At 44.7% G+C, this 57,671-nt stretch carries 50 protein-coding genes and 1 pseudogene (1 of these 51 cut by a window edge); 21 read left to right on the top strand and 30 right to left on the bottom strand.

The features are described from left to right. A protein-coding gene (ydiJ, locus tag L1N97_RS09725; RefSeq protein ID WP_236129651.1) for a D-2-hydroxyglutarate dehydrogenase YdiJ crosses the window boundary here: on the top strand, positions 1-135 show its 3' portion. Its footprint begins 2,904 nt before the window's first position; 135 of the gene's 3,039 nt are visible here — the last part of the coding sequence; its start codon lies off the left edge, out of view; its stop codon occupies positions 133-135. A gap of 69 nt (positions 136-204) precedes the next feature. On the opposite strand, the gene L1N97_RS09720 is transcribed toward ydiJ, so the two are convergent. After that, entirely contained in the window at positions 205-2,772 is a 2,568-nt protein-coding gene (locus L1N97_RS09720; RefSeq protein ID WP_236129650.1) for a TonB-dependent receptor plug domain-containing protein, read from the bottom strand. A gap of 166 nt (positions 2,773-2,938) precedes the next feature. Here L1N97_RS09720 and L1N97_RS09715 point away from each other — a divergent pair, with 166 nt between their 5' ends. From L1N97_RS09715 to L1N97_RS09695, 5 genes are all read left to right on the top strand, one after another. After that, on the top strand, positions 2,939-3,532 hold the full coding sequence (locus L1N97_RS09715) for a GNAT family N-acetyltransferase (protein ID WP_236129649.1): 594 nt from the start codon (positions 2,939-2,941) through the stop codon (positions 3,530-3,532). A gap of 128 nt (positions 3,533-3,660) precedes the next feature. Then, on the top strand, positions 3,661-4,299 hold the full coding sequence (locus tag L1N97_RS09710; RefSeq protein ID WP_236129648.1) for a LysE family translocator: 639 nt from the start codon (positions 3,661-3,663) through the stop codon (positions 4,297-4,299). A gap of 92 nt (positions 4,300-4,391) precedes the next feature. Then, entirely contained in the window at positions 4,392-5,306 is a 915-nt protein-coding gene (gene trhO, locus L1N97_RS09705; protein WP_229585633.1) for an oxygen-dependent tRNA uridine(34) hydroxylase TrhO, read from the top strand. 166 nt (positions 5,307-5,472) lie between these two features. After that, on the top strand, positions 5,473-6,021 hold the full coding sequence (locus L1N97_RS09700; protein WP_236129647.1) for a cytochrome b: 549 nt from the start codon (positions 5,473-5,475) through the stop codon (positions 6,019-6,021). Positions 6,022-6,032: 11 nt separating this feature from the next. Next, a complete protein-coding gene (locus L1N97_RS09695) occupies positions 6,033-6,605 on the top strand; it encodes a YceI family protein (protein ID WP_236129646.1) in 573 nt (190 codons plus the stop codon). A gap of 73 nt (positions 6,606-6,678) precedes the next feature. Here L1N97_RS09695 and L1N97_RS09690 read toward each other — a convergent pair whose 3' ends face one another. The 5 genes from L1N97_RS09690 to ubiG all read right to left on the bottom strand — a co-directional run bounded on the left by L1N97_RS09690 (position 6,679) and on the right by ubiG (position 12,554). Then, positions 6,679-7,641 (bottom strand): tetratricopeptide repeat protein, encoded by a 963-nt coding sequence (locus tag L1N97_RS09690; RefSeq protein WP_236129645.1) that lies wholly within the window; start codon positions 7,639-7,641, stop codon positions 6,679-6,681. Between the two features lie 66 nt (positions 7,642-7,707). Then, the gene (yfaE, locus tag L1N97_RS09685; protein WP_236129644.1) at positions 7,708-7,965 is read right to left on the bottom strand and encodes a class I ribonucleotide reductase maintenance protein YfaE; all 258 of its coding nucleotides are present in this window, start codon (positions 7,963-7,965) and stop codon (positions 7,708-7,710) included. Positions 7,966-7,970: 5 nt separating this feature from the next. Continuing rightward, a complete protein-coding gene (gene nrdB / locus L1N97_RS09680; protein WP_236129643.1) occupies positions 7,971-9,101 on the bottom strand; it encodes a class Ia ribonucleoside-diphosphate reductase subunit beta in 1,131 nt (376 codons plus the stop codon). A 106-nt stretch (positions 9,102-9,207) separates the two neighbouring features. After that, positions 9,208-11,499 (bottom strand): class 1a ribonucleoside-diphosphate reductase subunit alpha, encoded by a 2,292-nt coding sequence (nrdA, locus tag L1N97_RS09675; protein ID WP_226751600.1) that lies wholly within the window; start codon positions 11,497-11,499, stop codon positions 9,208-9,210. A gap of 344 nt (positions 11,500-11,843) precedes the next feature. After that, complete coding sequence (gene ubiG, locus L1N97_RS09670; RefSeq protein WP_236129642.1) at positions 11,844-12,554, bottom strand: bifunctional 2-polyprenyl-6-hydroxyphenol methylase/3-demethylubiquinol 3-O-methyltransferase UbiG; 711 nt, start codon at positions 12,552-12,554, stop codon at positions 11,844-11,846. Between the two features lie 188 nt (positions 12,555-12,742). On the opposite strand from ubiG, the gene gyrA reads away from it, so the two are divergent. From gyrA to L1N97_RS09625, 9 genes and pseudogenes are all read left to right on the top strand, one after another. Next, positions 12,743-15,370, top strand: a complete 2,628-nt coding sequence (gene gyrA / locus L1N97_RS09665; RefSeq protein ID WP_236129641.1) for a DNA gyrase subunit A — start codon at positions 12,743-12,745, stop codon at positions 15,368-15,370. A 97-nt stretch (positions 15,371-15,467) separates the two neighbouring features. Beyond that, positions 15,468-16,550, top strand: a complete 1,083-nt coding sequence (gene serC / locus L1N97_RS09660; RefSeq protein WP_236129717.1) for a 3-phosphoserine/phosphohydroxythreonine transaminase — start codon at positions 15,468-15,470, stop codon at positions 16,548-16,550. Then, positions 16,547-17,827, top strand: a complete 1,281-nt coding sequence (gene aroA, locus L1N97_RS09655) for a 3-phosphoshikimate 1-carboxyvinyltransferase (RefSeq protein WP_236129640.1) — start codon at positions 16,547-16,549, stop codon at positions 17,825-17,827. Before serC ends, aroA begins: the two co-directional genes overlap by 4 nt. Positions 17,828-17,974: 147 nt before the next feature. Continuing rightward, entirely contained in the window at positions 17,975-18,667 is a 693-nt protein-coding gene (gene cmk, locus L1N97_RS09650; RefSeq protein WP_236129639.1) for a (d)CMP kinase, read from the top strand. 109 nt (positions 18,668-18,776) lie between these two features. Further along, the gene (rpsA, locus tag L1N97_RS09645; protein ID WP_226751685.1) at positions 18,777-20,459 is read left to right on the top strand and encodes a 30S ribosomal protein S1; all 1,683 of its coding nucleotides are present in this window, start codon (positions 18,777-18,779) and stop codon (positions 20,457-20,459) included. A gap of 55 nt (positions 20,460-20,514) precedes the next feature. Then, positions 20,515-20,808 (top strand): annotated as a pseudogene (ihfB, locus tag L1N97_RS09640) (integration host factor subunit beta); the annotation flags it as partial. 333 nt (positions 20,809-21,141) lie between these two features. After that, positions 21,142-22,221 carry an N-acetylglucosaminyl transferase gene (locus L1N97_RS09635; protein ID WP_226751594.1) on the top strand — a complete coding sequence of 360 codons (1,080 nt, stop codon included), beginning with the start codon at positions 21,142-21,144 and terminating at the stop codon, positions 22,219-22,221. A gap of 19 nt (positions 22,222-22,240) precedes the next feature. Further along, positions 22,241-22,939, top strand: a complete 699-nt coding sequence (gene pyrF, locus L1N97_RS09630) for an orotidine-5'-phosphate decarboxylase (protein WP_236129638.1) — start codon at positions 22,241-22,243, stop codon at positions 22,937-22,939. 190 nt (positions 22,940-23,129) lie between these two features. Next, on the top strand, positions 23,130-23,408 hold the full coding sequence (locus L1N97_RS09625) for an HNH endonuclease (protein ID WP_236129637.1): 279 nt from the start codon (positions 23,130-23,132) through the stop codon (positions 23,406-23,408). Positions 23,409-23,483: 75 nt separating this feature from the next. Here the strand turns inward: L1N97_RS09625 and L1N97_RS09620 are convergent, their stop codons facing one another. The 5 genes from L1N97_RS09620 to L1N97_RS09600 form a co-directional block, all read right to left on the bottom strand. After that, positions 23,484-23,990 (bottom strand): CIA30 family protein, encoded by a 507-nt coding sequence (locus L1N97_RS09620; RefSeq protein WP_236129636.1) that lies wholly within the window; start codon positions 23,988-23,990, stop codon positions 23,484-23,486. Between the two features lie 283 nt (positions 23,991-24,273). Continuing rightward, positions 24,274-24,570, bottom strand: a complete 297-nt coding sequence (locus tag L1N97_RS09615; protein WP_236129635.1) for a hypothetical protein — start codon at positions 24,568-24,570, stop codon at positions 24,274-24,276. 78 nt (positions 24,571-24,648) lie between these two features. Beyond that, positions 24,649-25,017 (bottom strand): hypothetical protein, encoded by a 369-nt coding sequence (locus tag L1N97_RS09610; RefSeq protein ID WP_236129634.1) that lies wholly within the window; start codon positions 25,015-25,017, stop codon positions 24,649-24,651. 165 nt (positions 25,018-25,182) lie between these two features. Then, positions 25,183-25,629 (bottom strand): hypothetical protein, encoded by a 447-nt coding sequence (locus tag L1N97_RS09605; protein ID WP_236129633.1) that lies wholly within the window; start codon positions 25,627-25,629, stop codon positions 25,183-25,185. A 515-nt stretch (positions 25,630-26,144) separates the two neighbouring features. Continuing rightward, positions 26,145-26,573 carry a hypothetical protein gene (locus L1N97_RS09600; protein ID WP_229585649.1) on the bottom strand — a complete coding sequence of 143 codons (429 nt, stop codon included), beginning with the start codon at positions 26,571-26,573 and terminating at the stop codon, positions 26,145-26,147. Between the two features lie 322 nt (positions 26,574-26,895). Between L1N97_RS09600 and L1N97_RS09595 the strand changes: the two genes are divergently transcribed. Continuing rightward, a complete protein-coding gene (locus tag L1N97_RS09595; RefSeq protein WP_236129632.1) occupies positions 26,896-27,513 on the top strand; it encodes a DUF938 domain-containing protein in 618 nt (205 codons plus the stop codon). Here the strand turns inward: L1N97_RS09595 and kynU are convergent. From kynU to L1N97_RS09565, 6 genes are all read right to left on the bottom strand, one after another. Beyond that, complete coding sequence (gene kynU / locus L1N97_RS09590) at positions 27,506-28,741, bottom strand: kynureninase (protein ID WP_236129631.1); 1,236 nt, start codon at positions 28,739-28,741, stop codon at positions 27,506-27,508. The two genes, L1N97_RS09595 and kynU, sit on opposite strands and share 8 nt — an antisense overlap. Then, positions 28,738-29,634 (bottom strand): alpha/beta hydrolase family protein, encoded by an 897-nt coding sequence (locus L1N97_RS09585; protein WP_236129630.1) that lies wholly within the window; start codon positions 29,632-29,634, stop codon positions 28,738-28,740. Before L1N97_RS09585 ends, kynU begins: the two co-directional genes overlap by 4 nt. 121 nt (positions 29,635-29,755) lie before the next feature. After that, on the bottom strand, positions 29,756-30,841 hold the full coding sequence (locus tag L1N97_RS09580; RefSeq protein WP_236129629.1) for an AI-2E family transporter: 1,086 nt from the start codon (positions 30,839-30,841) through the stop codon (positions 29,756-29,758). A gap of 64 nt (positions 30,842-30,905) precedes the next feature. After that, on the bottom strand, positions 30,906-32,636 hold the full coding sequence (locus L1N97_RS09575) for a potassium/proton antiporter (protein WP_226752224.1): 1,731 nt from the start codon (positions 32,634-32,636) through the stop codon (positions 30,906-30,908). A 6-nt stretch (positions 32,637-32,642) separates the two neighbouring features. Next, positions 32,643-33,815 carry a GNAT family N-acetyltransferase gene (locus L1N97_RS09570; protein WP_236129628.1) on the bottom strand — a complete coding sequence of 391 codons (1,173 nt, stop codon included), beginning with the start codon at positions 33,813-33,815 and terminating at the stop codon, positions 32,643-32,645. 17 nt (positions 33,816-33,832) lie between these two features. Next, positions 33,833-34,882 carry a phospholipase A gene (locus L1N97_RS09565; protein ID WP_236129627.1) on the bottom strand — a complete coding sequence of 350 codons (1,050 nt, stop codon included), beginning with the start codon at positions 34,880-34,882 and terminating at the stop codon, positions 33,833-33,835. A 400-nt stretch (positions 34,883-35,282) separates the two neighbouring features. Between L1N97_RS09565 and yghU the strand changes: the two genes are divergently transcribed. Beyond that, positions 35,283-36,131, top strand: a complete 849-nt coding sequence (yghU, locus tag L1N97_RS09560; RefSeq protein WP_236129626.1) for a glutathione-dependent disulfide-bond oxidoreductase — start codon at positions 35,283-35,285, stop codon at positions 36,129-36,131. Positions 36,132-36,204: 73 nt separating this feature from the next. On the opposite strand, the gene L1N97_RS09555 is transcribed toward yghU, so the two are convergent. Both L1N97_RS09555 and L1N97_RS09550 read right to left on the bottom strand, forming a co-directional pair. Continuing rightward, positions 36,205-36,885 (bottom strand): tellurite resistance TerB family protein, encoded by a 681-nt coding sequence (locus L1N97_RS09555; protein ID WP_229585657.1) that lies wholly within the window; start codon positions 36,883-36,885, stop codon positions 36,205-36,207. 62 nt (positions 36,886-36,947) lie between these two features. Beyond that, positions 36,948-37,916 (bottom strand): endonuclease, encoded by a 969-nt coding sequence (locus L1N97_RS09550; RefSeq protein WP_236129625.1) that lies wholly within the window; start codon positions 37,914-37,916, stop codon positions 36,948-36,950. Between the two features lie 386 nt (positions 37,917-38,302). Here L1N97_RS09550 and L1N97_RS09545 point away from each other — a divergent pair, with 386 nt between their 5' ends. After that, the gene (locus L1N97_RS09545) at positions 38,303-41,287 is read left to right on the top strand and encodes a ligand-binding sensor domain-containing diguanylate cyclase (protein WP_236129624.1); all 2,985 of its coding nucleotides are present in this window, start codon (positions 38,303-38,305) and stop codon (positions 41,285-41,287) included. Between the two features lie 149 nt (positions 41,288-41,436). Here L1N97_RS09545 and L1N97_RS09540 read toward each other — a convergent pair whose 3' ends face one another. The 3 genes from L1N97_RS09540 to nhaD all read right to left on the bottom strand — a co-directional run bounded on the left by L1N97_RS09540 (position 41,437) and on the right by nhaD (position 45,666). Next, positions 41,437-43,134 carry an NAD-dependent malic enzyme gene (locus L1N97_RS09540; protein ID WP_236129623.1) on the bottom strand — a complete coding sequence of 566 codons (1,698 nt, stop codon included), beginning with the start codon at positions 43,132-43,134 and terminating at the stop codon, positions 41,437-41,439. A 50-nt stretch (positions 43,135-43,184) separates the two neighbouring features. Further along, positions 43,185-44,030, bottom strand: coding sequence for an HDOD domain-containing protein (locus tag L1N97_RS09535; protein ID WP_229585661.1), 846 nt, complete (start codon positions 44,028-44,030; stop codon positions 43,185-43,187). Between the two features lie 190 nt (positions 44,031-44,220). Further along, the gene (gene nhaD / locus L1N97_RS09530; RefSeq protein WP_236129622.1) at positions 44,221-45,666 is read right to left on the bottom strand and encodes a sodium:proton antiporter NhaD; all 1,446 of its coding nucleotides are present in this window, start codon (positions 45,664-45,666) and stop codon (positions 44,221-44,223) included. Between nhaD and L1N97_RS09525 the strand changes: the two genes are divergently transcribed. Further along, entirely contained in the window at positions 45,665-45,802 is a 138-nt protein-coding gene (locus L1N97_RS09525) for a hypothetical protein (RefSeq protein ID WP_236129621.1), read from the top strand. The two genes, nhaD and L1N97_RS09525, sit on opposite strands and share 2 nt — an antisense overlap. A gap of 71 nt (positions 45,803-45,873) precedes the next feature. Here the strand turns inward: L1N97_RS09525 and L1N97_RS09520 are convergent, their stop codons facing one another. The 7 genes from L1N97_RS09520 to zwf form a co-directional block, all read right to left on the bottom strand. Further along, positions 45,874-46,341 carry a Dps family protein gene (locus L1N97_RS09520; protein ID WP_226752215.1) on the bottom strand — a complete coding sequence of 156 codons (468 nt, stop codon included), beginning with the start codon at positions 46,339-46,341 and terminating at the stop codon, positions 45,874-45,876. 124 nt (positions 46,342-46,465) lie between these two features. Then, positions 46,466-48,061: an ABC-F family ATPase gene (locus L1N97_RS09515; protein WP_236129620.1), complete on the bottom strand. Its 1,596-nt coding sequence runs from the start codon at positions 48,059-48,061 to the stop codon at positions 46,466-46,468. A gap of 137 nt (positions 48,062-48,198) precedes the next feature. Continuing rightward, positions 48,199-48,843 (bottom strand): bifunctional 4-hydroxy-2-oxoglutarate aldolase/2-dehydro-3-deoxy-phosphogluconate aldolase, encoded by a 645-nt coding sequence (locus tag L1N97_RS09510; RefSeq protein ID WP_236129619.1) that lies wholly within the window; start codon positions 48,841-48,843, stop codon positions 48,199-48,201. 3 nt (positions 48,844-48,846) lie between these two features. Further along, a complete protein-coding gene (locus L1N97_RS09505) occupies positions 48,847-49,818 on the bottom strand; it encodes a glucokinase (RefSeq protein WP_236129618.1) in 972 nt (323 codons plus the stop codon). Continuing rightward, on the bottom strand, positions 49,811-51,643 hold the full coding sequence (gene edd, locus L1N97_RS09500; RefSeq protein WP_236129617.1) for a phosphogluconate dehydratase: 1,833 nt from the start codon (positions 51,641-51,643) through the stop codon (positions 49,811-49,813). Before edd ends, L1N97_RS09505 begins: the two co-directional genes overlap by 8 nt. 11 nt (positions 51,644-51,654) lie before the next feature. Then, on the bottom strand, positions 51,655-52,344 hold the full coding sequence (gene pgl / locus L1N97_RS09495; RefSeq protein ID WP_236129616.1) for a 6-phosphogluconolactonase: 690 nt from the start codon (positions 52,342-52,344) through the stop codon (positions 51,655-51,657). 2 nt (positions 52,345-52,346) lie between these two features. Continuing rightward, on the bottom strand, positions 52,347-53,819 hold the full coding sequence (gene zwf / locus L1N97_RS09490; protein WP_236129615.1) for a glucose-6-phosphate dehydrogenase: 1,473 nt from the start codon (positions 53,817-53,819) through the stop codon (positions 52,347-52,349). Positions 53,820-54,098: 279 nt separating this feature from the next. Between zwf and L1N97_RS09485 the strand changes: the two genes are divergently transcribed. Together L1N97_RS09485 and pyk are read left to right on the top strand one after the other, a co-directional pair. Next, positions 54,099-54,956 (top strand): MurR/RpiR family transcriptional regulator, encoded by an 858-nt coding sequence (locus L1N97_RS09485; protein WP_226752208.1) that lies wholly within the window; start codon positions 54,099-54,101, stop codon positions 54,954-54,956. A gap of 115 nt (positions 54,957-55,071) precedes the next feature. Continuing rightward, positions 55,072-56,508, top strand: coding sequence for a pyruvate kinase (pyk, locus tag L1N97_RS09480; protein ID WP_229585668.1), 1,437 nt, complete (start codon positions 55,072-55,074; stop codon positions 56,506-56,508). An 81-nt stretch (positions 56,509-56,589) separates the two neighbouring features. Here the strand turns inward: pyk and L1N97_RS09475 are convergent, their stop codons facing one another. Continuing rightward, positions 56,590-57,561, bottom strand: a complete 972-nt coding sequence (locus tag L1N97_RS09475; RefSeq protein WP_236129614.1) for a DMT family transporter — start codon at positions 57,559-57,561, stop codon at positions 56,590-56,592. Positions 57,562-57,671: the final 110 nt, after the last annotated feature.

The raw sequence follows: 57,671 nt of genomic DNA, 5'->3' as shown, positions 1-57,671 counted from the left end.
AGCTGGCGTGAGCCAGTCGCGCGCATAGGCCCAGAGCAGTTATTGGTAACAGGGTTTTCTTGTCGCAGCCAGGTAAAACGGTTAGTGGGAGATAAACCGCGCCATCCGTTGCAGGTTTTATTACAACACTTATAAAAAAACACCCGGCTTTAGCCGGGTGTTTTTAGGTTAAGCCGCGTTCTTTACAGAACGCGGGGCTTATCGTTAAAAACGATAGATGCCTTTTAGGTAGTAATAACCACCATTGATACCCATCGGTGAGGTCTCATAAAATTGAGCACCGAGGATTTCGCTAAAGTCGCTGGGTAAGCGTTCAGCATCGGTATCGAACACGTTTTGTGCACCTACGGCGACAGAAAACTTGTCGTTAAGGTGGTAAGCCACTTCAACATCGAAGGTCATCTTTTCAGAGCCTTGACCGACTAAACCTGGATCATCAGCATGAACGCCTTGGAAGCTACCGTAGTAGTTACCACGAACGAACATGTCAATATCTTGCCATTGTTGGTTCCAGGTTAAGGTTGCACGATGATTCGGTAAATCATTTTCTAAGCGTGATACTTTGAAGGCACCGGTAACGGCAGTAAAGCGTTTTACTTCGGTGTCTGTCCAGTTATATGCCAAACTGAACGTAGAACGACCGTCAAGTAAACTGGTGCTGTAATTGGCAACCAGATCTAAGCCAGTAGTAACCGTATCAAAGTCGTTGGTCAAGAAAGTGATTTGCGACAGCGATTCAACACCACGTACACCTGCCGCTTGCAAGGCAATACGGTCAGCTGCGGTAACATCAAACTCAGCCGATTGGCCAATACGGTCGTCTACTTCAATGCGGAATAAATCAGCAGTGAAAAAGAAACTTGCGCCACTATAGACTAAACCCACAGCAAAGCTTTTTGATTCTTCTGGCGTTAACTCTTTACCACCTTTTAACAACGATACTGGGCTGGTAGGGGGTAATAAAGCGATATCGACTAACTCGCCACCAATTAACGCAGTACGCACGTTACGCACGTTAGATTGTCCGACCGTTGGCGCACGGAAACCGGTGCTGTGTGAACCACGAACAGCCAAGTCATCCGTTAAACGATATTGACCGGTAATTTTATAGTTAGTGGTGTTGCCAAAGCTATCGTAATCTTCAAAACGTAATGCGGTTGCCATTAACAGCTTTTCAGTAATTTCAGCTTCAACATCAATATAAGCGGCATAGTTGCGACGATCATTTAATCCCGCATCATCAGGCTGGAAACCCGGGAAGCCGTTTGAACCATTGGTTAATTGGCTAACATAAGGGCCAATTTCCCAAGAGGCCACTTCACCGGCGACGATTTCAAAGCTTTCTTCTGTCCATTGTAAGCCGCTGGCAACCACCACATCGTTATAAAAACCGGCTTCAACATATTTTACAAAGTCAGCTGAAAAGTTTTTTTCCAGTTGGATATATTTACCCGCATCAAAACTGGTTGGCGTATCTGGGCCAAGCGAAGCGTTAACGGTGTTGATGATTTTAAAGTTAGATTCACTGCGACCAACAGAGGCAGAGAAATCGTAAAATACATTGGCTAATACGCCTTCTTTAAATTCACCCTTGGTACCTGCGGTTAATGAGGTATCGGTGATATTACCACCGAAATTCGGGGTAAAGCCGCCAGGGAACATCGAGAAGAAGGTGAAACAGTTGCTCGGTAAAGCCGCAACTCTGGCCGTGATTTGATCGTGGTTGAGTTTGTTGCTACCGTCAAATAAAGACACATTGCTACAGTTACCCTGGCCAGTGGTATCAACCACTTCCAGCGTTTCACCGCCGTCATTAGAGAATACACCACCGCGAGTGTGTGGGTTACGATAGTAAAAACCACCGGTAACATCACGTTCTGAGTAGTTACCAAAAATGTAGGCTTCACGATCATTGCCTAAATCTAAACCGGCATTACCAAAGAATGTGAAATCATCTTTCAGCTCTGGTGAACCCCAAACTTGGGCAATCGGTGCGACAAAAGGGTTACCGGCATCGATTATACCTTGCGCATCAGCGCGCTGTACACTGCGACTCGTGGCATCAACGTTTTTGTATTGCACGCTTAGATTAACAAAACCTGCATCGGTTAACGGCATACCAACGTTGGCAGCAATTTCCGTTGAATTACCATCACCTTCATAGTATTCACCTTGTTTTACTTCAATGCTGCCGCCTTGATCGGCATCTTTTAGGACAAAGTTAATCACACCCGCGATAGCGTCAGAGCCGTATTGCGCAGCAGCACCATCACGTAGCACTTCAACTTGCTTTAAAGCGATACCTGGGATAACAGAGATATCTGGGCCTTGAGCACCATCATTTAAGCCACCGCCTAAAAAGGTAATAACAGAGGCACGATGACGGCGCTTACCATTTAACAGGATTAATGTACTGTCAGAAGATAAACCCCGCAGGTTAACTGGGCGGATCAGCGTTGCTGCATCACTAATGGGGGTTGTTTGCACATTTAATGACGGCACGGTGGAAGTCAGCATATTAAGCATATCGCTGCTACCGCTCTTCATTAATTCATCACCACCGATAATATCCACAGGTACTGGAGAATCAGCAATCGAGCGTGGGGCAGACCGTGAACCGACGACCGCAATTTTTTCCACTTTGGTTTCTGCTTCGGCAGCAGCAGTGTCTTGTGCTAAGGTGTTGGTTGAATAAACGCTCAAAGCTAAACCTGAGGCTAGCGCGTATTTTACTGCCCGGCTCACCGGGTGATAGTAATTACTTTTTTTCATGATAAATTTCCTGGATAGTAATAATTGTGTCTGCTAACGCTGCATTTTGTTTTTTGCGTCTTCTTAACCATATTGAATATTGTTGCTGTTGTCTATCTTATTTATTGTGGCATTTATCGCAACTGATGCTTTTTTAAACATGTTATTGACTCAAAAGGGGCTTAATTTGTCCAAATTATCGTCTGCTAACTTTTCTGCAACCGCGGTTGACATTCTGCCCTTAACGATTAAACACTTTGATCAAGTGACCCAACTGGCGAACGAGGTGCATGGTGCCGGTTATATGGATAACGAAAAACTCGCTGTTATGCAGCAGCAAGGGATTTACCAAGGCCTCAATGCCAGCTTTGTCGCGCTGGCCGCACAGCAGGTGCTCGGTTACCGACTCAGCTTTGCTGCCGGACAATGGCAGCCTGACGAATGGTGTAGCTGCGAACGTTGGCCGGTTGCCGTTTCGACGATGGCTTACTTTAAATCGGTAGCGGTCAGTCCAAAGCTACAAGGTCAAGGTATAGGCCAACGCTTACTGCAGCAATCAAGCTTAGTGTTAAAACAACAAGGAGCGCGTGCTGGCTTGGCCCATTTATGGCGAGAATCACCCCATAACAGTGCGGTACGTTACTTTAGTAAAGCGGGTGGTGAACTGCTTAAAATCCATGCAAACCGTTGGCAAGCGCTATCCTATCAGGGGTATGCCTGTCCTGTTTGTGAAGGGATCTGTTGCTGTAGTGCGGCTGAAATGGTCATTGTGTTTAAGTAGCGCCTTCGTTTGAGTTATGCATTTAGGCTTTTAACTGCATTGGTTTTCATAAGCTTAGACAAATGGTGAGTAGCCTTTGGCGCTGACAATCTTTACAATTACCGAAAATTAAATACAGAGTGAACTTCATGAGTTTTTGGCCTGAATTTTTAGTGATTGCCGCTGCCCATTTGCTGGCGGTTGCCAGTCCCGGCCCTGATTTTGCGATTGTGCTGCGTTATGCCGTGCGTTATGGCCGTAAAACCGCTGTTTATGCCAGTTTAGGCATCGGGGCCGCCATTTTATTGCACGTTTCTTATTCTCTAATTGGTATTGGGGTATTAATCAAAACCACCCCCTGGTTATTTCAATTATTGTCGGTCGCCGCCGCGTTGTATCTGATTTATTTAGGGCAGGGCGCTATTCGCGCGCAAGCTCCTAAATTAGGCGCCACTGCGGATGTTACTGCGGGTAATGAACAGCTGCCCAGCGCTAAAAAAGCCTTTAGCACCGGTTTTATTACCAATGGCCTCAACCCTAAAGCCACGTTATTTTTTTTATCGTTATTTGCCGTGGTGATTTCTGCACAAACGCCGCTGTTATTTAAAGCAATTTATGGCCTTTACATGGCCGCGATGACCGCGGTGTGGTTTTGCATGCTGTCTTATTTACTGACCCAGCAGCGTATTCGGCATTTTTTACTGTCTAAAGGATTTTGGTTTGACCGACTGATGGGCGTGTTATTGTTGTTATTAGCAGGTCATTTGTTAATTAGCAGTTTTAGCTAAGGCCTGCTTGGTGAGTGCGCGTATTGTCGCTATAATGCGCGCTGTTTTTAATTGCACTGGATTTACGATCCAGCCGAGCAAGAGGATAGATAATGTTTGTTGTTGCTGCTTTATATAAGTTTGTTGATTTACCTGATTTCGAAGAGCTGCGTGAACCTTTATATAATCAAATGGTTATGCATAAAGTCAAAGGCACCTTATTGCTGGCGGCTGAAGGCATTAATGGCACGATTTCTGGCCCGCGGCAGGGGATTGATGCGGTTAAAGCTTGGTTAGAAAGTGACGAGCGCTTTGTTGGCATGAGTTACAAAGAATCATTGGCGCAAGAACAAGCGTTTTACCGTACCAAGGTAAAATTAAAGAATGAAATCGTCACCATGGGTGTGCCTGGTATTGATCCTAAGCATATTGTGGGTACCTATGTAAAAGGCGAAGAATGGAACCAATTAATCAGCGATCCTGAGACTATCGTTATTGATACGCGCAATGATTATGAAGTAGCCATTGGTACCTTTGAAAATGCCATTAACCCCAACACGACTAATTTTCGTGAGTTCCCACAATGGGCTGCCGAGAACTTGGATAAAACTAAACACAAAAAAGTGGCTATGTTTTGTACTGGTGGCATTCGCTGCGAAAAATCCACGGCGTTTTTAAAAGAGCAGGGCTTTGCTGAGGTCTATCATCTGGATGGCGGTATTTTAAAGTATCTGGAAGAAATGCCCGAGCAACAAAGCAAATGGCAAGGCGAATGTTTTGTTTTCGATCAGCGTGTCGCCGTAAAACACGGCCTCGCTCAAGGCAGTTATGATCAATGTTATGCTTGTCGGATGCCTTTATCGGCCGTTGAAATGGCTTCAGAGCATTATGCAAAAGGCCTTAGCTGCCCGCATTGTTATCAAAAGACCACTGACGAGCAAAAAGCCGCTTTTGCCGAGCGGCAACGCCAAGTTGAGTTAGCTAAGTTACGCGGCGAAAAACACATCCGCGATGGTAAATTTGAATAAACGGTCATAGCCTCATTTTACTAACAAACAAGCCAGCGCCTAGCTGGCTTGTTTGTTTTAGCTGTTCTGCTGCCAATCCCGCCTATTAAATCGAATGAATGCTACGGATTAATGCAATTTAACTTTAATTAAATTGATATATGATGGCATTGCACAGGAGATGATCATGCTTAAAAACAGTCAACACCATTATGGATTAATCAGTGTTTTGCTGCATTGGCTGATGGCCTTTATGGTTATTGGTTTATTTAATCTGGGTGTCTGGATGGTCGATTTAACGTACTACAGTAAATGGTACCGTATCGCTCCTGATTGGCATAAAAGTGTTGGGATGTTATTGGCGGTGTTGTGGTGTATTCGTTTGTTATGGCGCCTGTTCAGCCAACAACCCAAAAGCATCGCTAGCCACCGAGCTTGGCAGAGATTGCTCTCTGGCATAGTACAAGCTTATTTGTATTTGGCGATGGCATTGATGGTGTTGAGCGGTTATCTGATCTCTACTGAAGATGGCCGTGCTATCTCCGTATTTGGTTGGTTTGACGTGCCGTCACTTGGGGCATTGTTTAACCATCAAGCCGATATTGCGGGTTTAGTTCATGAATATGTCGCCTACAGCCTAATTGCCTTTGCTTCAATTCATGGCTTAGCGGCTTTAAAACATCACGTTATTGATAAAGATCAGACGTTGAGTCGCATGCTTGGCCGAAAACCTTAATCTTGGAGAATATGATGAAGAAATTATTATTGGCTGCAACGCTGGCTACACTGTCGGCTTTACCGGTTCATGCCGCGGATTATGTTATTGATACGCAAGGTGCCCATGCCTTTGTGCAGTTTAAGATAAGTCATCTTGGCTACAGTTGGCTGTACGGGCGCTTTAATACTTTTGCCGGTGACTTTAGTTACGATGCTGCGGATCTCACCGCCTCCAAGATCCAGTTATCTATCGATACTAACAGCATTGACTCTAACCATGCAGAGCGCGACAAGCATTTGCGTGGCAGTGATTTTTTAAATGTCGCTAAACACCCCAAGGCGACATTTGTGAGTACTAAGGTTGTTGCCAAAGCTGGCGATAACTTTGATTTACACGGTAAACTCACTTTAAATGGTGTGACAAAAGAGGTGGTCATTGCGGCTGAGAAAATCGGTGAAGGCCAGGATCCGTGGGGCGGTTATCGCGCAGGTTTCGCGGGCACGACTTCTTTTGCTTTAAAAGACTTTGGGATTAATTACGATTTAGGCCCTGCATCTAGCACTGTCTTTATGGAATTGAGCATTGAAGGCATAAAGCAGTAAGGTACTGATAAAAAAGGCGACGCTGCTAGATGCCAGGTCGCCTTTATTTTTTAGTCGCTACTGACGCAATAGCTTATTGCTGTAATAAGCTTCCTAATTTAGAACGTGCATCTAAAAAGTCTTGCTCTTCAGTTAACACTTCTGCGATTTGCAGATACAAGCTACGTGCTTTGTCTTTGTTACCTTGTTGCAAATACAACTGTGCTAAGCGCAGTTTTGCACGGCTGATACGGCTTTGTTGGCTGCCTTGGTAATAAGCGAGATAGCTTTCAAGTGCCTCAATACCTTGTTGCTGATACTGATTGGTAAATACCGCCAGTCGGCCAATTTGAAAGCGACTGCTATATTGTTGTATCGGATCAGTTAAAAAGGGTAAGGCTTTTAAATAGGCTTCTTGCGCCGCTAAATAGGCATTTTGCTGGGCTAGTAAGGTTGCTTTGCGTAGTAACAAATCGGGTTGATTAATACTGAGCTGCAGTTGCTGTTCCAGCATAGCTAAGGCTTCATTTAAACGTGACTCATTAACCGCAATCATCACCTTGGCCAACACCCCTTGTACCGCATTTAATTGCTGTAAACGGTTCGCTTGCTCAGCTGCTAATGATTTACTGCCGCCGACATTTGCTGGTGCGGTTTGGTAAAAAGTAATTAACGCTTGTTGTGCCGGGTAGTAATGCGCATCGAGTTCAACCGCTTGTTGAAATAAAGTCAGGGCGTCAGTTGCGCGTTTTCTGGCTTGAAATAATGAACCGGCATTGGCTAAGGCCACTTTGTTTAGCGCCGCTTGGGTCAAAATGGCCACATCATTTGGGTATGCAATAACTAATTGATTAAGCAGGGTGTTGGCTTCTTCACGTTGCAGCTGCTGGATCAGCGCTTTTGCTTTTAACAACTGTAAGGCGGCATTAGGTTCAACTTGCTGCAGTTGTTGCAATAATTGCGGATAGCGTGCTTGCTCAAACAGTTGTTGTAACTCAGTGGGTACAGTGCTGGTGGTAGGCAAACTTAACAGCAGGGAGAGCAAAACAGATTTCATGAATTAGCGGATCACCTAGAGAAACTAATGGGCTAATTTTGCGCGAAATTACAAAAAATAGCTATCCTATTTCGGAATTTCTATTTCAATGTTACTGGCAGGAACGCTACAACAAGGCAGGAATTCGCCACGACGGACATAGGCTAAAGGTTCTTGTAAATAACGAACTTGGCCACTTATCAGCGTACAACGACAGGCACCGCAAAATCCTTCACGGCACTGAAAATTAAGGGAGTGTTGCTGTTTTTCTAGAAAATCGAGCAAATTGCGCTGGCCGCTATCGTACTGTAGCGGCGCTTGCGCATTAACGATCACTTCAGCCATTATGCTTAGAGATCAAAGTCGCCAAATGAGCCACTATCAACTTCATTATCAATTTGGCCAACCAAATAAGAGCTGATTTCTGACTCTTGTGGTGCAACTTGTACGTTATCAGACACTAACCAAGTATTGATCCACGGGATCGGATTTTGCGTGGTGCTAAAGCGCGCTTTTAAGCCAACAGCTTGCATCCGGCTGTTGGTAATAAACTCCACATACTGACATAAGATATCTTTGTTTAAGCCGATCATCGAGCCATCTTTAAACAGGTAGGCTGCCCAATCTTTTTCTTGCTCGGCAGCGCGCATAAAAATAGCGTAAGCTTCTTCTTCGCACTCTTTGGCGATCTCTGCCATTTCGGGGTCATCGTCGCCGCTGGCCATAATATTCAGCATATGCTGTGTTCCGGTTAAATGCAGTGCTTCATCACGAGCAATTAAGCGGATAATTTTGGCGTTGCCTTCCATCAGCTCGCGTTCTGCAAAAGCAAAACTACATGCAAAGCTAACGTAAAAACGAATGGCTTCTAGTACGTTAACCGACATTAAACACAGATACAGCCGTTTTTTCAGTTCACGCAGGGTGATACTGACCGTTTCACCATTGAGCACATGGGTACCAGCGCCATGGCGTTGATACAGGTTAATACCATCAATCAATTCATCGTAGTAACGTGAGACATCTTCAGCACGCTCTAAGATTTTCTGGTTCAACATAATATCGTCGAACACTTTGTGCGGCTCAGACGAGATATTCCGCACGATATGCGTATAGCTGCGACTGTGGATGGTTTCACTAAATGCCCAGGTTTCAATCCAGGTTTCAAGCTCTGGGATCGACACTATCGGTAATAGCGCAATATTGGGTGAGCGACCTTGTACCGAATCGAGTAGCGTTTGGTACTTTAAGTTGCTTAAAAAGATATGTTTTTCATGTTCAGGTAACTGCTGAAAATCGATACGATCCTTGCTGACATCGATTTCTTCAGGACGCCAGAAGAAGCTCAGTTGTTTTTCAATCAGCTTTTCAAAAATGGGATACTTTTGCTGGTCATACCGTGAAACATTGACAGAATTACCAAAGAACATCGGTTCTTTCATTTGGTCGTTCATGTTGCGGTTAAAAGTCGTATACGCCATGTTAGTTACTAATCCTGAGAAACAAAGTGATAAACATCATTGGGTTAAACAGCACCCTAAACGATTGTATTTATGGTGCTAGCCCAGCAGGCTAGCACCACACTGACTAAATTTTACAAGCACCGCCGGCACAACCATCATCTTCTTCTGCTGCGGCCGCTTTAATATCATCTTGCAAGTCTGCTGCACCATCACGAGTATTGTGGTAGTACATGGTTTTAACCCCAAGTTTGTAGGCGTTAAGCAGATCTTTCAGTAAGACTTTCATCGGTACTTTACCGCCAACAAACTTAGCGGGATCATAGTTGGTGTTCGCCGAAATGGTTTGGTCGATAAACTTCTGCATGATCGCGACTAAGGCTAAGTAACCATCGTTAGTCGGAATATCCCAAAGCAATTCGTACTGATCTTTTAAGCGTTCATATTCTGGAACAACTTGTTTTAAAATACCGTCTTTGCTGGCTTTCACACTGATATGGCCACGTGGCGGCTCGATACCATTGGTGGCGTTAGAGATCTGCGAAGAGGTCTCTGACGGCATTAAGGCCGATAAAGTAGAGTTACGTAAACCATATTGTTGAATATCTTTACGCAGCGTTTCCCAATCTAGATGTAAGGGTTCTTGGCAAACTTTATCTAAATCTTTTTTATAGGTATCAATTGGTAAAATACCTTGCGCATAAGTGGTCTCGTTAAACTTCGGACAAGGACCACGCTCTTGCGCTAGTTTCATTGACGCTTTTAATAAGTAAAATTGAATCGCTTCAAAGGTGCGGTGCGTTAAACCGTTAGCGGAACCGTCAGAGTATTTCACGCCATTTTTTGCCAGATAATAGGCATAGTTGATCACACCTACACCCAGAGTACGACGGGCAATCGATGCCGAGTAAGCCGCTGGGATAGGGTAGTCTTGATAATCTAACAAACTATCTAATGAACGTACGGCTAAGTCAGCCAACTCTTCTAGTTCAGATAAATCAGTAATGGCCCCTAGGTTAAACGCAGATAAGGTGCACAGGGCAATTTCACCATTAGGATCGTTCACATGCTCAAGTGGCTTAGTAGGTAAGGCAATTTCTAAACAGAGATTACTTTGACGCACAGGCGCAAGCTTAGGATTAAACGGGCTATGAGTATTACAGTGATCGACGTTCTGTAAGTAGATACGCCCGGTACTGGCACGCTCTTGCATGAACAAGGTAAACAGTTCAATGGCTTTAATCCGTTTTTTGCGAATTTTGCTGTCGGCTTCGTATTTCACATATAAAGCATCAAACTGCTCTTGATCTTCAAAGAAAGCGTCATACAAGCCTGGCACATCCGATGGGCTAAACAGGGTGATGTAGTCGTCTTTGATTAAACGGGTATACATTAAGCGGTTGAACTGCACACCGTAATCTAAATGACGCACGCGGTTTTCTTCAACACCACGGTTGTTTTTCAGAACAAGCAATGATTCTACTTCTAAATGCCAAAGCGGGTAGAATAAGGTTGCCGCGCCACCACGCACTCCCCCTTGTGAACAGCTTTTAACCGCGGTTTGAAAATGCTTATAAAACGGGATACAGCCAGTATGAAAGGCTTCACCATTACGAATAGCACTGCCTAAGGCGCGAATACGTCCGGCGTTGATACCGATACCCGCGCGCTGACTCACGTATTTGACGATAGCGCTTGAAGTCGCATTAATCGAGTCTAAGCTATCGCCACATTCAATTAACACGCATGAGCTAAATTGACGGGTTGGGGTACGCACACCAGACATAATGGGGGTGGGCAAGGAAATTTTAAATAACGAAGTGGCGTCATAGAAACGGCGAATAAAATCCAAGCGTTGACTCTTCGGATAATTCGCAAACAAGCAGGCCGCGACTAAAATATATAAAAACTGCGCGCTTTCATAAATTTCACCGGTAACCCGGTTTTGCACCAGATATTTACCTTCTAATTGCTTCACCGCAGCATAACTGAAGTTCAAATCACGACCGTGATCAATAAAGCTATTCAGTTGATCTAATTCTGCTTCGCTGTAATCGGCCAGGATATGCGCATCATAACGTTTAGCTTCCACCATCTTAACCACATGCTTATAAAGATGAGGTGGCTCAAATTGACCGTAAGCTTTTTTACGCAGATGAAACACGGCTAAACGCGCCGCCATATATTGATAATCAGGGGTGTCTTTCGAAATTAAGTCAGCCGCTGCTTTAATAATGGTTTCATGAATGTCTGAAGATTTAATGCCATCATAAAACTGGATATGCGATTTCAATTCTACCTGTGATACCGACACGTTAGCTAAACCTTCGGCTGCCCAAGTGATCACTCGGTGGATTTTATCTAAATCGAGGGGTTCACGGCGGCCATCGCGCTTGGTCACAAAAAGAGTTTGAGTCATTGCTGAAGTATTCCGTTTCTTTTTAATCATAAAGGGATGCGTGTGCAAAACACGGCGATAAAATAAACCCGTGTTGCTGCTGTATTACACAACATATGGGTGTATTTCTAAATTCGATCACAAGATAGAGTGGATTAATGATTTTTGCAAGAGAGGAAATGCGGCAAAATTTCGGAATATTTAATCTAGTAAGTAGCTGCTAACCTGACAGTCAGTGTGCCGGGTATCACGCATTTTAGGCAAGTGTTTTATGCTAAAAATGCGTAAAAAAATCATTTGTTCTAATAAGCAGCGTTTTAAGTTTATCTGGTTATTAAGCCGCCTGGTTTAGGCGGCTAGCTGTCTTATGCGGGTTTGCGTGCTACCACAAAATAATTAACGTCTAACCCTGGGCCAATTTTAAAGCTGTTATAAACCGGATTAAAGTGTAAACCGGTCGCATCCACGACCTCTAAGCCGGCCGCTTCGATAAAGCGCATTAGTGTAGAGGGGCGAATAAATTTATCAAACTGGTGCGTCCCTTTAGGCACGATCCGTAATAAATGCTCTGCACCTAAAATAGCCATTAAATAGGCTTTTGGCGTTTTATTAATCGTCGAAAAAATTAAAGTGGCGCCAGGCGCAGCTAAATCGGCACAGGCTTTAACCACTGAAGCGGGCTCAGGCACATGCTCTAACATTTCCATGCAAGTGACTAAAGCAAACTTAGCGGGGTGCATTGCGGCAAACGCTTCGGCCGTGCTTTGTTGATAATCAATCGTCAGAGCGCTGTCTAAAGCATGCAAACGCGCCACATTTAAACTTTCGCTGGCCATATCAATTGCGGTGACGTTAGCACCGGCCCGTGCCATGCTTTCCGCTAAAATACCGCCGCCACAGCCCACATCAAGTGTTGTCGTTTCAAAAATGCCACCGACTTGATCGCAAATAAAGCCTAAACGCGTCGGGTTTAACAGATGTAAAGGCTTAAATTCACCTTCTGGATCCCACCAGCGGGCAGCGATATCATTGAATTTCGCGATCTCTGCGGGATCGACATTAGTATGCGTTGTCATAATGCTAACCTTGTTGTTTTTTGTCATTATAAGGCCTTGATCTGTTATGGCAAAGACAGCAATCTTTACACAAGGCATAAACAGGCATGGCAAGGCGCTGATTCTGTGGTAGAATCCCGCGTTGTCTCGCGCTGTAGAAGATCAAAAAAAGCGAGTTATCTATTTGATTTAAGGGAAAATAACGTTTTATGACAGATCTGGCCAAAGAAATAGTCCCGATTAATATCGAAGAAGAATTAAAAAATTCTTACCTCGATTACGCGATGAGCGTCATTGTAGGCCGCGCCTTACCCGATGTGCGGGACGGTTTGAAGCCAGTACACCGTCGTGTGTTATTCGCAATGAAGGAGTTGGGCAACGATTGGAACAAAGCCTACAAGAAATCGGCGCGTGTTGTCGGCGATGTTATCGGTAAATATCACCCACACGGTGATAGTGCGGTATACGACACGATCGTCCGGATGGCTCAGCCATTCTCGTTACGTTATATGTTAGTAGATGGTCAGGGTAACTTTGGTTCCATCGACGGCGATTCTGCAGCGGCGATGCGTTACACCGAAGTTCGCATGGCGCGCATTGCGCACGAATTGCTGGCTGACCTTGATAAAGAAACCGTAGACTTCGTGCCAAACTATGACGGCACCGAAATGATCCCTGCGGTTATGCCAACCAAAGTGCCTAATCTATTGATTAACGGCTCTTCGGGTATTGCTGTGGGTATGGCAACCAATATCCCGCCACACAACTTAACCGAAGTGATCGATGGCTGTTTAGCGTTAATTGCTAACCCAGATATCGAATTGCATGAATTAATGCAATATATCCCCGGTCCCGATTTCCCAACCTCTGCGATCATCAATGGCCGTAAGGGTATTGAAGAAGCTTACCGTACGGGTCGTGGTAAGGTGTATATCCGCGCGAAAACCTTTATCGAAACCGATGAAAAAACCGGTCGTGAAGCGATTATCGTGCACGAAATTCCTTACCAAGTGAACAAAGCCCGCTTAATTGAAAAAATTGCGGAATTAGTTAAAGAAAAACGTATTGAAGGCATATCGGCTTTACGTGACGAATCAGACAAAGACGGTATGCGTATCGTTATTGAATTGAAACGTGGCGAATCAAGCGACGTCATGTTAAACCAGCTGTATACCAACACCCAAATGCAAACCGTGTTTGGTATTAATATGGTGGCCTTGGCCAACAATCAGCCGAAGTTACTGGGGCTGATCCCGATGCTGGAATACTTTATTCTGCATCGCCGCGAAGTGGTTACCCGTCGTACTGTTTATGACTTACGTAAAGCGCGTGATCGTGCCCATATCTTAGAAGGTTTAGCCATTGCGCTGGCCAACATCGATGAAATTATTGAACTGATTAAAACCTCTACCAGCCCAGCCGAAGCGAAAGCCGGTTTAGTTGAGCTCGGTTGGAAACTCGGTGGCGTAACGGCGATGTTAGAGCGCGCCGGTGAAGATGCCGCACGCCCAGAGTGGTTAGAAGCACATTTTGGTATTCGTGATGGTTTTTACTTCTTAACTGAACAGCAAGCTCAAGCCATTCTTGATTTACGCTTACAAAAGCTGACCGGCCTGGAACATGAAAAGATCTTAGCTGAATATAAAGATCTGTTAGAACTGATTGCCGAGTTATTACATATTTTGGCCAGCCCTGAACGTTTAATGGAAGTGATTTGCGAAGAATTAGAAGCCATTAAAGCGCAGTATGGCGATGCTCGACGCACTGAGATCCAGGATAATATGCTGGATATCAATATCGAAGATTTGATCACCGAAGAAGATGTTGTGGTGACCTTATCGCACCTTGGCTATGCCAAGTACCAACCGTTAAGCGATTATGAAGCGCAGCGTCGTGGTGGTCGTGGTAAAGTGGCAACAACGGTTAAAGACGAAGATTTTGTTGATAAGCTGTTGGTCGCCAGTACTCATGATACGATTTTATGTTTCTCGAATCGTGGCCGGATGTATTGGATGAAAGTCTATCAATTACCGCTGGCCAGCCGTACCGCGCGTGGTAAACCGATTATCAACTTATTACCGCTGGAAGAAGGCGAGCGTATTAACGCCATTCTGCCGGTACGTGAGTACGAAGAAGGCAAATATGTCTTTATGGCCACGGCCAACGGTACCGTGAAGAAAACGGCCTTAACGGATTATTCGCGTCCACGTGCCAACGGTATTATTGCGGTTAACCTAAACGAAGGCGATCACCTGATTGATGTCGCGATCACTGACGGTAGCAACGAAATCATGTTGTTCTCTGATGACGGTAAAGTGGTACGCTTTACTGAAGATCAAGTACGCGGCATGGGCCGAACGGCTACCGGTGTGCGCGGTATTCGTTTACGTGAAGGGGGCAGTGTTGTTTCACTGATTATCCCGAACGGCGATAACCCCATCTTAACGGTTACCGAGAACGGCTACGGTAAGCGAACGGCATTAAGCGAATACCCAGCGAAGAGCCGCGCCACACAAGGTGTGGTATCGATTAAAGTGTCTGAGCGTAACGGCTTGGTGGTGGGTGCTGTGCAAGTGTCAGAAAGCGATGAAATCATGATGATTTCAAACAAAGGCACCTTGGTACGTACTCGTGTGAAAGAAGTTTCTGAAGTCGGCCGTAACACTCAAGGTGTTATCTTGATCCGTACTCAAGAAGGTGAAAAAGTGGTTGGCGTGGAACGCATTGATGAGATCCAAGAGGATGAAATCTTAGCGGTAACCGAAGAAGGCGCAAGCCGTACGCCAGAAGTACAAGACAGCCAATTAGCACAAGATGCCAGTGGCGAAGAAGAGTAACCCCTAAAAACGAGCGCTTTGGCGCTCGTTTTGTTTTTAGAATAAAAAATAACCAAGGCCAGTTTGAAATTAACCAACAAAGAAGCGAGATATGACAATGACCACCTATAATTTTTGTGCTGGCCCAGCCATGTTACCTACAGCGGTGATGCAACAGGCACAGCAGGAATTTATTAACTGGCAAGGACAGGGTTGTTCGGTGATGGAATTGAGCCATCGCAGTAAAGTATTTATGCAACTGGCCGCACAAGCTGAGCAAGATCTCAGAGATCTGTTAGCCATTCCCGACAATTATAAAGTCTTATTTATGCACGGTGGCGGCCGTGGGCAGTTTTCAGCAGTGCCACTGAATTTATTGCACAGCGGTAAAACGGCTGAATATATCGTGTCAGGTGCTTGGTCATTAGCCGCAGTAGAAGAAGCGAAAAAGTTTGGCGCGGTTCGTGAGCACGATATTCGGCAAAAAACCGCTGCACAATTACGCAGTATGGTCGCCAGTAGTGACTTGCAGATCCACGAAGATGCGGCTTACGTTCATTGCTGCCCCAATGAAACGGTGGATGGTTTAGAATTTACCGATTTACCGCAAACCCAGGTGCCGATTGTTGCAGATATGTCGTCGACTATTTTATCACGGCCCATTGATATTGCGCGCTATGGCGTTATTTATGCCGGCGCTCAGAAAAATATCGGCCCATCAGGTTTAACCTTAGTGATTGTGCGTGAAGATCTGTTACCTGCAAAAGATGCTGCCATTCCAGCGATCTTGGATTATCGCCTCGCTGCTGAAAATGACAGCATGTTTAACACACCACCCACCTACGCCTGGTATTTAGCGGGTTTAGTGTTCAAATGGTTAAAACAACAAGGTGGTTTAGCGGCCATGGCTCAACGTAATCAACGTAAAGCCGAAACACTGTATCGCTACATCGATGAAAGTGACTTTTACCGCAATGATGTTGATCCGGCCTATCGCTCTTGGATGAATGTACCGTTTTTCCTCGGTGATGAACAATTAAACGACAGCTTTGTAAAGCAAGCTGAGCAACAAGGTTTATTGGCCTTAAAAGGGCATCGTATGGTGGGTGGGATGCGCGCCAGTTTATACAACGCTATGCCACAAGAAGGTGTTGAGGCTTTAGTGAATTTTATGAAAGATTTTGCAAAGGTAAACGGATGAAGACGCTAACCTTAAACCCCATTGCTCATATCGCCGGTGAAGTGCATTTACCCGGTTCAAAAAGTATTTCTAACCGAGTGCTGCTGTTAGCAGCCTTAGCGAAAGGTACAACCGAAATCAGTAACTTACTCGACAGTGATGATGTTCGGCACATGCTTAGCGCGTTAACTGCTCTGGGTATCTCGTATCAATTATCTGCTTGTCGCACCCGTTGTACCATAGTAGGCAATGGCGGCGTTTTTAACCAAGCTGAGCCTTTGTCTCTATTTTTGGGTAACGCTGGCACCGCAATGCGTCCGCTCACGGCGGTACTGGCTGCTTGCCAAGTAGATGTTACCTTAACCGGCGAGCCAAGAATGTACGAGCGGCCTATTGGCCACTTAGTGGATGCACTGGCGCAGTGGCAAGCGGATATCGACTATTTGGGCGAGGTAAATTATCCACCACTGCGTATTCGTGGTAAGCCGTTGCAAGGGGGGCATTGCCTGATCGATGGCAGTGTCTCCAGTCAGTTTTTAACGGCAGTACTGATGGTCGCGCCTTTATTAGCCGGTGACAGTGTTATTGAGATCCAAGGTGAATTAGTCTCTAAACCCTACATTGATATTACCTTAGCGTTAATGTCTCGCTTTGGCATTGCAGTAGATAACCAAGATTATAAGCGCTTTTTGGTTACGGGTAACCAGTGTTATCAGTCACCAGGCCAGTGGTTAGTTGAAGGTGATGCCTCATCGGCATCTTACTTTTTGGCCGCAGCGGCTATCAAAGGAGGCACCGTTAAGGTCACCGGAATTGGCAAACATGCTGTGCAAGGTGATATTCACTTTGCCGATGCGTTGGCCGAGATGGGCGCGATAGTCGATTGGGGTGATGATTATATATCGGTTACGCGTAACGAGTTGCGTGGCATTGACCGTGATTACAACGCCATTCCCGATGCAGCAATGACTATTGCCACCACCGCCTTGTTTGCCAAAGGCCCAACCGTAATCCGTAATGTTTATAATTGGCGGGTTAAAGAAACCGATCGCTTAACCGCGATGGCCACAGAATTGCGAAAAGTAGGCGCTGAGGTGGAAGAAGGCGAAGACTATTTAAAAATTATACCGCCAGCACAACTGCAACATGCGAGTATTGCGACCTATAATGATCACCGTGTGGCAATGTGTTTTTCGTTAGTTGCGCTTAGTGATACGGCCGTCACAATAGAAGACCCGGATTGCACTGCAAAAACCTTTCCGAGTTACTTTACGGAATTCACCAAGCTAAGCCATTAATACCTTTCATCAACCCAAAAACGCGTAACCAAAATGGTTGCGCGTTTTTGCTTTATAAATTGCAGTTAAACCAGCAATCGTCACAAAAAGCTGTATAATAAGCCGCGTTTTGAAACACCGAATAGACGTTTTAACTTAGGGGGTAGGATGCCACAATTAGCACCAGTCGTTACCATCGACGGACCAGGCGGTTCAGGTAAAGGAACCATTAGCCGTTTATTGGCGCAACACCTGGGATGGCAATTACTCGACAGCGGCGCTATATACCGCGTGTTAGCGTTAGCTGCTATGCACCATCAAATTGATCCAAGCGACGAGGCGGCACTGCAACCTCTAGCGGCGCATCTCGATGTGCAATTTAGTGGTGATGAACACGGTAACACGCGCGTGACGTTAGAAGGCGAAAATGTTAGCCAAACCATTCGAACTCAAGACGTTGCTGACATGGCTTCAAAAATTGCCTCACTGCCTACTGTGCGTGAAGCCTTGTTACGCCGGCAACGGGCTTTTGCTGAAGAACCGGGCTTAGTGGCGGATGGTCGCGACATGGGAACCGTCGTTTTTCCACAAGCAGAAGTTAAAATATTTTTAACTGCAGACGCCGAAGAACGGGCGCAGCGTCGTTATTTAGAGTTGAAAGAAAAGGGCTTTGATGTTAACATCGGCGACCTTTTGAACGAAATCCAAGCTCGGGATGAGCGCGATATGAATCGTGCTACAGCGCCTTTAAAACCGGCAGCTGATGCCTACATGCTGGATTCGACCAATAAACCCATTGAACAGGTGCTGCAAGAGGTACTGCAGTTTGTTAACAGTAAGTTGTCGTTAACAAGCGTTTGAACCAGGCCAAGGGCGCATTTTGGACAGCCAGTAATACGGATGTTATTGGTAAACTTAGCAACCCCACAACGCAAGATGCGACGTGGTGAACTTAACTGAAAAAGTGAATATGACTGAAAATTTTGCACTAATGTTTGAGGAAAGCCTCAAAACTATCGAAACTCGTCCTGGTGCCATCGTTAAAGGTACTGTTGTAGCGGTTCTGAAAGACGTTGTTATGGTTGACGCCGGTCTTAAATCAGAAGCAGCTATCCCGGTTGAACAGTTCAAATCTTTGAGCGGTGAGATCGAGGTGAGTGTAGGTGACATCATCGACGTAGCATTAGACGCTATTGAAGATGGTTTCGGTGAAACCTTATTATCACGTGAAAAAGCTAAGCGCCATGAGGCCTGGGTTCGCCTGGAAAAAGCTTGCGATGATAAAGAAACGGTTATCGGTGTTATCACTGGTAAAGTTAAAGGTGGCTTCACAGTTGAAGTTGATGGTATCCGTGCGTTCCTGCCTGGTTCATTAGTTGACGTACGTCCAGTACGCGACACGCTGCACTTAGAAAACAAAGAGCTGGAATTCAAAGTTATCAAGCTTGATCAGAAGCGTAACAACGTCGTGGTTTCACGTCGTGCCGTTATCGAATCTGAAAGCAGCCAAGAACGTGATCAGCTGTTAGAGAATTTAGAAGAAGGCATGGAAGTTAAAGGTATCGTTAAGAACCTGACTGACTACGGTGCATTCGTTGACTTAGGTGGCGTAGACGGCTTACTGCATATCACTGATATGGCATGGAAGCGCGTTAAGCACCCAAGCGAAATCGTTAACGTTGGCGACGAAATCCCAGTAAAAGTACTGAAATTCGACCGCGAAAAGCAACGCGTTTCTTTAGGCTTGAAGCAAATGGGCGAAGATCCGTGGGCAGCTATCGCTTCACGTTACCCAGAAGGTGCTCGCATCACGGGTCGTGTAACTAACCTGACTGATTACGGCTGTTTCGTAGAAATCGAAGAAGGCGTAGAAGGCTTAGTACACGTTTCAGAAATGGATTGGACCAACAAAAACATCCACCCATCTAAAGTGGTTAACTTAGGTGATTCAGTGGAAGTGATGGTTCTAGAAATTGACGAAGAACGTCGTCGTATTTCTTTAGGCTTGAAACAGTGTAAAGCTAACCCATGGGAAGAGTTCGCTAAGGGCTTCAACAAGGGTGATCGTGTAAGCGGTAAGATCAAGTCAATTACTGACTTCGGTATCTTCATCGGCTTAGACGGCGGTATCGATGGTCTGGTTCACTTATCAGACATCAGCTGGAACGCCACTGGCGAAGAAGCGGTTCGTGAATTCAAGAAAGGCGACGAAGTACACGCCGTTGTGTTACAAGTTGACCCAGAGCGCGAGCGTATTTCTTTAGGTATCAAACAACTGGATGAAGATCCGTTCAATGGTTACCTTGCTGATAACAAAAAAGGTGCTATCGTTAAAGGTGAAGTCACTGCCGTTGACGCGAAAGGCGCGACTGTTATGTTAGAAGGCGCTGTTGAAGGTTATGTTCGTGTATCTGATATTTCACGTGACCGTGTTGAAGATGCATCAACTGTATTGAAAGTTGGCGAAGAAATTGAAGCGCGTTTGATGGGTGTGGATCGTAAGAACCGCGTAATTAGCCTGTCTATCAAAGCGAAATTCGAAGCTGAAGAAAAAGAAGCTATGGACACTGTAAACAGCAAGCAACAACAAGAAGCTGATTTCGGTGGTAACGCTATGGCTGAAGCATTTAAAGCTGCCCAAAAGCAGGATTAATTGCTGATAAAGCAGGGGGCACTCGCCCCTTGCTTATTCTACTCGCAGGTTTGCCGGAGGGGCTATGACCAAGTCTGAATTGATTGAAAAGTTAGCTACTGATTTTCCCCATATTCAAGTCAAAGATGTAGAAGCGTCTGTGAAAGAAATTTTGGAACAGATGGCACAATCTTTAGCATCAAGTGAGCGTATTGAAATACGTGGCTTTGGTAGTTTCTCTTTGCATTATCGTGCCGCTCGTTTAGGCCGTAATCCAAAAACAGGCGACAAAGTAGAACTTGATGGCAAATACGTTCCTCATTTCAAACCCGGTAAAGAGTTACGTGACCGCGTAAAAGACAACACGTAAGCGCTTTTTATTGATTAAGCGGAGCTGAGTGTTGCGCAAAATACTATTTATTTTATTTATTGTAGCCGTAGTACTTTTTGGTTTTCTACTAGGCTCAACTAATCAGCAAACTGCCGAACTGAATTTGTTGGTTGTTAAGCTAACATTGCGGGTAATTGATATCGCAGTGATCTTTCTAGTTTTAGGCCTAATCATCGGACTGCTGTTAAGTCTGTTATTTGCGCTGCAACGAAAAACAAAACGTTGGCTAAATAAATCAACTGATAACACCTAATTCTTATGCCTGAGCTGCTATTTCTTTTGCTTCCCGTCGCCGTTGCTTACGGTTGGTTTATGGGACAAAATAGCCTCAAACACAAAGAGCTTAAGGGTAGGGCAAATATTACCCGAAACCTATCTTCGGGTTTAAATTTCCTCCTCACCGACCAAGAAGATAAAGCGATCGAGCAGTTACTTGAACTGCTTGATATTGAAGCGGCAACCATCGACACCTACCTTGCATTAGCTAATTTATTCCGCCGCAAAGGTGATTGGGATAAAGCCATTCGTATTCACGAAAAACTGCACCAATTAAAACTGCCTAAAGTACAAGCGCAACACATTCAATTTGAGTTGGCTAAAGATTATTACTCTGCGGGTTTGTATGATCGGGCAGAGCATTTATTACTGCAGTTAGTTAACAGCGAAGCATTACGCGAAGCCTCGCTAAAACAACTATTTAGTATTTTTATGGCGACGCATGAGTTAAGCAAAGCGGTTGCATTAACCACTGAAGTGGCCAATACCCAATCTAAGTCGTTACGCATTGCGCTGGCTAATTTGCATACGGAAAGTTTAAAAGGGGCTGCGCTGGATCTGACTATCTTAGCGGAATTGGCCGAGCGTTATCCTCAGGCTATTCGTCCACGCTTTGAATTGGCAAAGTTAGCCTTAGCTCAACATGATGCGGCTACGGCTAAAGGGGCTTTGCTGAGCATTTTGAAACAAAAACCACAATGGAGTGCGGATATTTTACCGCAATTAAGCCAATGCCATTTAGATGAAGATGAGTGGTATCAGTTGCTTACCTTGCTTGCAGATAAGCATCATAATACCAGCGCGCGTTTGTTACTGTGCGATTGGTTAACTGAACATGGCTCTATTACCGCTGCAGAGCATTATGTGCTTGATAAATTACGGCAACAGCCGAACATTCGTTTGTTTCAAAAATTGCTACAAATTCGGCAGCAGCAATCGGCTCAGGCGGCAGAGGTACTCAGCTCAGTAGAAGAGCTGGTGAATGCTTATCTTGCCAGTAAGATCCTCTATAGCTGTCGCAGCTGTGGCTTTAAAACTCGTCAACCGTATTGGTTATGTCCTTCATGTCAGCAATGGGAAACTGTAGAGCCTATTGCCGGCGTAGATGGCCGTTAATTTTTTCAAAGGATAACTCATGTCGTGCAAGTCTCCTGTCATTGTTGCTTTAGATTATGAAAAGCAAGCCGATGCTCTGGCGCTGGTCAGCCAACTTGATCCGTCATTATGTCGTTTAAAAGTCGGCAAAGAGATGTTTACTCATTTTGGGCCGCAATTTGTCAAAGCCTTACAACAACGTCACTTTGACGTTTTTCTTGATTTGAAATTTCATGATATTCCAAACACCGTAGCCAAAGCGGTGAGTGCAGCCGCGGATCTTGGCGTCTGGATGGTTAATGTGCATGCCAGTGGTGGCAGTCGTATGATGAAAGCAGCGCAAGAAGCATTGCAACGCTTTGGAGACAACAGACCCAAATTAATTGCGGTTACGGTGTTAACCAGCATGGAACAACAAGATTTAACTGAACTGGGCATTACTTTAACGCCGGCTGAGCAAGTGATGAAATTGGCCGGTTTAGCCGCACAGTCGGGGTTAGATGGAGTAGTGTGCTCGGCACAAGAAGCCAGTATGTTAAAACAACAATTTGGTAGTGCATTTCAGTTAGTGACACCCGGTATTCGTTTAGCCGATGCGGTAGCCGATGATCAACGCCGAGTTATGACACCGTCTGCAGCCAAAGCGGTTGGTGTGGATTACATGGTGATTGGTCGACCCATCACCAAAGCGGCAGATCCGTTAGCTGCATTACAGGCTATCATTGCAGAGCTGGCGTAAGTACAGTCTGATTTCTTCGATATTTGGTGAGCTCTGTGAAATTGCAGCGGCATTTTCACAGAGCTAAAACACCGCCTCTCGCGTAAAACATCCTAAGCACTCAACGTAATATGTATATCTTAGCCATTAAGAAATGGGCAAAAAATGTCGAGTAGGGTGTGGCTAACGTTTAAAGCGAGAGGAGTTAACTATGCTGTTGGCGGTGAAACATTGTCAGCTTTGTCAGCGACAGACGTTACTGACCTTTCATCATCTTATTCCACGTAAAATGCATCGGCGTAGCCGTTTTAACAAAAAATACAGCAAAGCAGAATTACAGCAAGGTGTTTATTTGTGCCGATTATGCCACAAAGCCATTCATAAACAATATGATGAAATCACTTTAGCGCAGCGTTTTAATACCTTAGATTTATTACTTGCAGACGACGCTATACAGCGTCATTTGCAGTGGGCAGCAAAACAAAAATAAGCCTTTAATATCAATACCCTTACAATTAATTTTCAGTAAGCATAAACAGTAACTGATTGATTTTATTTATTTAATTTATTGGTTAAATTGCAAATCATACAACTCAATTCGAAATGGTCCAGGGTTCTTATCTGCGAGCATTAAAGAGACTTGCTGCACATCTTTAAAGTGAAGTTCTGGCATATTGGTTAAAGCTCGGCCGCGATAACGTCCTTGAAAATCAGCAAGATTAAAAACATAACGCTGTACATCAGCCGTTGTTTTAAACTCTGCGACATAGGCCACACCGCGAGGAATAAAAGGTGTTTTTAAACGTAGCTGATAAGTTCTGCCATCGGCAACCGTGGCTAATACCACTTGCTGAAAACGTTGCTTGGGTAAGGCTTGCGCCAAATTAAATTCTATCGAGGCAAAGCCGCCATTGTTTTCTAAAGATAAATCACCGACAAATAACACACCGTTATTTTCAGACATTAAGCGTGCATTTCCTTTAGAGTGGCCACCCATAACCGTATCATGGATCAACATGGCTTGATTGAAGTGTTGTGGATTATAAAATTGTAATGTTACTGGCTCTGACATAGCAGCACTCGCAGATTTACTGTTTAAAGTTGTTTGCGCAAAAGCCTGACTAAAGACGAAAGCACATATCGCTAAAGAATATTTAATACCGGTATGCCGCATAATAAAACATCCAAAGGTAAGATGCTTAGAGATACGGTTTTATCAGGTAAATGGTGCAATATTGGCTCAAAAGACTGTCAGCAGGTGCTTTTACCTAACACAATTAACATAGCTCATAATGTATATTATGTTAAATTGATAATTAGTATAATAGCCAGCGTTCTTTGCTAGCGATCAATTTTTAATGTTCTATTTCGAATCTATTAAGCTCAAACTCGTAATCATGATCAACCTTAATACGCCTGACTAAACTTGCTCTCTGAGGACGATATTTTCGCCAATCCCATTCATTATCTAACAGTATGATATTAGCGAGTCCAAACTTCTGTAAATCAGCCAACGAGTAGTCGTATCCAACCGCTCCCTTGCCAAAAAAGTTTAAAACATAATCCATTAAATTAAATTTGGTTTGACCATAGATGGCCAATAGATTATCGACACCGATATCTGAATAAAATGTAGTTTCCTGCTTACGCATTAAAGTTATGTGAGTCTTGAAGGTATCGACAAATTCCTTTTCAATATTCCAATCCGCTTGCCAAGCGCTGCCGTGCCATTACAAGACCGAGTTTTTTCTTAAGTACTTGGTATGGGCAGCTGGAAATACGTAGTTTGCGCAAGATGATGCACACACGCCCTTAACTTCAACATCCAATTTGTTATCCTTGATCCAACGACCTAGATCCATTCCTGCACCTATCTCACCGCCATTGCTGGATATAACAAGACGATTGGGTTTGAATTCAGCATTGTTAAAAAGTGAGAAAATAGCGTTATTTGAAGTTTCAGTTATTTCGCCCTGATAAATGAGATTGCCATTTTTGATATCAACATCCATTTCAGCATTTTGGCTATTTTCAGCAGTATTTTTTAAGCTAGTACACCCAACAACCATAAAACAAAAAACTAAAAAGAAATACTTCACCTATCCTCCCTGAAATATCGCCTTACTCATCGGCGCATCATCATCCCGCAAGGCACTGAAATAACGGCAATAATCAGTCTTGTTTTGAGTATTTCGTGATTTACATCGAAACATGATTGAATGCCGATAGCTATCGGCATTCAGTTAGTCGCTAAGTGGCCAGCTTTACGCACCGACTTTGACACACACTTGTTTAATCAAATTAAGTGTTAAGCCGGGGTCTGCGAGCTCAAGAACCTGATCCGCATTACCGATAGCATTGAAAACTTGAACCGAATTCGCACCAGCCCAAGTATGAGTAAGCTCTTTCGGACGATCCGCATTCATCTCATAAAAAGTGATTTTAACGAGTTCAGGTACATACTCATCCTGCCCAAACCTTTTTGCATAATATTCTGCAGATGCCTCTTCTACTTTAACTCCAATAGCCAAATTATTATTTAGCGTGATTTTGTGAATACCGGCACCGGGTTTCCAAGATGTAATTTGCTCAGTCGCAGCTGAAGCATAAACAACCTGCTCTCTGCTACCATCAGACTTACAATCCAGCGCCGCCATCGCTGTTTGCGTATAGGAAAAAAACACTATTGCTAAGATCATTCTATAAGGCATTTATAATTCCTTTTTATAAGTCATCCCTTGCGGGCCAGAGAAACAGTTCAATTCGTGCGCTATTAATTTGTTTGGCGAGCCATAGCCATTAACGGTTAATTTAGAGCAAGCAGGTTATGCTTTACTTGAAGAGTGTTACTTCAATAAGGCTTTTAAAAGGTTCTATTTGTCTCAATGGTTTATTACACAGACTAGTACAACTTTTATAGTTTTTACAATAGTATAAAAATAACACGTTTTATTAAGGTGAGATATTAACACGGTATTAAATCGTGGAAAAAATTTAAGCTAGCGTTCAACTAGCGTGATGTTTATTTAAAGGTACTCGCTGAAGAATCGTTGGCAATAACGATGATGATTAAGCGTGGGTTTTCTATGCTGCGGCAGCTAAAAAGGTATGGCAAATGAGTGATTAAACGGGATGGTCATTAACAGTGTTTATAATGTCAGTTTGAGAGAGCATTTTCAAACAACAAGCAATACATCCCTGTATCTGTTAAATAGGTATTACACTATTAGTTACAATGCTTGTTATCTGCTGGTCTGATGCCAGGGATCTGTAGAAATTCATGAAACTGTTTTAACTTCTGTTTTTTAATATCGTTATCCGCCACTAATAAGTACAGTGTACCCATATGTCTGTTGAATTGATTTTGGTCGGTCACTTGTAAAAAACAGGTGGTATTCATTTCTAACTCTACTAATAATGCTAAAGCGGCCTCGCGGTCAGTGCCGTTAAAGTAAATAACCTTCTCTAACGATTCCGCAGACTGTTTAAACCAATGCTTTTCTTCAGCAGAAAAGGTCATATGATTCAAAAAAGTGGCTAGTGTTGCTCTTGCTTGATGAAAAGATGAGCTCGCGGTGTGTGCTGAGCCAACTTCCACAGCTTGAGTCATAGGTATCATGAACAACAATGGTACTAACAATTTTGATAATTTCATAATGGCGACCCTCTTTAACGACTTGCTACAAACTAATAATAGCAGCTAATAATTTATCAACCTGCCACTGTTTTTGCTTAAAAAATCGAATTTTTTTAAATTGCTGATTTTATTTAATATATAGTCTGTTTTGAGGGGGGGTTTATAGCGATCTCAGTACTCTATATAACCCATTTGGGCTATATGGAATGCTTGGCATTTACGCGGTATTTATACTCATTCGCCGTAGTATGGCCTAACATAAAAACGTCTGTTGCTTTAAAACCGCTAGAGTTTTAATGATATGCTGTGTTTTATTACACACAGAGTATGACTTTAAGTTATGAGCAGAGATGATAAATACGCCGATTTACCTTTTTCACAGGCCTGTGAAAACAATAAATCCTCTATTCTTAATCATTTACAGCAATTGTTGGCAAAACATCAGCGAGTTTTAGAAATTGGTAGTGGTACGGGCCAACATGCGCTTTACTTTGCCGAACATTTACCCCATTTAGTTTGGCAAGCATCCGATCAATCGCAGTATTTACCCACATTAACTGAGCGTATTCGTCGTGCCAACTTGGCTAATTTACCCTTGCCTGTGGCTTTAGATATCTGTGCAGATGCTGCACCGGTCACGCGGGCCGATGCGCTCTTTACCGCAAATACTTTACATATTATGCCTTGGCCTGTGGCGCAGCATTTTTTTAGTCGTCTTAATGAATTAACCCAGCCAGAAGCCATCCTGTGTATCTATGGCCCTTTTAATTACCAAGGGCAATTTACCAGCACAAGCAATCAGGCCTTTGATCTAAGTTTAAAAAGTCGGGATCCAGCAATGGGTATTCGTGACCACGAACAGGTTTTACTACTGGCACAACAACAAGGTTTTCACCTAATGCATGATCACGCCATGCCAGCAAATAATCGTTTATTATGCTTTAGTAAAGCTAAGTAACTTTTTGCTTTACAGCATATTCTGCTTTTAAATATTCGGCTGTTTTTACCACGTCACTTAATATTTCTATGGCGATCCACATATCGATATAACGTAAATATAACGGGGTAAAACCTAATCTTAAAATATCGGGAGCGCGAAAGTCAGCGATCACGCCGCGCTTGATTAACGCCTGACATAACGCATATGCCTGAGGATGACGATAAGCTAACTGACTGCCCCGCTCGGCTTCTGCTAATGGCGTTAACAGGGTTAAATCGTGCAGTTCAGCATGACTTGTCAATAATTGATGAAAGGTATTAGCCAATGCTAAGGATTTAGCACGCACAGTCTGCATATTAACGTCAGCAAACACATCAAGTGCGGCATCAAGTACACTCATGGAAATAACTGGCGGTGTACCTGTTAAAAAATGCTCGATGCCGGCGGGTTTTTCATATTGAATAGTGAAAGCAAAAGGCGCTTTATGCCCCATCCAGCCACTTAAAGGTTGCGATACTTTAGATAAATGCCGCTTCGCCACGTATAAAAAAGCCGGTGCGCCAGGGCCGCCATTCAGATATTTATAACCGCATCCCACTGCGAAATCGACCTGGCAGTCATCTAAGGCAACGGGTAAAGCTCCGGCACTGTGGGCTAAATCCCAGATCACTAAAATGCCTTGTTGCTGCGCAAGTTTTGTAATGCGCGCCATATCAAGCAATTTGCCAGAACGAAAATCGACATGCGACAGTAATAACACCGCAATTTGGTCAGTTAATGCTTGCTCAAGTTCAGCTTCTTCCACTAACTGCATTTCACAGCGATCTTCGCCAATTAAGCTGCTTAAGCCTTGCACCATGTAAAGATCGGTTGGAAAGTTGCCAATAAGTGACAACACAATACGGCGTTTGGGTTGCAACAGTAAGGCACTGCTTAATACCTTAAATAAATTAATAGAGGTAGAGTCGCAACAAATCACTTGCTCTGGTGCCGCACCAATTAAGGCGGCAATTTTGCTACCTACTTTGCTGGGCAGTTCAATCCACTGATGCGTGTTCCAGCTTTTAATTAAGTCTTGTGACCATTGATGATGTAACACCTCTTGCGCACGTTCAGCACACACTTTCGGCATTGGACCAAGAGAATTACCATCGAGATAAATGGTGTCGTCCGGTAACACAAAGGCTTCACGCAGTTTGTGTAACGGGTCTTGTTGATCTAATTGCAGCAGTTCTTGATAATTCACGGCGAAATCAGCTCATTTAAAGAAAGTAAAAATTGGTTATACGCAGCGCTTTGTGGATGGATCCAATCAAAATGCCCCGCGTCGGGTACCAACAACATCGGTAAACCGCTGTCACTGGCCTGCTCAATCGGAACGATACTGTCTGCACTGCCGTGAAACAGTAAGGTTGTTTTAGGTAGTGGTTGTTCTACCGGGTTGGCTTGCTGGTAAGCTTCTGCTTGGCTTTGTAGATCACCGGCAAAGAAGCCTTGCGTCGCTTTTTGACAGCCATTATCACCCTGGCTGTAGCGTTTTACATCGGTAATCGCGGCCAGCCCAATGACGCCTTTTAATGCAGGTGTCATAGTGACTTCACTGGCGGCCAAGAGCGCCAAATGCCCGCCTGCGGAATGCCCGGCTAGCACAACACGACTAAGATCCAGTTGCTTGCGGGGCAAGTAAGGGATGTAGCGTAAAGCTTGTAAAATATCTTGATAACTGCCCGGCCAACCGCCGCCATCATCTCCGGTTCGCCGATATTCAATAGACCAAACAGCATATCCTTGTTGAGCTAAGGCATAGCTAAAAGCCTGGCTGTGTGTAATATCATAGGCATTTAACCAACAACCACCATGCACAAAGACTAGCAGCGGTGCCGGCGTGTTCGAGCCATTAGCCGGTAAAAACAACTGGCCATATTGCAGCGCGCCTGTACCGTAGTTAATGCGTTGGCTGGCCGATTCTGGAACAGCCGCGGCTAGGGGTAATAAGCTGCTATAAGACACTTGTGATAACAGCGCAGGCTGAGTTACCGACCTGACATCGACAGCAGTGGCTAAGTCAGGTTCTAGCTTAGCTTGCTGAGCACAGGCACTGAGTAGCCATGTTAAGCTAATAGGAATAAGTAGGCGCATTTAAACAAATATTAAAGAATAATTGCCGCAGTTATAACATAAAGTCGCGCAGATGTAAGGCCTAAACTCGCCAAAAAGAGTGTAGTTTAAGCCTAGGTGCAAACCACGCCAGCTAGCGCTATTAACTATTGTCCTGTTTTTCTAAAAAGGATTTAAACTCAATGGTATAAAGCCGCAACAACACCAAGGTTAACGCAAAAATAATCGGCCCATAAATGACGCCTATTAAGCCAAACAATTGGATCCCACCAATCAATGACAAGAAAATCAATAAGGTGCTCATGTTTGAGCTGCCTTGCATCAAGATCGGCCGTAGCACATTATCAATAGAGCCCACCACGATAATCCCCCAAGCGGCTAAAAAGATAGCCCAAGGCCAGTCACCGGTGAGTAGCAAATAAAGCGTTGCCGGCAACCAGATCAGCGCCGTACCAATGGCTGGAATAAACGACGCAAAAGCCATCATGGTTCCCCAAAATAAACCGGGAAAGCCGACAATGGCCATGGCAATGCCCCCTGCAATACCTTGAGCAATGGCGGTTAAGACCGATCCTAAAACAGCAGAGCGAGCCACCGTTTTTGCTTCAGTTAATAACGCTTCTTCTTGTGAGCGTGATAGTGGGATCACCCAATGCAAGGTATCGACAATTTTGTCGTGATCACGTAACAAGAAAAACAGAATAAAAAGCATCAACACAAAACCAAATAAGAAACCGGTGATATCGCCTACCAATTTTGTGCTGAGATCTAACAATTCACGACTAAAACCGGAAGCAAATTCGGTCATTTTTTCAACTATCGATTTGGCAGTAAAGCCATCTCCTGGTAAGTATTCAGCCGCCAGGGTTTGTGCTTGTAATAAATACGGATGTTGCAGCAATTGCTCTGCCCCACCGCCATTTAACCAAGTGTAGCTTTGCTTGGTAAACATGACGCCCTGTTGCACTATTGCCATAAACACAATCGAAACAGGCACGATGATCACCACCACTAACAATAAGCAGGACAAGCTTGCAGCCAAATTGGGTTTACCGGGACATTTTTGTTCAATCCACTGATGCAGCGGGAAACACAGTAACGATAAAACAAAAGCTAACACCAGGGCACCTACATAGGGCGCAATCAGCAAATAACTGCCATAAAGCGCCAATAACAGCGCGGCAATTAAAATATAGTGCCGCGATTCGGCGTTAAACTTTTTAGCCATGACGGTTGTTCCTATAACAAATTAAAGCGCTGCACCTTAAATGCGACGCAAAGGCAAAATAAGATTATTCAGCGCTGCTAACGCTAGGTAAAGGTTTAATCCGCACCGTGACAATACGATCGCCGACCATTTCAACGATCTGAAAATGGCGCTCGGCAAACTCAAATTCGGCTTGATCCGCAACATTGTCGCCAAGCTGAGCAATACACAAGGCTTCTAAGGTTAGATCGTCACGGCCTTGATTTAAAGCAACGCCATAGCCATAACACCAATCAATATCACTCAGCTTAGTCGCCCCTTTCATGCGCAGCTCACCTATAGGTCGAGCTAACTGAAAGCCTTTGTCGGCAAAGGCTTGCTCAACAAAATGTTTGTAATCAACATGCAGTACGACAAACAAATGATCACCCGGGTGTAAAATCGTGGAGCCCCGTGGTGGTATTACTTTGTCACCTCGGCTAATCATCGCAACGACCACGCTTTCAGGTAATGCCATGCGAGATAAGCGTCGATAAGCGGCTCGCGAGTTTTCAGACAAACTGTACTCTACAATCTCGGCATCAACATCACCTAAAGCGGTTATTTCTAGCGTAACGGGCGCTTGAGCGGTGGGTTGCTCAATCAGTTTTAAGCGCCGTGCCACCCAAGCTAAGGTTGAACCTTGTAAGGTGGCAGAGATTAATACCACGAAAAACACCACGTTAAAGATCAATTCTGCATCGGCTAAACCAAACATCAACGGAAAAATAGCCAAAATAATCGGTACTGAACCGCGTAAACCTACCCAAGAGACTAAGGTCATTTCACGCCGATTAAAGCCAAATAAGGTTAAAATCGGCACTATGGTAATGGGCCTTGCCAAGAACACTAATACCGCGGCAATTAAAATACCTTGCCACCATACGTCTAATAACGAGCTGGGGTTAATTAACAAACCCAGTACGACGAACATGGTAATTTGACTAAGCCAGGCTAAACCGTCATGGAATAAAAAGGTCGTTCGTTGAAAAGCAAATTGGGTATTACCAATTAACACACCACAAATAAAGATGGCTAAAAAACCACTGCCGCCGGTGTTTGCTGCAACGCCAAAAGATAATAAACCCGCTGCGGTAACCAGCACCGGATACAAACCGCTGGCTTGTAAGTGAATACGATTAATGACCTTTAATACCGCATAACCTACTGCTATGCCGACAAGCGCACCTACACCCATTTGCATGACAAACAGTTGCAGTAAAGGCCAACCCGGCTGCATATCATTCACTAAAATTTCCAGCAACCCTACGGTTAAAAATATCGCCATCGGATCGTTCGAGGCGCTTTCAATTTCCAGTGTAGATTTTAGACGTGGATTTAAATGAATACCGGCATTACGCAATAAAGAAAAAACGGCCGCGGCATCGGTAGAGCCCACAATAGCTCCCAGTAACATACCGGTAAGTAGACTGATATCTAAAATATAGCTGGCGGCTGCGCCGGTGATCACGGCCGTGCCCAATACGCCAAAGGTGGCTAACATGGACGCCGGTTTCCAGACTTGCTTAATCGACTTCAGGGGGGTTTGTAAGCCGCCGTCAAATAAGATCAATGCCAAGGCTAAGGTGCCTAAGGCATGCGCGGCCTGCGGGTTGTCAAACGCAATACGACCAATGCCGTCTTCTCCAGCCAACATGCCAACCAGTAAAAACAGTACCAGCATAGGTAAACCTAAGCGGGCAGAGATTTTACTGGAGAAAATACCCAATAAAATTAATACGGCGGCCAAAAGGATCAGCTGATCAATCAAAAACATAAGGTCTTATTTTCCTGAAAAAGCCGCTGGGCTATTAGCCTGACTATAAGGCAACAACTCACTGGCGGCAGCTAACATATGTTGGCAATGTTGTTGTTCTTTTTCGCAATATTGCTCAATAGCCGAACTTAACATATTGGGGCTATACCAACATGCACCGTAACGTAAAACCGGGCTAAACCCCCTTCTGAGTTTTTGCTCCCCTTGCGCCCCACCATCAAAGTAGCGTAAACCGTGTTCAATACAATACTGGATACCTTGATAATAACAGCATTCAAAGTGCAGTAATGCATAATCCGCTAACGCACCCCAATAACGGCCATATAAGGTATCGCCAAGCTGAAAACACAAAGCTGCAGCAACCAATTGCGCAGGATCATCCGCCGTAAAAGCCGCAAATACCACGATCTGCGCACGCATACTGCTGAGTAATTGCCACCAACTGTCGGCGCTAATGTAGCCATTATGCCCTGAGCGCTCTTGATAAGTTTGCTGATAACAGGCGATCACGCTTTGCCATTGCGCTGGGGTAATATCGATGCCTTGCAACGTTTTAAACTCTAGCGGTAATTGCTGCGTTTTTTGTCGTTCTTGTCGAATTTGTTTCCGCTTACGTGAAGACAATGCTGCTAAAAAATCTGAAAAGTCAGTATATTGCAGGTTCTGCCATAAAAACTGCACTTCGTGTCGAGGTAAGCATTGTTGGTCGAGTAAAAGCTGTTGCAGTGGCAAGTGGCAATAAAACCAATGCGCGCTATGCCAGCCCTGCTGCGCAATGTCAGCTAAAACGGTTTGTATTAATAGACTGGCAATACTTTGCCAATCTAAACAGGGTAATACCGCGAGCCGCGAGCCAGTAACGGGCGTAAAGGGAATGGCTGATACCCATTTAGGATAATAAGGCAATTGATAATGCTCATAGGCGCGCACCATGGGCCAATCAAATAGATACTCACCGTAAGAATGCGTTTTTAGATAACCAGGGATCACCGCAATCAGCTGATCGTCTTGCCATAAACTGGCATGACGGCTATACCAGCCGCTGTTGCCATCCACACTGCCCCCCTGCTCTAAAGCAAGCAAAAAGGCATGTTTAGCAAACAACTCGGTTGGCTCAAACAAGGCATCCCAAGCACCCGCCGGGATACTGTTAAGTGATGTTAGCCAACGAAACTGCATAATGGCTGAGGGCTTCGTTAAAAGTTAAACAGCATAAAGCCTAAACCGATGCTATTTTGCCGATGATTATAATCCAGTAAGGTTTCGGCATAACCTGAAAACAACTGCAAGTGTACCCGTAAACCATCGGCTTTTGATTTATCAATTGGGTAAGTTAAATCTAATTGCCATGAGCCATTCGAAAAGTCATTCCAACTCATTTTGCGCGTTAAAGAAGCGGTCGCGCTGCCCGGTAACCAGCTGAGTTGTAATTCAGTAGTCCCCAAAAAAGAGGTCAGATCAGGGTTATCATCATCATCGGCTTGCTCTGGAATACGCCGATTCACTTTAACGCTAAAACCCACTTGGTCACGTTCGAAAGCCGCTGCGGCATAAATACGATTCCAACTGCGCGACATGGGTTCGCTTTGCCCATTGGATTGGTGCACAAAGCCGAGTTGGAGCATTTGCATGCTCCAACCTAGCGGGAGTTTACCCAAATATTTTGCAGTAGGAATCACGTAAATGACTTCAGGCTGATAATCGGTGCTACGAAAGGGGGCGGAGTCTTGCGAGTTCCAAAGTTGCCACATCGACGTTTGAGTGTAGGCAAACCATAAATCTGCATTAGGCAATAATACATCTTCTAACATCTTCGCACGTAAAGACACCTGCAATTTTGCTTCAATTGGTTTGTAATTCTCTTGTAAATCAGCCAAACCTAAAGTTGGGCTTTGCGGTTGCCGATTAATCGACGACGTGTAATGTGCAGGTAATAAGAAGTTGGGCTGATAAGTACGCACCACAAAAGGCCCGCGCTTTTCATTATCACCCAGCTCCCAAAGGCTTTGCAAAATAGTCGCTACCGGAATGGGTGCTGCCTCTTCAACTTGAGTCACCTTTATCGAAGGCGTGGTTTCAATTTTAGCTTCAGCAACTAAGCGAGCTTTTTGTTGCGCTTCCACTAAGCGGTCGTAACAAGCCAACCTTTGTAGATCATCTTGACCAAGACATTGTTCCATCGGCGAAATATCTGCCGACGCTGCACTTGAGCTTAATAATAAAATTCCGGTTAATGGTGTGAGCACGGCCTATTTCCTTTAGCGTCAATCTACTTATATTAATAGCTTAACATGACAAAACGCTGAACATGACAAATTTGTTAGCTCATGTTATCTAATTAGCTGATTAACATAGCGAAGCGCTATTTGTCACTGGCTTATTCCTTGGTTATTCAGCAGCGTAAATTGCTATTTTTTACTTTGCTAAGATGTTTAGTTATTTTGGCCAGTTATAGGGTGTTGGTGTTTAACTTTGTCGATATCAAGCCCATTTAGCTGATTTCGTTAAACCCGCTCTTTAAATTTTTTAGCCGCACCCTCAGATAGACTGTTATATAAAAACCAATCATAAGTTGTTTCATCGCGATGCCCTGTTTTTATTTCATGTAGCAAGGCAAAAACGTTATTACCTAATAAGGAAAGCTTTATGAGTCAATCCACTTATCAACCCCCCAAAGTTTGGCAATGGCAGCAAGCTAATGGTGGCGCCTTTGCTAATGTCAATCGCCCTATCGCGGGGGCGACGCATAATAAAGCCTTGCCCAAGGGTGAACATGCTTTACAGCTGTATTCACTTGCCACGCCGAATGGAGTGAAGGTCAGTATTTTATTAGAAGAGCTGTTGGCCGCAGGCTTTGAGCAAGCCGATTATGATGCTTGGTTAGTGAATATTCGCGAAGGCGATCAATTTAGTAGTGGCTTTGTTGACGTTAATCCCAATTCTAAAATCCCCGCTCTGATGGATCATTCAACCACTCCGCCAACACGGTTGTTTGAATCTGCATCCATCATGCTGTATTTGGCAGAGAAATTTCAGGCATTTATACCAAAAGACACCTCAGCCCGTGCGCAAATGTTTAATTGGTTATTTTGGCAAATGGGCAGTACGCCCTTCTTAGGCGGTGGCTTTGGGCATTTTTATGTTTATGCTCCCGAGAAAATTGAATATGCCATAGATCGCTATGCTATGGAGACAAAACGGCAATTAGACGTATTAGATAAGCAGTTGGCCAACAATCAGTTTATTGCCGGTGAAGAATACACGATTGCGGATATGGCCATTTGGCCATGGTACGGTGCTTTAGTGTTAGGCCGTTTGTATGATGCGGCAGAGTTTTTAAGTGTTGATAGCTACACTCATGTACGACGCTGGGCCGAGCAGATTGATGCGCGACCTGCGGTAAAGCGTGGTTATATTGTTAATAGGACTTTTGGGTCCGAGCCGCATTTGGCTGAACGACACAGCCAAGAAGACTTTAAAGCTTTTGGTTTGTAACAATAAGGCGAGTTAAGCGTAATACTGCTCGGTTTAGCGTTTAGCGCCTTATTTTTAGGTTTCTGGATAACGATTAAGCTTGTGCAGCAGTAAGCTGCTGCGCTTGTCTTGCTTGGTACTGCAATTCATTTTGTAAACTTTCGGGTAAAGCTAATTGCTTGGCAAGTTCATTTAGGTAACTGCGCTCCATAAAGCTTTCTTCGTCAATTACCAATACGCTGGCGAGAAACATTTCTACGGCGATGTCTCTGCTGGTCGCATATTTCGCCACATTGGCTGGATCTAAAGGTTGTTGTAATTGCTGATCAATAAAAGACAGTAACGCCTGATCGGCGGTCAGTTTAGCCACTTCGTTATCAATGATATGTCGTTCACGATCATCAATATGACCATCTGCTTTGGCCGCGGCAATTAACGCAATTAAAATAGCTTTGCTGTGCTCATCGGCCTCTGCAGCACTGAGATTTTCCAACGGTTGTGCCGCAGGTGCTGTTTGCATCTGCTCAGATTGCTGCCAATTTGTATAAGCTTTGTAAGCGAGTACGCCAACCGCGGCTAAGCCACCGTAAGTTAACACTTTACCGCCAAGCTTTCGGCCTTTTTTACTGCCTAATAGCAACCCTAAAGCACCACCGGCCAAGGCGGCACCGCCTTTTCCTTTTAGCATGTCACTCACACCACCACTAGTTGCAGAACGGCTGTTATTACCAAGCCCGGATTGCAGCAGCTTTTCTAAAAAATGTTTATTAATCATTGCAACATTCCCCCTCTCTAAGACACTTATTAGAGTGTTTAACGGTTAAAAGTTCAGGCGGGTTACTTGGGGCAATTGTTTGCTTGTCGATAACCTTGCGCTTCAGCTTCTGAGGCCGTATCAAAGCTCACGCGATTGCTTACCGCCATACTTAAATAATTAGGACAATCAGGTCGATGGTAGATTTTTGAGCGTCGATTACCATAAATCGGCGTAACTGCCCTGCTGGCGATAGGCGCTGCAGCAGCGAGTTGCTCTTTGACCACAAGGCCATCCCCTTTTGTTTTATAACCCAGTGACCATTGTTCTGCCCCCGAAATAAAGGGATTGCTTCTGCCGGTTAGCGCAGCGGTACGATCATGACGCTGTTGTTCAATCGCTGATACCGGATCTTGTAAATGCCACGCCATATACAATTGTTGATCTTGGCGACTGAGTGTCAGGTTATAACGGTCTGCCATATAAAATGCCACTCTGGCAATATCGCCACGAATAGTCGTTTTCGGCTGTACTTTACGGTTTTGGGTATCGATTTTAATGTCGCATTGGCCAAATTGCCCCGTTATTGTTGGGCTAACCATACCAAATGGCAGATCAGAGCGCAGACCATTAATTTGGCCAACCGCATAAGTTAAATTAAATAAATCTGCTTCGATACGATTAAACAGTGGATCGTTTTGTTGGCAGTTTTTTCTCCCCCCCTTTTGCCAACACTGTAATTGTTTGCCCACCCATGAGATTGGGATGATATGTTCTACTTCAGAGCGCGCCGCGCGAGCTAAGGTGGCGGCACTGGGTAAACCTTTTGGTGAGTAAACTGCAAAACCGCAGGCAGCATGATCAACTCTGCCGCCACTGCGTCCTACCCAGCTGATAGGGCAATCGCAATAAAATGTTTGTGGTTGATCTTGATACACCTGCTTTAATAATACTTTCGCTTGTTCAAAATTAGCCGGCTCTGCGGCAAAGGCCATCACACTGAACAGCCAACTTGCTAACAAGCCACTTGCGAATAACCATCTTGTTCTCATACTGACAACGACTCTACTGCGCGGGCCGAACGCGCATAGCTGACTACCTATTTTGTGACGGCCTGCACAAAACAGCGATACGTTGTACTTAGAGAACTCAGCAGAGAGCGAAGACAACTTTAGGGAAGAATGTTAACAGTTTTGTAGATTAAAACGAAGCGCGTTATGATGGCGCGCGATATTGGAAATTAGCGTTTGGCTTGCTCCTTAAAACACGATATGCTGATGAAAAATGATGCTTAAACACTTGCTAATAGTAATAATTTTTTGTTTTTTACGGTTTTAGTTATCTGCTACATTAGAGATCAGTGATGATTCTTACATTGTTTGAATGGCATATTTATAGTATACATATCGGGTCGGATTAAATGGATGTATTCCCCTGCATGCAGTATATTTTAAAAAGAGGGTATCTCTGCCTGATGCTGCTCTGCTCGCCTACTGTTTTAGCCCTAGATTATCACTTTAGCCCAATCGATGATCCCCTGTTAGCACGGCAAGCCTCTGTTTACGACATTAAAGCGGATAAACAAGGTCTACTGTGGTTTTCCAGCGATACAGATGGCTTAATTCGCTTTGATGGTTACAGAAGCACCAATTGGTTGGTACCCGATTCACACGAATATAATCGCCTAAATATTAACCGCATGGTGTTTACTGAACGTGGAGACATGTGGCTAGGTGGCTGGGGTGAAGGTTTACTCTTACTCAAACAGCAATCTAAAGAGCGCATTAATTTTAAAGCGGATAGCTCTGATGACAATGCGTTAGCCTCTGATCGTGTTCAAGAAATATTTTCTGACAGCCAAGATCGTATTTGGATTGGCTCCGTAGGTGGTGTCAATATTATTTACCCTGAGCAACCTTATCGCCTCACGCGTTTTGCGTTAAACCAGCCCAACCATCCGTTAAATGGCCAGCGCATTTGGGGTATCACCGAGTTTGATAATGCGATTTGGTTTGCCACTTCCAACGGTATCGTTAAAGTTAATGCGGATCTATCAACTTATACGCAACTCGATTTGCCTGCTTTTAATAAGTTGGTTGCCGATCGCGCTAGAGAAGTGCGAAATATTGCGAATATCAATAATCAGCTTTGGGCACTTTCCTCTCAAGGATTATTTCTTTACCAGGCGGCTTGCCAGTGTTTTACTGAAATGGAAACGCCAGAAGATTTGCCGACCCCTCGCGGTAATGTTTTAGCTGAACTAAGCCCAGGAAGACTGTGGGTGGGTGCCTCAGATGGCTTATATTTATTTGATATCCCATCACTGACTTGGCTAAAAAACAGTAATAATTACAACTTTTTACCTAATGCCGATGTGCGCAGCTTACATCAGAACAGCAGTAAGCAATTATGGGTGGGCACGCGTGATCGTGGTATCTTTGTTGGCTTGGCACAACACTCGGTGTTTAAACCATTAGCGCTGACTATGCCTGCTGCCCTGCAAGAAGCGGCGTTAAAACGCATAAACGCGGTTTACCATGACAAAGCGGGTAATCTTTGGCTTGCAACGCCCAATCAGTTATTACGTCGTGATACGCAGCAGCAGTGGCAAGTGTTTGATTTTGGCTGGCAAACTGGGATCCATAAAGTCTTTAGGATTTACAGCGATGCTAACGAAGTGCTTTGGCTCGCTACCGATGTTGGCTTGTTCTATTTTAAAGATGAACAATTTACCCAAGAAACACGCCCCTTTGATTTAGCCAAGATAAATAGTACTGCCGTAACCGACCTCTTTATCAGTCACACGGGCACCTTTTATTTAAGCTTGTGGCAACAAGGGCTGTTAACTTGGCAACCCGATACGCAAGATGTGGTTATGGCTATCACCGATATTTTCGGTATCAACGGAGATTTAATTCATCAAATAAGTGTGCAAGACGGTTTACCTTTGTATGCTGCCAGTCGCTATTCGGGCTTATTTGTTAACAATGCTGCGCAAGAGCGTTGGTCTCGGCTTGCTCTGCCGATCCATGATGATATTGATGGGTTTGGCTGTGCCTTACCCGACAATAACAGCACCTTGTGGTTATGCTCTGAATACGGTTTGTGGCAATTTGATAAAACCAATAACAATTTGCTGCATTACATGCCGGAACAAGGATTACCTAGCCCCTACATTAACAGTGCCTTTTTTGATGCCCACGGCCAGCTTTGGGCACTCACTAACAATGGCCCCGCTCGCTTTGATACTCAACTACAGCGTTTTATCAGTTATGGTTTAGCGGATGGCTTACCCGATTTAACCATGCAGCGTAATGCCTATTCTATTTCTGCTGATGGCGAAATGGTGCTTGGGACCGCCAATGGTGCCGTGGTGCTGAATAACGATTTAGAACAAGAGGTGTTTCAACCGCCGCGCCTGGTGCTTACCGAGTTGATTGTTGATGGTGTGGATTTAACGCGTGAGTTTGACGTAATAAGTGAAGACTTGGAATTACCCTACTCTTATAACGAGCTGATTATCCGTTTTGCGGTATTGGATTACTGGGAGCCTGAGCTGAACAGCGCGCGTAGTCGACTCATTGGCTTATCTGATCAGTGGTCAGCACTGAATAACAGTCGTGAAATTCGCTATGTCAATTTAAAGCCTGGCAAATTTCAATTAGAAATTGAAGGCCAAAACAGCCGTGGTTTTAACACCATAGCGCCTTTACGCTTAACATTTAGTGTTGCGGCACCTTGGTACTATTCTGTGTGGATCTGGCTGTTGTTGATTGTGTCTTTACTGGCCTTGTTTGTGCTGATTATTTGGTTACGCGAAGCCAGTTTACGCCGACAAAATGTTCGCTTACACGACTTAGTTAAACAGCGCACGCAAGAGTTAGAATCACTGGCAGCACAATTGAAAAATCGGGCCGATCACGATCCTTTAACTAATCTATTAAATCGAGATGGCTTTGCTGAGAATTTCTCTCGCCTGTTAGCCCATGCTGCCCGTGAAAAGCAAGCCGTCAGCCTGGTATTAATTGATATTGATTACTTCAAAATGCTCAATGACCAATACGGTCATAATGCGGGCGATGTGATGCTGCAGCATTTTGCCAAGTTATTAAGCCAGCGAATTCGTGGTACTGATATTGTTGGACGCTGGGGTGGCGAAGAGTTTGTCCTCGCCTTAGCGAATTGTAATGCTATGGATGCTAAGGTTTTTTGCCAGCAGTTTTTACAGCTATTACAGAATGACGGTTGTAAGTATCAGGGCACACAACTCACCATCAGTGCCACTATGGGTATTGCCAGCTTGCCCTTATCTGTAAACTCACTGCAGCAATGGGTAAAGTATGCTGATGAGGCATTATATATCGGCAAAAATAATGGTCGCAACCAGGCGGTGATCGCCACTATACCGACTAATTTAACTTAAACTTCACGTGCTGCATTGTGCGATAAATTCTGATAACACGTGACTTTACTAAGTAAACTTGCAAAACGCGCTTTGATAGCCAATTAAGACCGGCTTTAGCTAACCATCACACCGCTAACGTTAAGCTTAACGGCGTGATGGTGAGTCTATTAGTTACTTACACGACGGTAGGAACGATACTGTGGCTGCCAAAAATTTTGTTCAATTTTTTGCTGTAGCACGTTATCGTCTATCTCTAGCGCTAAACCCTGCTGGATCGCCACTTTGGCAACCGCAAAAGCAATCTTCTTACTTAACTCTGCCAGTGCGGTGAAATTTGGTAATAACCCACCCTGCCCCGTATTCGCCAGCGGTGAGTTCGCCGCTAAGGTTTCGCTGGCCGCTCGTAGCATGTCATCACTGATCAAACGGGCTTTTACAGCCAGCACGCCTAAACCGATACCAGGGAAAATATAGCTGTTATTACATTGGGTGATCAGATGTTGCTTACCCTGATAAGTCACGGGGGCAAAAGGACTCCCCGTAGCAATAATCACGTCACCGTCAGTCCAATTAATCACTTGCTCTGGCGTGGCTTCGACCTGACGTGACGGATTACTCAATGGGAAAATAATCGGAGTGTCACAGCCTTTTTTCATGGCGCGGATCACTTGCTCGGTAAATAAGCCCGCTTGGCCAGACACCCCAATCAGGATAGTGGGCTGTGCACAGTTCATCACATCCAATAAGCTTGGGTAATCACCACTGAAGCTCCAATCACTGATCGCCTCGCTGCGTTGTACTAAGGCTTGTTGAAAATCACGTAAATCGGGCATCGATTCGGTTAATAAACCAAAACGGTCGACCATGTAAATCTGGCTACGCGCTTGTTGCTCCGTTGCACCTTCTGCGACCATTTGGCTGATAATTTGTTCTGCAATACCACAACCCGCAGAGCCCGCACCAACAAACACCACCTTTTGCTGATGCAACGCCACGTCTTTAGAGCGGCAAGCGGCAAGTAAGGTACCCACGGTAACGGCTGCCGTACCTTGAATATCATCATTAAAACAACATACCTGCTCACGGTAGCGCTGCAAAATCGGCATGGCATTAGGCTGAGCAAAATCTTCAAATTGAATAATCGCATCAGGCCAACGCCGATTAACGGCAGTAATAAATAAATCAATAAATTCGTTATACTGTTCTTGCGCAACCCGTTTTTGCCGCAGGCCCATGTACATCGGATCATTTAACAGCTTTTCGTTATTGGTCCCGACATCCAGCATCACCGGTAACGTATAAGCCGGGCTAATCCCACCACAAGCGGTATACAGCGAGAGCTTACCGATGGAAATACCCATGCCGCCGATACCTTGGTCACCTAAACCTAGCACCCGCTCACCATCCGTTACGACGATAACTTTAACTTTCGCTTTAGTGGCATTGCGCAGCACATCGTCCAGATTGTAGCGATCGTCATAACTGATAAATAAGCCGCGCGAACTGCGATAAATATCAGAAAATTGCTCACAGGCATCACCGACTGTGGGGGTATAGATAATGGGCAACATTTCTTCTAAATGCTGCTGCACTAAACGATAAAACAAGGTTTCATTGTTATCTTGGATCGCCCGCAAATAAATGTGTTTGTTGATGGCATCATCAAAACTGCGATACTGCAAATAACAACGACTGACCTGCTCTTCAATCGTTTCATAACGTGGTGGCAGTAAACCGGTTAAATTAAAGGTTGAGCGCTCTTCTCGGGTAAAAGCACTGCCTTTGTTTAATAATGGCGTTTCAAGTAATGCTGAGCCTGCGTAGCCTGTGTAAAGAGGACGCTTGTTTGATGGTGTTACAGACATGATTTAATCCGAAAATGACCACTGCCACCTGTCGATGGCAGTAAATTGATTTAATAAATGGTGCTGATCCTAGGGTTTAAAATGGACAACACGAACAAGCCTTCGGTATTACAAAAATCGATCGCTTTAATCAAATCCGCCTGCGCCAGTTGCAGTACTTCTAATAAGTACGGATCGACCAGCGTTTGCATATTATAAAGCTCAGGGTGCTGATTAGCTAAGGCTAAACGTACAGCAAGATGCACTACAAGCACATCTAGTGATCGTGCTTCATAATGGGTATTATTTTGCAGAGCAAGTGGCTCTACGATTGAATCGGGCAGCTGCCACATATTCAGTAATTCTGCACCGCAAGCGGCATAGCTAAAGCCAAGCAGTTTTTGTTGTAGTTGCCAGGGTTTCATTTCATCGGTGTATTCTTGACAAGCTGCAGCCACTTCAGCGTTTTGCTGCACGACAACTAACTCACCAATATTATGTAATAAACCAGAAACATAAGAGCGATCGGGATGTTTTAAGCCAATACGCTGTGCTAAATATTTAGCAATTAATGCCGCATTAACGCTTTGTTCCCAAAAACGTTCGGTGTCAATCGCTTGCGTGTTCAATTTGCTACAGGCGGTACTAATACCAATACTAAGGATCAAGTTATAAACTTGGGTTTTACCCAATACCAATAAGGCTTTGTTGATGGTTTCAACTTGGTAAGGCAGACGATAAACCGCACTATTGGCCAGTTTTAGAATTTTTGAAGTTAATACCGGATCAAGCAGAATGACATCGGCAATATCATCAAGATTTGCGGTGTCTGAATCCATAAGCTCCTTAACCCGGAAATAACTATCCGGTAAAGAAAACAGCTCTTGCACATTTTGCGCATACTGTAACGCATTCATTCGACCTTCTCCGTTTTACCCTACACTTAGACACTACATACCCTACACTAAGGTAAGTTTAAGTGTTACTCCAAGTTTTGATTTTACAAGGTTTTAGCTAAAATACTTAGGAATTTTAGCGCAGAAAGGCAAAAAGAGTGATAAAAACCGCCAACTGTGTATGTTTTACCCACAGTTAGCGGCGAAAAGCTTAACCATAAATCTCAAATAAACCGGCATTAATCCATTGATGCGTGACAATTGACGCGGCATAACCAAGAGCAATAACCGGCGCCCACTTTAAATGCCCAGAAAAGGTATAGTAACCTCGGGCTTGGCCCATTAAGGCGACACCTGCCGCAGAGCCCACCGACAGTAAACTACCGCCGACTCCTGCGGTTAAGGTAATTAATAGCCATTGACCGTGTGACATCTCAGGTTGCATGGTCAGTACCGCAAACATCACCGGAATGTTATCGATCACGGCCGAGATCACGCCCAAGGCAATATTGGCATTTGTCGCGCCCCATTGGGTATACAGAATATCAGACATCAAGCCGAGATAACCTAAAAAGCCCAAGCCACCCACACACATCACGACACCGTAAAAAAACAATAAGGTATCCCACTCAGCGCGTTGTACCCGACTGAACACATCAAACGGCACTACGCCGCCTAAACGTTTTAAGCGTTCCACATCGCCGGTACGTTCGGCCATTGCTCTTTTGCGCGCCAATGAACCCGGTAATGTTTGGCGTAAAAAGTAGCCAAAAAATTGTAAATAACCCAAGCCCATCATCATGCCCAGTACCGGGGGTAAATGCAGGAAGGTGTGACAACTCACTGCGGTGGCAATGGTGATGAGAAATAAACTCACGATACGCAGTGCACCGCGCTTTAATTCCACTTCTTCTAATAACGCACTGGGTTGACGTTTTTCGACAAAGAAACTCATCACTAAGGCCGGGACTAAGAAATTGACTAAGGATGGGATAAATAGTGCAAAGAATTCTTGAAAATGTAATAAACCAGCTTGCCACACCATCAGCGTAGTGATGTCACCAAACGGACTAAAAGCGCCCCCAGCGTTAGCGGCGACCACAATATTGACGCAGCATAAATTGATAAACTTTTTATCGCCTTCGGCCACTTTCATCACCACAGCACACATCAGCAAAGCAGTGGTCAGGTTATCGGCTACCGGTGAGATAAAGAAGGATAAAAAGCCGGTGATCCAGAACAGGTTTTGATAACTGAAGCCCTTTTTTATCATCCAAGAACGTAACGCATCAAATAAACGCCGCTCTTCCATTGCATTGATGTAGGTCATCGCCACTAATAAAAATAGCATTAACTCAGCAAATTCGAGCAAATTATGCCGAAATGCCACCTGCGTGACTTCGGGTTGCCCTTGCTGAATATAAACCCAACCAATTAACATCCAAATCAAACCGGCCGCGACTAATACGGGCTTGGATTTGCGCATATGCAGTTTTTCTTCGCCCATCACCAGTGCATAAGCGATAACGAAAATACCGATACACACATAGCCAACCATCGATTGTGTCAGTTCTAGGTGCCCAGCTGCTGCCGCAAAGGCTGAAGGGGTAAGTAATAACAGCAGGGTACAGCAGAAAACAGAAAGGATCTTTTGCATGCATAAACCTATTCGGGTTGAGTTTTCAAACAGATCCATGTTGGATCAGCCAATTTCAGTTAATAAAGTATTGCACTTCTGGATGGCCAGAATGCCAGATGAATTAGCGGATTTCCACGACAAATTGCAAAATTAGACCAAAGTTTACTTTTTAGACATAAAAAAAGGAGCCGCAGGCTCCTTTAATTACAGGTGAAGATGGGCAGATTAAGCCACTAAGCTACGTAACATCCACGCATTTTTTTCATGTACTGTCATACGCTGCGTCAGCAGATCCAGCGTCACTTCATCTGAAGCGCCGTCTGCCACAGGCACAATAGAGCGAGCAGTCTTGGCAATCGCTTCTTGGCCTTTGACTAAGTCTTTGATCATCTCTTCCGCTGTTGGAATACCGTCTGCCTCTTTTAAACTGGTTAAACCGGCATAAGCTTTATAAGAGCCTGGCGCAAATTCACCTAAAGCCCGGATCCGCTCGGCGATATCATCTACGGCAATCGCTAACTCGGTGTACTGGGTTTCAAATAATGTATGCAGGGTTTGAAACATGGGACCCGTAACATTCCAATGATAATTATGTGTTTTCAGATACAGCGTATAAGTATCTGCCAGTAATACCGATAAACCATGAGCAATGGCTTTACGCTGTTCTTCTTCAATACCTATATTGATCTTCATTTTCTCTCCTGGGTTTAACTGTTAATGCACAAAAAATTTTAGCCTATTAACAGTGACATGGAGGCAAAATAAATGAGATCAAGGGCTGGCATAACAAAATCAGCTTATGCCAGCCGTTAAAACGTTATTGTAAGGCGAGTTGTTGCGCCAGATACTCTTCGTAACTACCGGCAAAGTTACTCATCCCTTTGTCGGTGATTTCGATAATACGGCTGGCTAACGAAGAAACAAACTCACGGTCATGACTGACAAACAACAAGGTCCCTTTGTAATGCTCTAAGGCTAAGTTAAGTGACTCGATCGACTCCATATCTAAGTGGTTAGTCGGTTCATCCATCACCAGAATGTTCGGTCTTAATAACATCAGTTTACCGAAAAACATGCGGCCTTGCTCACCACCCGATAACACTTTTACGGACTTTTTGATGTCATCTTGTGAGAATAATAAACGGCCTAAAACACCACGAATCGCTTGCTCGTCATCTGAGGGTTGTTTCCATTGGCTCATCCAATCGAACAACGTCATGTCAGTTGCAAATTCATGCGCATGATCTTGCGCATAGTAACCAATACAGACGTTTTCAGACCATTTAACCGTACCGCTATCCAGTTTGAGATCACCCACTAAACACTTTAACAGGGTTGATTTACCGATACCGTTCGGGCCGAGGATGGCGACCTTTTCACCGACTTCGATGGTCATTTTTAACTTGCGTAATAGTTGTAATTCACCAAAGCTTTTGCTTAAGTCTTCCACTTCTAACGCTAAACGATACAGTTGTTTTTGCTGTTCAAAACGAATAAACGGATTAACACGACTAGAAGCTTTTACTTCTTCTAACTGAATTTTATCAATTTGTTTAGCGCGACTGGTGGCTTGTCGTGCTTTTGACGCATTGGCAGAAAAGCGGCTGACGAACGTTTGGAGTTCGGCAATTTGCGCTTTTTTCTTGGCATTATCCGATAACAAACGCTCACGTGTTTGCGTGGCGGCCGTCATGTATTCATCATAGTTGCCCGGGAATACGCGTAACTCGCCGTAGTCTAAATCAGCCATATGCGTACAGACGCTGTTTAAGAAGTGTCTATCGTGCGAGATGATGACCATGGTGGAATTACGTTCAGCCAACACGTTCTCTAACCAACGGATCGTATTAATATCCAAGTTGTTGGTAGGTTCGTCTAGTAACATGATATCGGGATCAGCAAACAACACTTGGGCCAATAACACACGTAATTTGAAGCCTGGCGCGACTGACGACATCAAACCATAATGCTGTTCAATCGGGATCCCCACGCCTAATAATAATTCACTGGCCCGCGATTCAGCAGAGTAGCCATCCATCTCACCAAAAGCGACTTCCAGATCGGCGACTTTCATGCCATCTTCTTCAGTCATTTCAGGCTCGGCATAAATACGATCGCGTTCTGACTTCACCGACCATAGCTCTGCATGCCCCATGATCACCGTATCAATAACGGTGTACTTTTCAAAAGCGAATTGATCTTGATGCAGTTTTGCTACGCGAAAGTTAGGCTCTACAAAAACATTACCCGCGCTAGGTTCAAGCTCGCGACTTAAAATCTTCATGAATGTCGACTTGCCGCAGCCGTTCGCGCCGATCAAACCATAACGATTGCCATCGCCAAATTTAATCGAAATATTTTCAAACAACGGCTTAGCGCCGAACTGCATGGTAATGTTATTGGTTGAAATCACAGAAAAGGGTCCGTTACAGGGTTAATACAGCTAAAAATGGTGCGGTACTATACGCGTTTTGTCGGTAAAACTCAAAAGCACTGTGCTTTTAAATGTGCTTAAAACAACAAACCGGCCTAAGCCGGTTTGTTGTTACCTTATTTTGCCTCGGCGACGGCTTTAGCCGTTAGCGCGGTAATGGTCGCCCAGTCTTTAGCATCGACTGCGCTATCAGGTACTATCCATGAACCGCCAACACAACTTACATTCGGTAGTGCCAGGTAATCATTATAGTTTTTCTCGTTAATACCACCAGTAGGACAAAAACGAATATCGGCGAAAGGACCATAAATTGATTTTAAGTTCTTCACGCCCCCGGCAGCTTCTGCAGGGAAAAATTTAAAGTGGGTATAGCCTAATACGGTGCCTTGCATTAACTCTGAAATGGTGGCAATGCCGGGGATCAGCGGAATACTGGATTCTTTGGCGGCAATTAACAAGTTTTCGGTTAACCCTGGGCTGATTGCAAATTTTGCACCTGCTGCAATGACTTGGGCTAATTGTTCTGCAGTGGTCACCGTACCGGCACCAACAACGGCCTCTGGCACTTCTTCAGCTAAACGTTTAATGGCCGCTAAGGCTTGAGGAGTGCGCAATGTCACTTCTAACACCTTAATACCACCGGCAATTAATGCTTTGGCTAACGGAACAGCGTCATTAATATCTTTAATAACGATTACTGGAACTACAGGACCCATAGCAAACAACACCGATGGTTGTAGTTGCCAATTAGAAAATGCCATAAATTAACCCGCCAATGTTTGTTTTAGATAAACCGCGGCACCCAATAAACCAGGTTGCTCGGCTGTAACAATGAAAACCGGTATTTGCCGGTTGAAGCCACTAAAGCGCCCTTTTGCATCAAATCGTTGACGAAATTCGCTGCGACCTAACAAGGGTAGAAGTTTCGGTACAATGCCTCCGGCTACGTATACGCCACCAAAAGTACTGAGCGTTAATGCCAAATTACCGGCAATGCTGCCAAGACTGGCATAAAACTGTTCAACTGTTGCCACGGCTAACGCTGAGCTGGCGCTGAGCGCTTGCTGGCCAATTTCACCGGCAGTTAAAGCGGGCGTGTCGATTTTTTGATAAGCCGCTAGCGCGCGATAGATGGCTTCTAAACCAGGGCCAGATAACAGGCGCTCTGGTGAAACATGACCATGTTCAGCAGCTAATTGTTGATAAATAAACCACTCTTGTTCAGTTTGTGGCGCCCAATCAACATGGCCGCCTTCACCCGGTAAAGGTATATACTTTTGGCCAAAAGGCACTAAATGCGCCACGCCTAAGCCCGTTCCGGCACCCAGCACGGCCATAGGCTGTGCTGGCTTAGCGGCTTCACCACCAATCTGAATTTTTTGATCGTCAGCTAACGCCGGTAATGACATGGCAACAGCGGTAAAGTCGTTCATTAACAGCAGCGTATCTAACCCCAAGCCGGCTTGCATGGCCTTAATCGAAAACTGCCAATGAAAGTTCGTCATCCGAACTTCATCACCGTTAATGGGGCAAGCAATACCAATGGCAACATCTTTTAACGCAGTTAATCCTTGCTGCTGCTGATAGTGCGATAATGCATCGGCCAAGGTTGCAAAATCTGCACAAGGATAAACTGCGACTTTATCCAGCGCTAAGGTATCTAATGCAACCCGGCTAAAACGGGCATTTGTGCCACCAATATCGGCGACGATGGCAAATTTACGAGTGTCAGCCATGCAGGTGTTCCTCCGTAATAAATAAGCTGCATGCACCCTGCTCAGCTCCAGTGAGTTGCTGACGCATGGCACCAAACATTTCACGGCCCATGCCGTATAAATTCGGGGCCATGTCTGCTACTGCAACCGGTCTTGCGGCGAATTCTTTGGCATCGACCAACACTTCTAACTTGCCACTTTCGCCATCCACTAACAGCATATCGCCCGTATTAATGCGGGCAATATTACCCCCATCTAACGCTTCTGGTGTGACGTGGATGGCTGCCGGCACTTTTCCTGACGCGCCTGACATTCGACCATCCGTCACCAAAGCCACTTTAAAACCTTTATCTTGTAACACCCCTAACGGTGGCGTTAACTTGTGCAGCTCTGGCATACCACAGGCTTTTGGACCTTGGAAACGCACCACAACAACACAGTCTTTATCTAATTCACCGGCTTTAAACGCCGCGTCTAATTCATGTTGGCTGTGGAAAACGACTGCTGGCGCTTTAACAATTTCGGTGCCTGGACGCAGTGAAGAGGTTTTCATCACGCTGCGACCGACATTGCCCGATAAAACTTGTAAACCACCATGAGCTTTAAAGGGTTTATCGACTGAGGTTAAAACATCATCATCAGATGATTGCTCTGGACCATCCACCCAAACTAATTTGCCGTCTTGTAATACCGGAACTTGGGTATAACGACGTAGCCCTGGGCCCGCAATCGTTTGCACATCTTCGTGTAATAAGCCGGCATCTAATAAAGTGCGCATCAAGTACGCCATACCACCAGCATATTGGAAATGGTTAATATCTGCTTGGCCGTTCGGGTAAATGCGTGTTAACAACGGCGTCGCATCTGACAGCTCAGCAAAATCATCCCAATTCACAATAAAACCGGCTGAACGCGCTACCGCAATCAGGTGCATGGTGTGGTTAGTTGAACCACCCGTGGCCAACAAACCCACGATACCGTTAACAATAGCTTTTGCATCAACCAATTTACCGATGGGTAAATAGTCATTACCTAGCTCTGTTAAACGCGTTACTTGACGTGCTGCCGCCTTGGTTAATTCATCACGTAACGGGGTATTGGGGTTAACAAAAGACGAGCCGGGTAAATGTAGGCCCATCATTTCCACCACTAATTGGTTAGAATTGGCCGTACCGTAGAAAGTACAGGTACCCGCAGAGTGATAAGACGCGGCTTCTGCTTCTAATAACTCTTCTTTACCTACTTTACCTTCAGCATAAAGCTGACGTACGCGCGCTTTTTCTTTATTTGGGATCCCTGATGGCATCGGGCCGGCAGGAACAAACACAAAAGGTAAATGACCAAAACTCAACGCCGCCATTAATAAACCCGGTACGATTTTATCGCAGATCCCGAGCATTAAGCCGCCATCAAACATATTGTGTGATAAACCTACTGCGGCAGACATCGCAATAATGTCGCGGCTAAGTAAACTTAATTCCATGCCAGGTTGGCCTTGGGTGACACCGTCACACATGGCAGGAACACCGCCAGCAAACTGGGCAACACTGCCGATCTCATTAACGGCTTTTTTAATGATGTCTGGATACGTTTGATAAGGTTGATGCGCCGACAACATATCGTTATAAGACGAGATAATGCCAATATTAGCTTTAGTTAGACTGCGTAAATCCGCTTTATCGCTGGCACTACAGGCGGCAAAACCGTGTGCTAAGTTACCGCAACTCAAGACACCACGGTGTGGGCCCTGTTGACGGGCTTGCTCTAACCGTTCTAAATAAATAGCACGACTTTTACTGCTGCGGGCGATAATACGATCGGTAACTTTCTGAATCACTGGATTCATAACTAAAACCTCTATTGCGGTGCGTACATCACATCAATGCTGATGGATGGATGCTGTAAGAATGCTCGAATGGGCATTTCCATTGGATCGGTGTCGGCTAATGCTTGTTGTAAAACCGGATATTTGTTTTCACCCACTAAATGCAGAAAAATATGCCGACTGTCTAACAAACGTGCTTTGCTTAAACTGATCCGTTGATAAGGGGCACTGGTGGGCTCTGTGGCAAGAACCGCCGGTGCCTCATCAGCTAAACCTGCCGCCAGCTGTTGGCTGCACGGAAACAAAGATGCCGTATGACCATCTTCACCCATGCCTAAAATAACGGCATCAAACGTCGGCAAAGCCGCAACACGGGGCAAAATTTGCGGTACGGCAGCAAACGCATCCGCGGCTTCGGCATATAAACTAATAAAGTGTGCGTTAGCCGCATGCTGTTGTAACAAATTGGCCTTAACCAGCCGCTCGTTGCTATGCTCAGCACTGGTGGGTAAATAACGATCATCGGCCAGTAAAATGGTCACTTTATCCCAAGCTAGCTCAGTATTGGCCAAAGTGCTAAATAACGCTAATGGCGTACGGCCACCCGAAACAACCAGTGTCGCTTGGCCACGTTCGGCAATCGCCGTGCTGAGAATAGTCAGTAATTGCTGGGCAAAGGCTTGGTTTAAAGCGTTGCTATCTGTAAACGTTTGTAAATTCATGCTTATTCGTCCCAATTGCGATCGTCACGTGCCATCATAGAGATAGACGAAACGGGGCCCCAAGTACCTGCCTGATAGGCCTTCGGTGGCTCATTGGTGTTTTTCCAAGCGTTGATAATACCGTCAACCCATTGCCAAGCTTGCTCAACCTCATCACGACGAACGAACAAGTACTGGTTACCCAGCATCGCTTCAAGTAACAAACGCTCGTAAGCATCCGCAATACGCTGTGATTTAAAAGTTTCATCGAAACTTAAATCTAGCTTACTTTGTTGTAAACGCATGCTCTCACCAAGACCTGGGATCTTATTCATTACCTGAATTTCGACACCTTCATCTGGCTGTAAACGAATAATTAATTTGTTGGCCGGTAAATCGCGGTAAGTGGCTTTGAAAATATTGTGCGGTTGTGGCTTGAAGCAAATCACCACTTCGCTGTGTTTCTTCGGCATGCGCTTGCCCGTTCTTAAATAAAACGGCACACCTGCCCAACGCCAGTTATCAATATCCACCCGGATCGATACAAAAGTTTCGGTTTTACTGTTCGGCCTAGCGCCCTCTTCCTCTAAATAACCGGGTGCGGCTTGGCCCGCCGCAAAACCCGCCGAATACTGACCACGTACGGTTTTTTCTTGTACGTTACTGTCATCGATACGCCGTAAGGCTTTTAATACTTTTAATTTTTCATCTCGAATGCTGTCTGCATCTAGGCGTGCAGGCGGCTCCATGGCAATCAGTGACAACACTTGTAATAAGTGGTTTTGCACCATATCGCGCATTTGACCAGCATCATCGTAGTAGCTCCAGCGGCCTTCAACGCCGACTTCTTCAGCCACGGTGATCTGCACATGGTCAATGGCATTGTGATCCCAGTTAGACGCAAAAATGGCATTAGCAAAACGCAGGGCTAATAAGTTAAGTACCGTTTCTTTACCTAAGTAATGATCGATACGATAAATTTGGCACTCTTTAAAATGCTCAGCCACTTGATCGTTAATCACGTAAGACGATTGCAAATCGTGACCAATCGGTTTTTCAAGCACCACTCGCGATGGCTCTGCGGCTAAACCTGCTTCCGCTAAACCACGACACAAATCGCCAAATAATGAAGGAGGTGTAGCGAAATAACTCACGGGTACACGTTTGGTGATATCCACCACCTCAGCCAACTTTACATAGTCGGCCGTTTCTTTTAAATCGATAGAAACATAATGCAGCTTTTTAGATAAGGTCGCCCAAACGGTTTCATCTAAGGTTTCTTTTTTTAAGAAGCGCGTCAGGTTGCTTTTAACCAGTTCAATATAGGCAGCGTTATCTAAATCATCACGCGCTACCCCAATAATACGGGAGTCTGCGGCTAATAAACCGGCTTTCTCAAGTTGATATAATGCGGGCAACAATTTTCTGCGAGCAAGATCGCCCTTGGTGCCAAATAGAATAAGATCACATGCCTGGTATTGCTTGGAGGTTGTCATAACTCAGCCTTAAAAGATGTAATTTTACAACACTTACCCCATACTAACGGAGAGAATGTCGCTTGTAAACGCCAGATAATGTAATTTAATTACAGAACTGTTCAAAATTTAACTAAAGTAGTATTATAGTGCAGGTTTTATCCTATTCCTCAGGTTTTGTGGTAAATTTAATACTGTTTTGTCGGCACAAATGAAATAAAACAGTATAACCGACAGATCATTAAACTTAAAAAAACTCACCTCGACCTTACGAGGAATGATAAGTGCAGGTAGCAGCGAATGAACGTACTTGAAAAAATTATTAATAGCGTCAATAACTTCAGTAAATCTGAACGCAAAGTTGCAGACGTTATTCTGGCGAATCCTCAAACCACTATTCATAGTAGCATTGCTTCTTTAGCAAAGTTAGCGGATGTAAGTGAGCCCACCGTTAATCGCTTTTGCCGTCGACTCGATACCAAAGGTTTTCCTGATTTTAAACTACACCTGGCGCAAAGTCTTGCTAATGGTACGCCTTATGTGAACCGGCATGTCGAAGAAGAAGATGGCCCAGAGGCTTACACCGCCAAAATTTTTGAATCGACCATGGCTGCACTGGATACTGCACGGCAACGTGTCGATATTAGCGCCATTAACCGCGCGGTCGATGTCTTAACCCAAGCCAAGAAAATTTCATTTTTTGGCTTGGGGGCTTCTGCCTCGGTAGCCCATGATGCACAAAACAAATTTTTTCGCTTTAACGTCCCGGTGGTGTGCTTTGATGACATCGTCATGCAACGTATGTCGGCAATTAACAGCTGTGATGGTGAAGTGGTCGTGTGTATTAGCCACACGGGTAGAACGAAAAACCTGTGTGATATCGCAGCGATAGCGCGTGAAAACGATGCAACTGTTATTGGTATTACGGCTTATGACAGCCCGTTAGCTAAGGAATGTACCTTGGTGCTTTCTCTCGATGTACCCGAAGATACCGACATGTATATGCCAATGGCTTCGCGGGTCGCGCAACTGGTATTAATTGATATTTTAGCGACCGGCTTTACCCTAAGACGTGGCAGTAAGTTTCGAGAAAACTTAAAGAAAGTCAAAGATAGTTTGCGTGGTTCACGCTTTGATAAAAAAGATCAAATCAGCTAAGCGTTGAAATATGATCGTTTTTGTAATTTTAATTCAGTTTTCTGCTAGGTTATGTAATAAAATTACATTAGACTAAGTAGTAAGCTATTCACAGCTTCAACAGCAGGAGTTATCGATGCTCAGAAGAACTAAAATCGTCGCCACCCTCGGCCCCGCAACTAATACGCAAGCTATCCTAGAGAAATTGATCAGCGCTGGTGCCAGCGTTTTTCGTTTAAACTTTTCTCACGGAACGGCAGAAGATCACAAGCAACGTGCTGAGATGGTCCGAGCTGCCGCGGCTAAGTTAGGCGCCAATGTCGCCATCTTAGGCGATCTACAAGGCCCTAAAATTCGGGTTTCAACCTTTAAAGATGGCGCCATTATGCTAGAAGAAGGTCAAACCTTCGTGCTAGATGCCACTTTAGGTAAAGGTGAAGGCGATAACACGCAAGTGGGTATCGATTACAAGCAACTGCCACAAGATGTCGTTGCCGGCGACTTACTGCTGTTAGATGATGGCCGTATTGTATTAAAAGTAAATGACGTGCAAGGCGAGCGCGTGATCACTGAAGTCACTATCGGTGGTAAATTAAGTAACAATAAAGGGATCAACCGCCAAGGTGGTGGTTTAACCGCCCCTGCCCTGACTGAAAAAGACAAACGCGACATTATTACTGCCGCTGAAATTGATGTTGATTACCTTGCCGTCTCTTTCCCGCGTTCTGGTGATGATTTACGTTATGCTCGTGAACTTGCCGTGGCTGCAGGCTCTGAAGCCCGCATTATGGCGAAAGTAGAACGTGCTGAAGCCGTTGCCGATGATGAAACCCTCGATGATATTATTCGTGCTTCTGACGCCGTGATGGTAGCACGTGGCGATCTGGGTGTTGAGATAGGCGATGCTGAACTGGTTGGCCAACAAAAACGTATTATCGCGCGTTCACGCCAATTAAATCGCATTGTGATCACCGCAACGCAAATGATGGAAAGCATGATCGAAAGCCCGATGCCAACGCGTGCAGAAGTGATGGACGTGGCCAATGCTGTGTTAGATGGTACTGATGGTGTCATGTTGTCTGCTGAAACTGCTGCAGGTAAATATCCCATTGAAACCGTAAAAGCCATGGCGCGTGTTTGTATTGGTGCTGAAAAACACCCATCAGTGCAAAGTTCTAAGCATCGGATGAACCTGAACTTCACAGAAGTCAGTGAAACTATCGCATTGTCTGCTATGTATGCGGCAAACCATTTACCGGGTATTAAAGCCATTATTGCGTTAACTGAATCAGGCTATACTGCGAAGTTGATGTCTCGTATCACCTCACCACAGCCAATTTATGCGCTATCGCGCCATACCAAAACCCTGAACAAAATGGCTATGTATCGTGGTGTTTATCCCGTGCATTTTGACAGCACCGAAGTGGAAGCCTTGTCTTTAGCGGATGAAGCCATCAAGGTGATCAGAGAGAAAGCCGGTTTAAAATCAGGTGACTTAGTCATTATGACGCACGGCGATGTGATGTTACAGGTTGGCGCGTCTAATACCTGCCGCATTGTTACCGTTAAATAAGCTTTTATATGATAAGCAAAGGCCCTGCAATGCAGGGCCTTTTTGTTTAGCGTGTTTGAATATTAGGGTAGTTGTCTTGTGTTAAAACACATCGCGTTGTAGTTTTCGCACTCGGCGTGCTTCGCGATATTGCACGAACTGCGGTGCTAAAGCCGTTAACGCAGAGCCCATCACCACTAAGATAGCGCCTAACCAAGACCAAATATTCAGTTGCTGTGGCACCAACAACGTCGGCCAAATTGCCGCGACCACATTGGCACTTAAAATGGTAATTAACGGCGTAATCGCCAGTACCGCACTGACCTTCGAGGCTTCCCAATGGTGTAAGGCTTCGGCAAAAGCACCATAAGCTACCACCGTGTTTAAACAACAAAACAGCAGCAATGACCATTGCAGTACACTTAATTGCCCCAGTGGCGTGAAGTCTGACACCGGAATAAAAGCAATACTACCGGCAAAGTAAATCAGATACATAATTTGCTTAGAGCTGTAACTGACTAACAATTGTTTTTGCGCCAACGCATAGGCGGCCCAGGTAATGGCCGCAAAAATGACCAGGATCACACCAAGCGTTTCATTGCTGGCCTGCACAATTAAACTTAGCAGACGCTCGTTAAAAAATAACAACAAGCCACTGACCAACAACATGGCACCAACGCGTTGCCAGAGCAACAAACGCTCTTTAAAAATAATAATACCGCCAAGCATCATTAAAAATGGCGCTAATTGTATTAAGGTTTGCGCGGTTTCTGCGGTTAAGTTATTCAGACCAGATAAATATAAAATGTAGTTAAGCAGCAAGCCAACCACGGCAATGGCCATTAAGATAAAAATTTTGCGCTGTTTCATTAACGCCAAAGACGGCAACTTACCTCTTAGACCAAGCCAAACCCCTACCATCAAAGCAGCAAACAAAAAACGAATAGCAGTAATGGTATTGGTGGTAAATACCTCCAATAGCACTTTTAATGCGATGGGTAATACCCCCCACAGCACGGCGGTGGTTAAGGCGAGTAAGAAACCGATCAAGGTTTTACCGGTAATTTGATGCATGCCGCAGGTTTTCCTAAACAAAATAACGAATCAACAAGAAGGGGTTATATTGTCGCTTAAAACTCGGCCTACTGTCGCGGTGTTTCTATCAAATTGCGATAAATCAAAGT

It is taken from the genome of Rheinheimera sp. UJ63 (genome assembly GCF_021568285.1).
GTDB classification, from domain to species: Bacteria; Pseudomonadota; Gammaproteobacteria; order Enterobacterales; family Alteromonadaceae; genus Alishewanella; species Alishewanella maricola.
The sequence above is the reverse complement of the archived record's forward strand: the minus strand, read 5'-3'. Positions and strand labels throughout refer to the sequence as shown.

Bases quoted from the DNA above. Each gene is read 5' to 3' on its own strand.
- L1N97_RS09720 (WP_236129650.1), bottom strand. From the start codon at position 2,772: ATGAAAAAAAGTAATTACTATCACCCGGTGAGCCGGGCAGTAAAATAC.
- L1N97_RS09710 (WP_236129648.1), top strand. From the start codon at position 3,661: ATGAGTTTTTGGCCTGAATTTTTAGTGATTGCCGCTGCCCATTTGCTG.
- trhO (WP_229585633.1), top strand. From the start codon at position 4,392: ATGTTTGTTGTTGCTGCTTTATATAAGTTTGTTGATTTACCTGATTTC.
- L1N97_RS09700 (WP_236129647.1), top strand. From the start codon at position 5,473: ATGCTTAAAAACAGTCAACACCATTATGGATTAATCAGTGTTTTGCTG.
- L1N97_RS09695 (WP_236129646.1), top strand. From the start codon at position 6,033: ATGATGAAGAAATTATTATTGGCTGCAACGCTGGCTACACTGTCGGCT.
- L1N97_RS09690 (WP_236129645.1), bottom strand. From the start codon at position 7,641: ATGAAATCTGTTTTGCTCTCCCTGCTGTTAAGTTTGCCTACCACCAGC.
- yfaE (WP_236129644.1), bottom strand. From the start codon at position 7,965: ATGGCTGAAGTGATCGTTAATGCGCAAGCGCCGCTACAGTACGATAGC.
- nrdB (WP_236129643.1), bottom strand. From the start codon at position 9,101: ATGGCGTATACGACTTTTAACCGCAACATGAACGACCAAATGAAAGAA.
- nrdA (WP_226751600.1), bottom strand. From the start codon at position 11,499: ATGACTCAAACTCTTTTTGTGACCAAGCGCGATGGCCGCCGTGAACCC.
- ubiG (WP_236129642.1), bottom strand. From the start codon at position 12,554: ATGACAACGCATACTAATGTCGATCCCGCAGAGATCGCGAAATTCAAT.
- gyrA (WP_236129641.1), top strand. From the start codon at position 12,743: ATGACAGATCTGGCCAAAGAAATAGTCCCGATTAATATCGAAGAAGAA.
- serC (WP_236129717.1), top strand. From the start codon at position 15,468: ATGACCACCTATAATTTTTGTGCTGGCCCAGCCATGTTACCTACAGCG.
- aroA (WP_236129640.1), top strand. From the start codon at position 16,547: ATGAAGACGCTAACCTTAAACCCCATTGCTCATATCGCCGGTGAAGTG.
- cmk (WP_236129639.1), top strand. From the start codon at position 17,975: ATGCCACAATTAGCACCAGTCGTTACCATCGACGGACCAGGCGGTTCA.
- rpsA (WP_226751685.1), top strand. From the start codon at position 18,777: ATGACTGAAAATTTTGCACTAATGTTTGAGGAAAGCCTCAAAACTATC.
- L1N97_RS09635 (WP_226751594.1), top strand. From the start codon at position 21,142: ATGGGACAAAATAGCCTCAAACACAAAGAGCTTAAGGGTAGGGCAAAT.
- pyrF (WP_236129638.1), top strand. From the start codon at position 22,241: ATGTCGTGCAAGTCTCCTGTCATTGTTGCTTTAGATTATGAAAAGCAA.
- L1N97_RS09625 (WP_236129637.1), top strand. From the start codon at position 23,130: ATGCTGTTGGCGGTGAAACATTGTCAGCTTTGTCAGCGACAGACGTTA.
- L1N97_RS09620 (WP_236129636.1), bottom strand. From the start codon at position 23,990: ATGTCAGAGCCAGTAACATTACAATTTTATAATCCACAACACTTCAAT.
- L1N97_RS09615 (WP_236129635.1), bottom strand. From the start codon at position 24,570: ATGCGTAAGCAGGAAACTACATTTTATTCAGATATCGGTGTCGATAAT.
- L1N97_RS09605 (WP_236129633.1), bottom strand. From the start codon at position 25,629: ATGCCTTATAGAATGATCTTAGCAATAGTGTTTTTTTCCTATACGCAA.
- L1N97_RS09600 (WP_229585649.1), bottom strand. From the start codon at position 26,573: ATGAAATTATCAAAATTGTTAGTACCATTGTTGTTCATGATACCTATG.
- L1N97_RS09595 (WP_236129632.1), top strand. From the start codon at position 26,896: ATGAGCAGAGATGATAAATACGCCGATTTACCTTTTTCACAGGCCTGT.
- L1N97_RS09585 (WP_236129630.1), bottom strand. From the start codon at position 29,634: ATGCGCCTACTTATTCCTATTAGCTTAACATGGCTACTCAGTGCCTGT.
- L1N97_RS09580 (WP_236129629.1), bottom strand. From the start codon at position 30,841: ATGGCTAAAAAGTTTAACGCCGAATCGCGGCACTATATTTTAATTGCC.
- L1N97_RS09575 (WP_226752224.1), bottom strand. From the start codon at position 32,636: ATGTTTTTGATTGATCAGCTGATCCTTTTGGCCGCCGTATTAATTTTA.
- L1N97_RS09570 (WP_236129628.1), bottom strand. From the start codon at position 33,815: ATGCAGTTTCGTTGGCTAACATCACTTAACAGTATCCCGGCGGGTGCT.
- yghU (WP_236129626.1), top strand. From the start codon at position 35,283: ATGAGTCAATCCACTTATCAACCCCCCAAAGTTTGGCAATGGCAGCAA.
- L1N97_RS09555 (WP_229585657.1), bottom strand. From the start codon at position 36,885: ATGATTAATAAACATTTTTTAGAAAAGCTGCTGCAATCCGGGCTTGGT.
- L1N97_RS09550 (WP_236129625.1), bottom strand. From the start codon at position 37,916: ATGAGAACAAGATGGTTATTCGCAAGTGGCTTGTTAGCAAGTTGGCTG.
- L1N97_RS09545 (WP_236129624.1), top strand. From the start codon at position 38,303: ATGCAGTATATTTTAAAAAGAGGGTATCTCTGCCTGATGCTGCTCTGC.
- L1N97_RS09540 (WP_236129623.1), bottom strand. From the start codon at position 43,134: ATGTCTGTAACACCATCAAACAAGCGTCCTCTTTACACAGGCTACGCA.
- L1N97_RS09535 (WP_229585661.1), bottom strand. From the start codon at position 44,030: ATGAATGCGTTACAGTATGCGCAAAATGTGCAAGAGCTGTTTTCTTTA.
- L1N97_RS09525 (WP_236129621.1), top strand. From the start codon at position 45,665: ATGCATAAACCTATTCGGGTTGAGTTTTCAAACAGATCCATGTTGGAT.
- nhaD (WP_236129622.1), bottom strand. From the start codon at position 45,666: ATGCAAAAGATCCTTTCTGTTTTCTGCTGTACCCTGCTGTTATTACTT.
- L1N97_RS09520 (WP_226752215.1), bottom strand. From the start codon at position 46,341: ATGAAGATCAATATAGGTATTGAAGAAGAACAGCGTAAAGCCATTGCT.
- L1N97_RS09510 (WP_236129619.1), bottom strand. From the start codon at position 48,843: ATGGCATTTTCTAATTGGCAACTACAACCATCGGTGTTGTTTGCTATG.
- L1N97_RS09505 (WP_236129618.1), bottom strand. From the start codon at position 49,818: ATGGCTGACACTCGTAAATTTGCCATCGTCGCCGATATTGGTGGCACA.
- edd (WP_236129617.1), bottom strand. From the start codon at position 51,643: ATGAATCCAGTGATTCAGAAAGTTACCGATCGTATTATCGCCCGCAGC.
- pgl (WP_236129616.1), bottom strand. From the start codon at position 52,344: ATGAATTTACAAACGTTTACAGATAGCAACGCTTTAAACCAAGCCTTT.
- zwf (WP_236129615.1), bottom strand. From the start codon at position 53,819: ATGACAACCTCCAAGCAATACCAGGCATGTGATCTTATTCTATTTGGC.
- L1N97_RS09485 (WP_226752208.1), top strand. From the start codon at position 54,099: ATGAACGTACTTGAAAAAATTATTAATAGCGTCAATAACTTCAGTAAA.
- pyk (WP_229585668.1), top strand. From the start codon at position 55,072: ATGCTCAGAAGAACTAAAATCGTCGCCACCCTCGGCCCCGCAACTAAT.
- L1N97_RS09475 (WP_236129614.1), bottom strand. From the start codon at position 57,561: ATGCATCAAATTACCGGTAAAACCTTGATCGGTTTCTTACTCGCCTTA.